Source organism: Helicobacter sp. 23-1044 (assembly GCF_053654695.1).
The window spans coordinates 1-57,462 of the sequence record NZ_JBSIUQ010000002.1 but is presented as its reverse complement, the minus strand read 5'-3'; the positions used below and the strand labels follow the sequence as shown (position 1 = coordinate 57,462).

At 42.6% G+C, this 57,462-nt stretch carries 59 protein-coding genes and 2 pseudogenes (1 of these 61 only partly in view); 22 read left to right on the top strand and 39 right to left on the bottom strand.

The features are described 5' to 3' along the window. The 4 genes from ACWIUD_RS02765 to uppS all read right to left on the bottom strand — a co-directional run. Nucleotides 1-1,100 carry the 5' portion of a carbon starvation CstA family protein gene (locus ACWIUD_RS02765; protein ID WP_454146484.1) on the bottom strand. The gene continues 1,027 nt to the left of window position 1, outside the view, so 1,100 of the gene's 2,127 nt are visible here — the first part of the coding sequence; the start codon lies at nucleotides 1,098-1,100; its stop codon lies off the left edge, out of view. A 105-nt stretch (nucleotides 1,101-1,205) separates the two neighbouring features. Next, on the bottom strand, nucleotides 1,206-2,048 hold the full coding sequence (locus ACWIUD_RS02760; RefSeq protein ID WP_454135156.1) for an ATP phosphoribosyltransferase regulatory subunit: 843 nt from the start codon (nucleotides 2,046-2,048) through the stop codon (nucleotides 1,206-1,208). Between the two features lie 25 nt (nucleotides 2,049-2,073). Next, complete coding sequence (locus ACWIUD_RS02755) at nucleotides 2,074-2,196, bottom strand: hypothetical protein (RefSeq protein WP_454146482.1); 123 nt, start codon at nucleotides 2,194-2,196, stop codon at nucleotides 2,074-2,076. Nucleotides 2,197-2,220: 24 nt separating this feature from the next. Further along, nucleotides 2,221-2,964: a polyprenyl diphosphate synthase gene (uppS, locus tag ACWIUD_RS02750; protein WP_454146839.1), complete on the bottom strand. Its 744-nt coding sequence runs from the start codon at nucleotides 2,962-2,964 to the stop codon at nucleotides 2,221-2,223. A 163-nt stretch (nucleotides 2,965-3,127) separates the two neighbouring features. Here uppS and ACWIUD_RS02745 point away from each other — a divergent pair, with 163 nt between their 5' ends. Then, nucleotides 3,128-3,997, top strand: coding sequence for a hypothetical protein (locus ACWIUD_RS02745; protein ID WP_454146480.1), 870 nt, complete (start codon nucleotides 3,128-3,130; stop codon nucleotides 3,995-3,997). Further along, nucleotides 3,954-4,121, top strand: a complete 168-nt coding sequence (locus ACWIUD_RS02740; RefSeq protein WP_454146478.1) for a hypothetical protein — start codon at nucleotides 3,954-3,956, stop codon at nucleotides 4,119-4,121. The genes ACWIUD_RS02745 and ACWIUD_RS02740 overlap by 44 nt, the downstream gene beginning before the upstream one ends. Here the strand turns inward: ACWIUD_RS02740 and ACWIUD_RS02735 are convergent. From ACWIUD_RS02735 to ACWIUD_RS02720, 4 genes are all read right to left on the bottom strand, one after another. Beyond that, complete coding sequence (locus ACWIUD_RS02735) at nucleotides 4,078-4,530, bottom strand: tRNA (cytidine(34)-2'-O)-methyltransferase (RefSeq protein ID WP_454146476.1); 453 nt, start codon at nucleotides 4,528-4,530, stop codon at nucleotides 4,078-4,080. The two genes, ACWIUD_RS02740 and ACWIUD_RS02735, sit on opposite strands and share 44 nt — an antisense overlap. Before the next feature lies 1 nt (nucleotide 4,531). Then, a complete protein-coding gene (locus ACWIUD_RS02730) occupies nucleotides 4,532-7,348 on the bottom strand; it encodes a motility associated factor glycosyltransferase family protein (RefSeq protein ID WP_454146474.1) in 2,817 nt (938 codons plus the stop codon). A gap of 71 nt (nucleotides 7,349-7,419) precedes the next feature. Next, the gene (gene flgE, locus ACWIUD_RS02725) at nucleotides 7,420-9,570 is read right to left on the bottom strand and encodes a flagellar hook protein FlgE (protein ID WP_454146472.1); all 2,151 of its coding nucleotides are present in this window, start codon (nucleotides 9,568-9,570) and stop codon (nucleotides 7,420-7,422) included. A 21-nt stretch (nucleotides 9,571-9,591) separates the two neighbouring features. Further along, entirely contained in the window at nucleotides 9,592-9,726 is a 135-nt protein-coding gene (locus ACWIUD_RS02720; protein ID WP_454146470.1) for a hypothetical protein, read from the bottom strand. 139 nt (nucleotides 9,727-9,865) lie between these two features. Here ACWIUD_RS02720 and ACWIUD_RS02715 point away from each other — a divergent pair, with 139 nt between their 5' ends. Together ACWIUD_RS02715 and ACWIUD_RS02710 are read left to right on the top strand one after the other, a co-directional pair. Then, nucleotides 9,866-10,144 carry a hypothetical protein gene (locus ACWIUD_RS02715; protein WP_454146468.1) on the top strand — a complete coding sequence of 93 codons (279 nt, stop codon included), beginning with the start codon at nucleotides 9,866-9,868 and terminating at the stop codon, nucleotides 10,142-10,144. 79 nt (nucleotides 10,145-10,223) lie between these two features. Continuing rightward, the gene (locus ACWIUD_RS02710) at nucleotides 10,224-11,600 is read left to right on the top strand and encodes an anaerobic C4-dicarboxylate transporter (RefSeq protein ID WP_454146466.1); all 1,377 of its coding nucleotides are present in this window, start codon (nucleotides 10,224-10,226) and stop codon (nucleotides 11,598-11,600) included. On the opposite strand, the gene ACWIUD_RS02705 is transcribed toward ACWIUD_RS02710, so the two are convergent. From ACWIUD_RS02705 to ACWIUD_RS02660, 10 genes are read right to left on the bottom strand one after another with little or no spacing between them, the layout of a single operon-like run. Continuing rightward, nucleotides 11,513-11,764, bottom strand: a complete 252-nt coding sequence (locus ACWIUD_RS02705) for a hypothetical protein (RefSeq protein WP_454146464.1) — start codon at nucleotides 11,762-11,764, stop codon at nucleotides 11,513-11,515. The genes ACWIUD_RS02710 and ACWIUD_RS02705 overlap by 88 nt on opposite strands. Continuing rightward, nucleotides 11,761-12,567 carry a TonB family protein gene (locus ACWIUD_RS02700; RefSeq protein ID WP_454146462.1) on the bottom strand — a complete coding sequence of 269 codons (807 nt, stop codon included), beginning with the start codon at nucleotides 12,565-12,567 and terminating at the stop codon, nucleotides 11,761-11,763. The genes ACWIUD_RS02705 and ACWIUD_RS02700 overlap by 4 nt, the downstream gene beginning before the upstream one ends. Next, entirely contained in the window at nucleotides 12,552-13,385 is an 834-nt protein-coding gene (locus tag ACWIUD_RS02695; RefSeq protein WP_454146460.1) for a hypothetical protein, read from the bottom strand. Before ACWIUD_RS02695 ends, ACWIUD_RS02700 begins: the two co-directional genes overlap by 16 nt. 4 nt (nucleotides 13,386-13,389) lie before the next feature. After that, nucleotides 13,390-14,358, bottom strand: a complete 969-nt coding sequence (locus ACWIUD_RS02690; protein WP_454146458.1) for a hypothetical protein — start codon at nucleotides 14,356-14,358, stop codon at nucleotides 13,390-13,392. Continuing rightward, a complete protein-coding gene (fliN, locus tag ACWIUD_RS02685) occupies nucleotides 14,321-14,674 on the bottom strand; it encodes a flagellar motor switch protein FliN (protein ID WP_454135181.1) in 354 nt (117 codons plus the stop codon). Before fliN ends, ACWIUD_RS02690 begins: the two co-directional genes overlap by 38 nt. Further along, entirely contained in the window at nucleotides 14,661-15,224 is a 564-nt protein-coding gene (locus ACWIUD_RS02680; protein WP_454146456.1) for a hypothetical protein, read from the bottom strand. The genes fliN and ACWIUD_RS02680 overlap by 14 nt, the downstream gene beginning before the upstream one ends. Next, nucleotides 15,224-15,838, bottom strand: a complete 615-nt coding sequence (nth, locus tag ACWIUD_RS02675) for an endonuclease III (protein ID WP_454146454.1) — start codon at nucleotides 15,836-15,838, stop codon at nucleotides 15,224-15,226. Before nth ends, ACWIUD_RS02680 begins: the two co-directional genes overlap by 1 nt. Beyond that, entirely contained in the window at nucleotides 15,839-17,044 is a 1,206-nt protein-coding gene (locus ACWIUD_RS02670; RefSeq protein ID WP_454146452.1) for a hypothetical protein, read from the bottom strand. Continuing rightward, nucleotides 17,041-17,712, bottom strand: coding sequence for a uracil-DNA glycosylase family protein (locus ACWIUD_RS02665; protein ID WP_454146837.1), 672 nt, complete (start codon nucleotides 17,710-17,712; stop codon nucleotides 17,041-17,043). The genes ACWIUD_RS02670 and ACWIUD_RS02665 overlap by 4 nt, the downstream gene beginning before the upstream one ends. Beyond that, nucleotides 17,678-18,130, bottom strand: coding sequence for a hypothetical protein (locus tag ACWIUD_RS02660; RefSeq protein WP_454146450.1), 453 nt, complete (start codon nucleotides 18,128-18,130; stop codon nucleotides 17,678-17,680). Before ACWIUD_RS02660 ends, ACWIUD_RS02665 begins: the two co-directional genes overlap by 35 nt. A gap of 55 nt (nucleotides 18,131-18,185) precedes the next feature. Here ACWIUD_RS02660 and ACWIUD_RS02655 point away from each other — a divergent pair. The 7 genes and pseudogenes from ACWIUD_RS02655 to ACWIUD_RS02625 form a co-directional block, all read left to right on the top strand. Beyond that, nucleotides 18,186-18,551, top strand: a pseudogene (locus ACWIUD_RS02655) (GTPase); the annotation flags it as partial. A 987-nt stretch (nucleotides 18,552-19,538) separates the two neighbouring features. Beyond that, nucleotides 19,539-20,339 (top strand): annotated as a pseudogene (locus tag ACWIUD_RS02650) (GTP-binding protein); the annotation flags it as partial. Beyond that, nucleotides 20,320-20,853: a hypothetical protein gene (locus ACWIUD_RS02645; RefSeq protein WP_454146448.1), complete on the top strand. Its 534-nt coding sequence runs from the start codon at nucleotides 20,320-20,322 to the stop codon at nucleotides 20,851-20,853. The pseudogene ACWIUD_RS02650 and the gene ACWIUD_RS02645, both read left to right, overlap by 20 nt. After that, complete coding sequence (bioD, locus tag ACWIUD_RS02640) at nucleotides 20,850-21,605, top strand: dethiobiotin synthase (protein ID WP_454146446.1); 756 nt, start codon at nucleotides 20,850-20,852, stop codon at nucleotides 21,603-21,605. Before ACWIUD_RS02645 ends, bioD begins: the two co-directional genes overlap by 4 nt. Next, nucleotides 21,589-22,923 carry a cytochrome c oxidase accessory protein CcoG gene (ccoG, locus tag ACWIUD_RS02635; protein WP_454146444.1) on the top strand — a complete coding sequence of 445 codons (1,335 nt, stop codon included), beginning with the start codon at nucleotides 21,589-21,591 and terminating at the stop codon, nucleotides 22,921-22,923. Before bioD ends, ccoG begins: the two co-directional genes overlap by 17 nt. Beyond that, a complete protein-coding gene (cmoB, locus tag ACWIUD_RS02630) occupies nucleotides 22,901-24,325 on the top strand; it encodes a tRNA 5-methoxyuridine(34)/uridine 5-oxyacetic acid(34) synthase CmoB (protein ID WP_454146442.1) in 1,425 nt (474 codons plus the stop codon). Before ccoG ends, cmoB begins: the two co-directional genes overlap by 23 nt. Nucleotides 24,326-24,334: 9 nt before the next feature. Then, complete coding sequence (locus ACWIUD_RS02625; RefSeq protein ID WP_454135195.1) at nucleotides 24,335-24,769, top strand: PaaI family thioesterase; 435 nt, start codon at nucleotides 24,335-24,337, stop codon at nucleotides 24,767-24,769. A 53-nt stretch (nucleotides 24,770-24,822) separates the two neighbouring features. On the opposite strand, the gene ACWIUD_RS02620 is transcribed toward ACWIUD_RS02625, so the two are convergent. Next, nucleotides 24,823-25,680 (bottom strand): menaquinone biosynthesis family protein, encoded by an 858-nt coding sequence (locus ACWIUD_RS02620; protein WP_454146440.1) that lies wholly within the window; start codon nucleotides 25,678-25,680, stop codon nucleotides 24,823-24,825. Between the two features lie 91 nt (nucleotides 25,681-25,771). Here ACWIUD_RS02620 and recA point away from each other — a divergent pair, with 91 nt between their 5' ends. Both recA and eno read left to right on the top strand, forming a co-directional pair. Next, the gene (gene recA / locus ACWIUD_RS02615) at nucleotides 25,772-26,836 is read left to right on the top strand and encodes a recombinase RecA (RefSeq protein WP_454146438.1); all 1,065 of its coding nucleotides are present in this window, start codon (nucleotides 25,772-25,774) and stop codon (nucleotides 26,834-26,836) included. A gap of 84 nt (nucleotides 26,837-26,920) precedes the next feature. Further along, entirely contained in the window at nucleotides 26,921-28,207 is a 1,287-nt protein-coding gene (gene eno, locus ACWIUD_RS02610; protein ID WP_454146436.1) for a phosphopyruvate hydratase, read from the top strand. Between the two features lie 228 nt (nucleotides 28,208-28,435). Here the strand turns inward: eno and rfbC are convergent, their stop codons facing one another. Genes rfbC through mraY form a run of 7 tightly spaced genes read right to left on the bottom strand, consistent with a single transcriptional unit; the run spans nucleotide 28,436 to nucleotide 34,814 of the window. Beyond that, on the bottom strand, nucleotides 28,436-28,996 hold the full coding sequence (gene rfbC / locus ACWIUD_RS02605; RefSeq protein ID WP_454146434.1) for a dTDP-4-dehydrorhamnose 3,5-epimerase: 561 nt from the start codon (nucleotides 28,994-28,996) through the stop codon (nucleotides 28,436-28,438). Between the two features lies 1 nt (nucleotide 28,997). Next, nucleotides 28,998-30,329: a methyltransferase domain-containing protein gene (locus ACWIUD_RS02600; protein WP_454146432.1), complete on the bottom strand. Its 1,332-nt coding sequence runs from the start codon at nucleotides 30,327-30,329 to the stop codon at nucleotides 28,998-29,000. Further along, entirely contained in the window at nucleotides 30,326-30,712 is a 387-nt protein-coding gene (locus tag ACWIUD_RS02595; RefSeq protein ID WP_454146430.1) for a hypothetical protein, read from the bottom strand. Before ACWIUD_RS02595 ends, ACWIUD_RS02600 begins: the two co-directional genes overlap by 4 nt. After that, complete coding sequence (locus tag ACWIUD_RS02590) at nucleotides 30,709-30,966, bottom strand: hypothetical protein (protein WP_454135208.1); 258 nt, start codon at nucleotides 30,964-30,966, stop codon at nucleotides 30,709-30,711. The genes ACWIUD_RS02595 and ACWIUD_RS02590 overlap by 4 nt, the downstream gene beginning before the upstream one ends. A gap of 1 nt (nucleotide 30,967) precedes the next feature. Continuing rightward, entirely contained in the window at nucleotides 30,968-32,431 is a 1,464-nt protein-coding gene (gene rfbH, locus ACWIUD_RS02585; RefSeq protein ID WP_454146428.1) for a lipopolysaccharide biosynthesis protein RfbH, read from the bottom strand. 38 nt (nucleotides 32,432-32,469) lie between these two features. Continuing rightward, on the bottom strand, nucleotides 32,470-33,816 hold the full coding sequence (gene murD, locus ACWIUD_RS02580; RefSeq protein ID WP_454146426.1) for a UDP-N-acetylmuramoyl-L-alanine--D-glutamate ligase: 1,347 nt from the start codon (nucleotides 33,814-33,816) through the stop codon (nucleotides 32,470-32,472). Further along, entirely contained in the window at nucleotides 33,759-34,814 is a 1,056-nt protein-coding gene (gene mraY / locus ACWIUD_RS02575) for a phospho-N-acetylmuramoyl-pentapeptide-transferase (protein WP_454146424.1), read from the bottom strand. Before mraY ends, murD begins: the two co-directional genes overlap by 58 nt. Before the next feature lie 68 nt (nucleotides 34,815-34,882). On the opposite strand from mraY, the gene gpmI reads away from it, so the two are divergent. Next, on the top strand, nucleotides 34,883-36,358 hold the full coding sequence (gene gpmI, locus ACWIUD_RS02570; RefSeq protein ID WP_454146422.1) for a 2,3-bisphosphoglycerate-independent phosphoglycerate mutase: 1,476 nt from the start codon (nucleotides 34,883-34,885) through the stop codon (nucleotides 36,356-36,358). Between the two features lie 46 nt (nucleotides 36,359-36,404). Here gpmI and ACWIUD_RS02565 read toward each other — a convergent pair whose 3' ends face one another. After that, a complete protein-coding gene (locus ACWIUD_RS02565) occupies nucleotides 36,405-36,560 on the bottom strand; it encodes a hypothetical protein (protein WP_454146420.1) in 156 nt (51 codons plus the stop codon). On the opposite strand from ACWIUD_RS02565, the gene ACWIUD_RS02560 reads away from it, so the two are divergent. Continuing rightward, nucleotides 36,544-36,747 carry a hypothetical protein gene (locus ACWIUD_RS02560; protein ID WP_454146418.1) on the top strand — a complete coding sequence of 68 codons (204 nt, stop codon included), beginning with the start codon at nucleotides 36,544-36,546 and terminating at the stop codon, nucleotides 36,745-36,747. The genes ACWIUD_RS02565 and ACWIUD_RS02560 overlap by 17 nt on opposite strands. A 26-nt stretch (nucleotides 36,748-36,773) precedes the next feature. After that, nucleotides 36,774-37,208 (top strand): hypothetical protein, encoded by a 435-nt coding sequence (locus tag ACWIUD_RS02555; RefSeq protein ID WP_454146416.1) that lies wholly within the window; start codon nucleotides 36,774-36,776, stop codon nucleotides 37,206-37,208. 116 nt (nucleotides 37,209-37,324) lie between these two features. Here the strand turns inward: ACWIUD_RS02555 and ACWIUD_RS02550 are convergent, their stop codons facing one another. Both ACWIUD_RS02550 and nrfH read right to left on the bottom strand, forming a co-directional pair. Beyond that, the gene (locus tag ACWIUD_RS02550) at nucleotides 37,325-39,145 is read right to left on the bottom strand and encodes an ammonia-forming cytochrome c nitrite reductase subunit c552 (protein ID WP_454146414.1); all 1,821 of its coding nucleotides are present in this window, start codon (nucleotides 39,143-39,145) and stop codon (nucleotides 37,325-37,327) included. Between the two features lie 18 nt (nucleotides 39,146-39,163). Next, nucleotides 39,164-39,649: a cytochrome c nitrite reductase small subunit gene (gene nrfH / locus ACWIUD_RS02545; RefSeq protein ID WP_454146412.1), complete on the bottom strand. Its 486-nt coding sequence runs from the start codon at nucleotides 39,647-39,649 to the stop codon at nucleotides 39,164-39,166. A gap of 267 nt (nucleotides 39,650-39,916) precedes the next feature. Here nrfH and ilvD point away from each other — a divergent pair, with 267 nt between their 5' ends. After that, nucleotides 39,917-41,617: a dihydroxy-acid dehydratase gene (gene ilvD, locus ACWIUD_RS02540; RefSeq protein WP_454146410.1), complete on the top strand. Its 1,701-nt coding sequence runs from the start codon at nucleotides 39,917-39,919 to the stop codon at nucleotides 41,615-41,617. Between the two features lie 334 nt (nucleotides 41,618-41,951). Further along, complete coding sequence (gene gltS, locus ACWIUD_RS02535) at nucleotides 41,952-43,166, top strand: sodium/glutamate symporter (protein ID WP_454146408.1); 1,215 nt, start codon at nucleotides 41,952-41,954, stop codon at nucleotides 43,164-43,166. On the opposite strand, the gene ACWIUD_RS02530 is transcribed toward gltS, so the two are convergent. Further along, nucleotides 43,123-43,338 carry a hypothetical protein gene (locus ACWIUD_RS02530; RefSeq protein ID WP_454146406.1) on the bottom strand — a complete coding sequence of 72 codons (216 nt, stop codon included), beginning with the start codon at nucleotides 43,336-43,338 and terminating at the stop codon, nucleotides 43,123-43,125. The genes gltS and ACWIUD_RS02530 overlap by 44 nt on opposite strands. Before the next feature lie 20 nt (nucleotides 43,339-43,358). Here ACWIUD_RS02530 and ACWIUD_RS02525 point away from each other — a divergent pair, with 20 nt between their 5' ends. After that, nucleotides 43,359-43,508 (top strand): hypothetical protein, encoded by a 150-nt coding sequence (locus ACWIUD_RS02525; RefSeq protein WP_454146404.1) that lies wholly within the window; start codon nucleotides 43,359-43,361, stop codon nucleotides 43,506-43,508. On the opposite strand, the gene ACWIUD_RS02520 is transcribed toward ACWIUD_RS02525, so the two are convergent. The 9 genes from ACWIUD_RS02520 to ACWIUD_RS02480 form a co-directional block, all read right to left on the bottom strand. Then, nucleotides 43,482-44,822: a glucosyltransferase domain-containing protein gene (locus tag ACWIUD_RS02520; RefSeq protein ID WP_454146835.1), complete on the bottom strand. Its 1,341-nt coding sequence runs from the start codon at nucleotides 44,820-44,822 to the stop codon at nucleotides 43,482-43,484. The two genes, ACWIUD_RS02525 and ACWIUD_RS02520, sit on opposite strands and share 27 nt — an antisense overlap. After that, the gene (locus tag ACWIUD_RS02515) at nucleotides 44,759-45,466 is read right to left on the bottom strand and encodes a hypothetical protein (RefSeq protein WP_454146402.1); all 708 of its coding nucleotides are present in this window, start codon (nucleotides 45,464-45,466) and stop codon (nucleotides 44,759-44,761) included. Before ACWIUD_RS02515 ends, ACWIUD_RS02520 begins: the two co-directional genes overlap by 64 nt. A gap of 97 nt (nucleotides 45,467-45,563) precedes the next feature. After that, entirely contained in the window at nucleotides 45,564-46,214 is a 651-nt protein-coding gene (locus ACWIUD_RS02510; protein ID WP_454146400.1) for a metal-dependent hydrolase, read from the bottom strand. Further along, nucleotides 46,160-46,465 (bottom strand): hypothetical protein, encoded by a 306-nt coding sequence (locus ACWIUD_RS02505; RefSeq protein WP_454146398.1) that lies wholly within the window; start codon nucleotides 46,463-46,465, stop codon nucleotides 46,160-46,162. Before ACWIUD_RS02505 ends, ACWIUD_RS02510 begins: the two co-directional genes overlap by 55 nt. Next, nucleotides 46,465-46,926 carry a DUF2393 family protein gene (locus ACWIUD_RS02500; RefSeq protein ID WP_454146396.1) on the bottom strand — a complete coding sequence of 154 codons (462 nt, stop codon included), beginning with the start codon at nucleotides 46,924-46,926 and terminating at the stop codon, nucleotides 46,465-46,467. The genes ACWIUD_RS02505 and ACWIUD_RS02500 overlap by 1 nt, the downstream gene beginning before the upstream one ends. A gap of 14 nt (nucleotides 46,927-46,940) precedes the next feature. Next, the gene (gene hisIE, locus ACWIUD_RS02495) at nucleotides 46,941-47,951 is read right to left on the bottom strand and encodes a bifunctional phosphoribosyl-AMP cyclohydrolase/phosphoribosyl-ATP diphosphatase HisIE (protein WP_454146394.1); all 1,011 of its coding nucleotides are present in this window, start codon (nucleotides 47,949-47,951) and stop codon (nucleotides 46,941-46,943) included. 57 nt (nucleotides 47,952-48,008) lie between these two features. Beyond that, nucleotides 48,009-49,130: an SPFH domain-containing protein gene (locus ACWIUD_RS02490; protein ID WP_454146392.1), complete on the bottom strand. Its 1,122-nt coding sequence runs from the start codon at nucleotides 49,128-49,130 to the stop codon at nucleotides 48,009-48,011. A 14-nt stretch (nucleotides 49,131-49,144) separates the two neighbouring features. After that, on the bottom strand, nucleotides 49,145-50,068 hold the full coding sequence (locus ACWIUD_RS02485; protein WP_454146390.1) for a branched-chain amino acid transaminase: 924 nt from the start codon (nucleotides 50,066-50,068) through the stop codon (nucleotides 49,145-49,147). Between the two features lie 45 nt (nucleotides 50,069-50,113). Next, complete coding sequence (locus tag ACWIUD_RS02480; RefSeq protein ID WP_454146388.1) at nucleotides 50,114-53,653, bottom strand: DNA translocase FtsK; 3,540 nt, start codon at nucleotides 53,651-53,653, stop codon at nucleotides 50,114-50,116. Between the two features lie 90 nt (nucleotides 53,654-53,743). Here ACWIUD_RS02480 and ACWIUD_RS02475 point away from each other — a divergent pair, with 90 nt between their 5' ends. The 3 genes from ACWIUD_RS02475 to ACWIUD_RS02465 all read left to right on the top strand — a co-directional run. After that, nucleotides 53,744-53,944, top strand: coding sequence for a hypothetical protein (locus ACWIUD_RS02475; RefSeq protein ID WP_454146386.1), 201 nt, complete (start codon nucleotides 53,744-53,746; stop codon nucleotides 53,942-53,944). After that, complete coding sequence (locus ACWIUD_RS02470) at nucleotides 53,944-55,395, top strand: hypothetical protein (protein ID WP_454146384.1); 1,452 nt, start codon at nucleotides 53,944-53,946, stop codon at nucleotides 55,393-55,395. The genes ACWIUD_RS02475 and ACWIUD_RS02470 overlap by 1 nt, the downstream gene beginning before the upstream one ends. 12 nt (nucleotides 55,396-55,407) lie before the next feature. Next, nucleotides 55,408-57,462, top strand: a 2,055-nt coding sequence (locus ACWIUD_RS02465; protein WP_454146382.1) for a hypothetical protein, incomplete at its 3' end; no start/stop codon positions are given.

Genomic DNA, 57,462 nt, shown 5'->3' with positions numbered 1-57,462 from the left:
GAGCCATAGCCCACCATTCGAGTGTGTGACTCTTTTTCTAACATTTTTGGCGTAGTCCCGCTTGATACAAGTGCGTGAAACCCGCTAATTGCCCCACACGCAATAGTTATAAACAAAAATGGGAAAAGTTGTCCGCTAAACACAGGTCCCGTGCCATCGATGTATTTTGTAGTTGCGCTGAATTGAATATCAGGGGCGACTACCAAAATGCCACCTGCCATTAGCACAATCACGCCGATTTTTAAGAATGTGCTTAAATAATCGCGCGGTGCAAGCAAAAACCACACAGGCAAAATCGCCGCGACAAATCCATAAATGATAATTACCCAAGTTAGCGTAACGGGCGAGAGTGTGAAAATCGCACTCAAAGTTTCACTTGCCGCGACATCGCGCCCAAAATAAAGTGAGAGAATTAGTAGCACAAAGCCAATCACACTCGCTTCGCCAACTCGTCCCGGTCGCAAAAATCGCATATAAACGCCCATAAAAATCGCAATAGGGATAGTCATAGCGATGGTGAAAAGTCCCCACGGAGATTCAGCGAGTGCATTTACCACCACAAGCGCAAGGATGGCGATGATTAGCATCATAATCGCCAAAATGCCAATCATAGCAATGCTCCCTACGCCCTTGCCAAGCTCTAATTTGATGATTTCGCCTAAACTTTTGCCATTTCGTCTCATCGAGCAAAATAGCACCGTCATATCGTGCACCGCGCCGGCTAAAACGACACCCACAACAATCCAAATAAGACTAGGCAAATATCCCATTTGCGCCGCCAAAATCGGTCCTACAAGCGGTCCCGCCCCAGCAATCGCCGCGAAGTGATGCCCAAAAAGCACGATTTTATTTGTCGGCACAAAGTCCCGCCCATCGTTTTTGACTATCGCAGGTGTGGCGCGATTATCATCTAGCTCTAACACCTTTTCTGCGATATACTTGCTATAAAATCGATAGCCTATCATATAAAAGCACACCGCCGCCACCACAAGCCAAGTGGCACTTATGCTCTCGCCCTGATGCAACGCAAGCACGCCAAAGCACCACGCTGCAATCACGGCGAGCAACGCCCAGCCGATATTTTTCACAATCGCATTCATATTTCCTCCTTTTGATTTAAAAATGCGAGGCAATTTAGCACAATTTTGCTTGTATTTTTATAAAATTATTAAGATTCTGCGAATTTTTTGTAAAAACGCAGAATCTCACAGCATAAATTCCACGATTTCATTAGTATAAATCGCAAATCCGCTTGAATGTATCTTATCAATCACATATTTTCCGCCCCGCAAAAACACGCGATTTCCGCTAAATGCACGAAAAAAAATATTATCATAATAACCAATTTTTGGATAATAAAGCGGAGAAAAAATCATATTTTCATACTCGCAGAAACTCGCACTAGCAAGCAATTTTTGCAGTTCGCTTTGGAGAAACGCAGGGGCGGTTTTTGTGTAATTTATTAGCGAAGTTTTATCCTGCACGAAAAGCAAATCGCGCAAATATTTATGTTTTTTTGCAATCTTTTGCACTTGCATTTGTGAAAAAATCTCAATATCCATCCCGCTTTCATCCGCGCAGAGGCGAGGAATTTTCATATTTGCGATTTGCAAAATGGGATTTAAATCTAACCTTGCAAAAATGCTAACCGCCACGCACAGCATACTTGCGATATTCTCATCGCCCCGCCCAATGCACTCCGCGCCAATTTGCTCAATTTGCGTGCTTGGATAGGAAAATGCCGGCTGAATATAAAACCACTTTTTATGCCCCAAATTCCGCAGGTGGCGGTTCAAAATCTTAATGACATCAATCGTATTATCATTTCGCAAAATCATCTGTTTATTCCCATCGGTGCTTATGCGGATAATCTTTCGCTTACCTAAAATGCGCTCATCGTTTGTGAAATTAAAACTCGGCGTGGAGATTTCCTCGAAATGATTTTCATAAAAAATCTCAACGGCGATTTTTTCAATCTCCCTTTTTAACTTCGCGCTACTACCAAAGTGAATCGTGCTACCTTGCGGCACTTCGTAACCTAAAATCACAATCTATCCTTTTAATTTAAATGCTTTATTTTAATGCGGAAATTATAGCAGATTCTGCGATTTTCGCAGAATCTCGCGTGGATTTTGGTAAATTCGCAGAATCTAGCGCGTAAATTACCACAATTTTGCAAATCGCAGAATCTCGCAAAATAAAAATGCGCCGGATTCTGCGCTATTTCACCTCGCCAAATCGCCGATTTCGCACTCTAAAATCATCCACAATTTCGCTTAACTCATCCGTCTCAAAGTCCGGAAACAGCGTTTTTGAAAAATACAACTCCGCATAGGCGCATTGATAAAGCAGAAAGTTTGATAGGCGCATCTCCCCGCCCGTGCGCACTAGCAAATCCACAGGCGGGATATTTGCGGTGTCAAGGGAAGATTCAAAGATTTGCAAAATTTGCTCTTTTGTAAAATCGCAGAATCTAAATGCGGGATTTTGGGGAGATTCTGCGATTAGATTCTGCGATTTTGTGGGAGATTCTGCGAAATTTGTGCGATTTGCAGAATCTAATATTTTTTTTATCGCCCTTGCGATTTCATCTTTTGCGCCATAATTTAGCGCGAGAATTTGCGTAAGCGCGGTATTTTGCGCGGTTTTTGCTTCAAGGTGCGCTATCAAATCCCGCAGTTTTGGCGAAAACGCGCTAATATCGCCAATCGCCTTAAATTTGATATTATTTTCAATATAAGTTTTTTCCTCATCCCTCAAATATTTTTCTAGCAACTTCATCAAAAAACTCACTTCACTCTTTGGACGCTGCCAATTCTCCGTAGAAAACGCGTAGAGCGTGAGAAAATCTATGTGATTTTTGGCGCACCACTGCGTGATTTTGCGGATGACTTTTGCGCCCATTTTGTGTCCATCCGTGCGTGGTAAAGTGCGATTTTTCGCCCACCTGCCGTTGCCATCCATTATAATTGCGAGATGATTTAATGTATTTTGCTGCAAAATGTTTCCTTGTAAAAAAGTGCAAATTTTAGCGAAAAATATAAATTATGCAAAATTTATCATTATTTGTTAAAATTTCGCGCTTTATTTTCGATATTACCTAAATTAAATCAAAACGGAGATTTTAATGAGTAAAGTAGCGTTAAGCATATTGCTAGGGTTGAGTTTAATCGCATCACAGGGCGTCGCACAAGAGAGCGATGAGATTATGTATGAGGATGAAGTCGAGTATGTGGATGAATATGCGGACGAAGGCGATGAAGGCGTGGAATACGCGGATGACGCGGATGCGATAGAATACGCCGATGAAGGCGATGAAATCGCGGATAATGAAGCGTATGACGCCTCACAAAGCGCAATTAGGAATGATAAAAGTGCGGATAATACAGATATTACGCGCTGGGTAGATTCTGAGGCGGATATTAAGAGAAAGCAAGCAAGGGCAAAAAAACAAGCACAGCAGGATAAAGATTATCAATTTAGTATCGTGCGACAAAGAAGTGGATTTTTTATGGGGTTGGGACTTGGATATTCTAGTCCTTATTTAATACCACAAAAATTTAAAGGACCACCTGAAGGACCGCTAGTATTTGGTGGTGGTGCGGATTTATTTCTTGGATATCAGCAAGCATTTAATCATTATAGCGGAATTCGCTTCTATGGTGAATTTGATTATAGATTTCTTGGATATGGTTTAATGCATCAATATGGTGGGCGAGGCAATATCGACCTTTACATAGAGGGAAATATGGGGCGTAATTATACAGAGACACTTGGGTTTTTCTTTGGTATCGGTGGTGGATACACAAATCATCAAACAATTAGTGTTGCGTTTAGAGGGGGGCTACATTCGGTGATAGGCACTCATCATAGAATTGAATTTTTAGGGCAGTATTCGCAATATTTTACGGGACAAACTTTAAATGCAACAAATGCCGCAACTTTAAAAAACTATGGCACACTTGATTTTTGGACACGCTATTCATATTTGTTTTAAATGTATAGATTCTGCGATTAAATCGCAGAATCTCCCACAAAAAATATTAGATTCTGCGAATTTTTGTAATTTCGCAGAATCTAGCGCATATTTTGTCGCACTACTTCATACGCCACGATACTAACGGCATTTGAGAGATTCAAACTTCGCGCGTTATTTTGCATAGGGATTTTATAGGTTTGCGCAAAATGCGCATTTATCAGCTCCAAAGGCAGTCCCTTATCCTCCCTACCGAAATGCAAAAAGCACCCACCCGCAAATCGCGCCTCAAAATAGCTACGATTCGCCTTTGTGCTTAAAAAAAAGTGGCTTGAATCGATAGGATTCGCACCCAAAAACGCCTCCAAATTATCCCATTTTACAAGCGAAATCTTTTCAAAATAATCTAACCCAGCGCGTTTTAGGTGCTTGTCATCGATGGTAAATCCCAGCGGATAGATGAGATGAAGCCTCGCATTTAGCGCAAGGCAGAGTCGCCCGATATTGCCCGTATTGTGCGGGATTCGTGGCTCGTGCAAAACAATATTTAGCACTTTATAATCCCTTTATTTGCGTTTCAAAGTCCGCTATCGCCCCTAAAATCGCCGTCCTGCACGCGCAAAATGGCGTTTTTATGTCGTTGCTTTTGATTGATAGCATTGCAATCATCGCGCTTTGCAGTAAATGGCACATTGAGCCTTCAAACAAAATGCCGACTTTGGGATTATTTTGGCTTGTGTATGCCAAAAATTCACTCATTTTATCGATAAATGTAAATAATTGCTCTTTGGTTGAAATCTCGCAATTTAGGGCGTTTATAAGCTCATTTATAAACAAAATCGCGCTTTTTTTCAAATCCGCCTTTGCCAAATCTACCTGCGATTCGCTTATCAAAAAATGCGGTAATTTTTCCCTTTTGGCGATAGATTTTAGGGTAAGATTTGGCGCAAAAACCGCGCCTTTGATTTTTGCCCCAAAGCTTAAATTATGCACAAATTTTGGCTTGTAATGCGCTATTGCAAGGGCAAAACTCTCTTTGCTTAAAGAAAAAATCGCGTTGCTAAAAACTTCAAAATCCTTGCAATTTCCCTCCACTTTGAAGCAATCAGCGGGGATTTCGGCGCGTTCATCGCCGTAGATTGAGCCGCTTGCGTGTTTGGCAAAGCCACGCACAAATCCGCAGTCCATTCCGCACATTATGATTTCATCGCTCATCGCGCACGCTAGGCTAAATCCTGCGTTTCCTACAAACGGAGCGCAAAATTCAAGCGGGGCGATTTGGGTGGCGATTTGCGGGGCGATTTCATCAAAAATATAACTTGCCGCGCTTCCGCCACGCATAAAAAGTAGCGTATGGTGCGATAATTCAAGCACTTTTGGATTGACAAGCGAAGCGCAAAGCGTGGCTGTGTCGCCCAAATTTGAGCTTTGCAAAACCTCCGCAAGATAGGGGACGCGCTCAATTTCGATTTGAAAATCTATGCGAATCTTATGCGCTTTAAGCACCTTTAACGCCGTGCCACAGCTAAAAATCAGCATTTTATTTTGATTTGCGCGGATAAAATTGATATTTGATTCAAGGCTAGGACCGCTCCCCACCACGCAAATGGGGGTTTTTAGCTTGTGATTTAGGCGCAAAAATGGCGCGTTTTTGGCGTTAATAAAGGCATTTTTTAGTCCCACCATTTCGTCCTCAAAACTCCCCCAGCCACGCGCATTTGCACGATATGTCTCAAATGTGAGTTGCTTAAACGCCTCTATTTTGTGGCTTTTTAGCAGTGATAGCTCTAATCGCAGAAAATTATTTGTGATTTTTTTGCTATAAAAGTAGTGGTTTAAAAGTCCCTTATTTAGCAAGTTTTCGATGAAAATATAGCAGGATTTGGGCGAAGTGCGCGAAAAAAGCAACTCATAATCCACAAAATAGCAAGACAACGCGAAAAGTTCGGCTTCCTCTTCATAAATCAAAAGCGAGTGAAAAAAATAGCCCATTTCTAATAAAATATCCAAAAATAGTCCGCCACAAAGCCCGAAAATGTTGGTTTGGGGGAGAAAAAGTGGAGGGAGGTGGTAGGCATTTTGCGCGATTGTCTCTTGCGCGTATTCGCGGGAGTTTGAAAAATTCTCACTCGATGAACCATTAGTTCTATCTCGCTCGAATTTTTCGGCACAACCCACGAATCCATCACAAGATACTTCCGCGCTGTCGCTGGTTGTTTTGGATTGCTTCGATTCACTTCGTGAATCTCGCAATGACGAAGCGGGAGCAGATTCTGCCTTTTGTTCCCCCTCCCTTGCGGAGGGGGCTAGGGGGTGGGTATTTTGTAAATGAAATGCTACATTGAGATTCTGCGAAATTGCGCTAGATTCTGTGTTTTTCATTTCATTCGCAGAATCTGCGATTTTTGCCGTCATTGCGAGATTCTGCGAAGCAGAATCGTGGCAATTCGCAGAATTGGATAAAGAAACTTCGGCTTCGCCTTGTTTTGCGAGCGAAGCGAAGCAACCATCCACAAAATTGTCATTCTCGCGCGAAGTCGAAGCACGAAGCGAAGAATCTCTATTTAGATTCTGCGATTCTGCGATAGTTTCGTTATTTTGTTTATTTGATTCGTTTGTTTTTTCTCGCAAAAAGGGCTGCACCCCCCTCCCCGCTCCCCCTACGCGCCAAAAGCTGCCGCTTTTCGCTTTTAGGGGGAGTGCCTCGCTTTCTCCGCTTCTAGCAAAAAATCGGCGGGTGGCACTACTGCACCCTTGCTCCCGATTTTTTGCACCACGAAGCGGGCGAGATTCGGTGCTATCGCACGGATTTGTTTTTTTTGTAGATTGCCACGAAAATTCGCTACGCTCATTTTCTCGCAATGACGGATTTATTTTCGATTTTAGATTCGTAGAATCTACAACGGAAGGAATCGCAGTAGTGCTTTCGTAGTTTTTGGCGAATCGACACAAGGATAGCGGACTTTGCGTCCTGTGCGCTTTAAGGCGATTCACCAAATCTGCGGAATGATTACCCGAGAACGAATTGTGTGCAATATCCACCATTTTATTTATCGCCTCTGCTGTCGCTTTCAAATTCGTCACGCCATAATTCCCATCGCTATTTTTTTGCAACTTTTTTAATCCCAAATTATTTGCATAAATGCGCCATTTATCGTTGTTTAGCGGTGTTTGGGCGATATTTTGCGCCACACTTACAAACGCGCCTTTGGGGTAGAGAAAACGGCGATTTTGCAAATCCACTATGTTTATTTCATCTTGTGTAAAATAGAGTTGATATTTGCGATTTTGCCCACTCACAGCATTTTGAAGCGATTTTGCGATTTTGTTGTTGCTAAAAAATGCGATATTTTTTAGCATTCGATTTTGCATTATGATTTGCGCACTTTTATAGGCGGATTCATCGCCCTTTTGGGCGTGAATCAGGCATTCAAAAAGGCGTTTTATTGTTTAAGTCCTAAAAGCGTATTTAAGATTTGGTCAGAAGTCGTTACGGCTTTGGAGTTTGCTTGAAAGCCCCGTTGAACGACTATTAGTTGCGTTAATGCGCGGGATAAATCCACATTGCTCATTTCTAGCTTTGAGCCGCTCACGCCTCCCCTGCGCCCTGTGTTTGGTGCGCCGATGATGGGGTCGCCTGAGTTGCCACTTTGGCTAAAAATATTGCCACCTTCGGCTTGGAGTCCTGCGTTGTTTGCGAAGTTTGCGAGTGCGACTTGCGCGAGTGCGAGTGCCTTGCCGTTGGTAAATGAGCCTAAAAGCGTCCCATTTGCGTCAAAGCGGATATCCACCAAATCCCCCGCAATGTAGCCATTTTGCGAGATTGTATAAGTCTCGGAGATTCTATCTACGCTCGTTAGTCCGCCAAAAGTGCCGTTATCGCCAAATGCGAGTTCTAATCGCTGTGGCGAAGTCGAGCCGTTTTTAGGGTCAAATTGAAGCACGGGCGGATTCATCCCCGCTAGTGAGCCATCAGAGTTAAACACCGCGCGTCCGCCCTCCAAAATATTTGGGCGAGTGGGGCTACCGCCGATAAATTGCGCAGGTTCAGGCAAAATCGCGCGGAAGCTCCACTCATTACCCGAAATCTTATAAAACTCAAAGCGCACCGTGTGCTTTGAGCCCAAACTATCCACCACATCGACACTTGTAGCGTGAGTCGCCACGCCAAAGACGCCCGAACTCGCCACATTGCCACCCTCCACAAGCGAAGTAGTCGCGATGCCCCGCATCACATCTTTCAAAATCACATTATTTGTGATATTGTCATTATAAAAACTACTAACCGCGATATTTAGATTATTCTTAATATCATCGCCATCATCGGCATTTTCAATCTCAAACATACCATAGCGATTCACACTCACAAACACACTCGCAGTCGAATCACCATAAGTAACCTGCGGATTTTTCACGATATTTGCATCTTGCTGCATTAAAGCGCGTAAATCCTCAGTCGTCCTAAACTGCCCTGCGGTTGAATCGGCGTCCTGTGCGTTTGTATATTGATAAGAAAACGCCGTAATCACGCTATCGCCCTCTTTGAAATTCACCAATGCGCCCGTGCCACCGCTTGTGATGATGATATTTTTCGTCTTTTCATCGCCATCGCGCTCATTTTTATTCTCCAAGCGAAGTGCGCCATTATCGATATAAGCCTCCACGCCGGTTTTATCGCTCGTGGCATTTATGGCATTTTGCGCAGCGATTAGCGATGAAATGCCTGTGACAGCTGAATCATTTGTAAAAGAGATTTCTTGCCCATTTATGCCAATAGTGCTTGTCTCATTTGTATTTTGCACATTTTGGCGCATTTGCGCGGTTTGGTAGCTAATCCAAAGTCCCTGATTTTCTTTTAGCGCGAGTGCATCGCCATCCGCGTTAAAAAGCGCACCCATATCATAGGCGATTTGACGCAGTTTGTTTGCTGAATCATAGATTGGTATTTCAGGGTCGATTTCAGTGGCGATAGATGAGTCAAGCGCGGAGAGCGGAACCATCTGGTCTGCCTTGCGCCCTGCGTTTAGATTCGCCCGAAGTGAAATTGATGAAGTAGATTTGGCAGGCATAACCATCGCAGGGTCGATTTGAATGCTACGAATGGGTCCTGTGTGATCGACTTTGAAAAATTCATCCTCCGTCATATACTCGACATTTTCTAGCTCCCCGCGAATCCACCCTTGCACGATATAACCGCCCGTATTTACCAAATTGCCATTGGCGTCAAAGAGAAATTCGCCGTTGCGCGTGTAATTATGCGTAATCCCCCTATCGGGGCTAACGATGAAAAATCCATCGCCTTCAATCGCCAAATCCGTTTTAATATCCGTATTTTGCGTGTTGCCCTGTGAGAAAACTTTGGTAGTCGCCTCCACGCCCACGCCTAGCCCGATTGAGAAGTCATTTTGCCCTCCAAGCCCGTTTTTGTAGGGCGAAGAGGCGATTCGCTTGATTTGGCTAAGCATATCCACAAAACTTGCGCGTGAGTATTTGAATCCCACGGTATTGACATTTGCAATGTTGTTACTTTCCACATCTAACGCTATTTGGTGCGCTTGCATTCCGCTGACACCAGACCACAAAGACCTTAACATATCTATCCTTTTATTTAGAAATTATTGCGATTTGTAAGCAAATAATATTCCTAAAAATTGCAATTTAGATTCTGCGATTCGCAGAATCTTGCTTGAAAATTTGTATAAATCTTGTGCGAAAATCGCAGAATCTTGGAATCTTGCTTTAAAATCCACAAAATCTGCCCTGCCCTTTTTTTAAAAATCTTTAAGAAAACTTTTAGTGAAATCATCGTAGAATCGCGCAATTATTTTGGGATTTGGGGGCGTAGCTTGACATTTTCATCAGCATTTTTCAACGCAGCATTTTTTCAGTTTGACATTTTCGAATTCAACTTTTTTCACCTCATCGTTCTTATCAGCATTTTCATCGCATTTTTACACAAATATCGGCATTAGATTCTACGAAACGCCCATAGATTCTGCGATTCAAAGCGAATCTAAAAAAGATTCTGCGATTCAAGGCGAATTTCAAATATCCGCGATTCAAAGCATATTTAAAAACACAAAATCCCCCCCCCCGTTACAACTAAATTCACATTTATTTTCTCCCCGCCACGCGCAAACTTCATTTAAAGGCGTTGCGATGCGATAAGCGCAATGTTATAAATGATAGTTTGAAGCGTTTGATTTGCGCGCTTATGCGAATCTAATATCATTTTAGGGGGCATTTTATGGACTTTTTGACATCTTTAAGCGATAGGACGCAATTTACCATTCAGCTAATCATCGTTTTGATTTGCTTGTTTTATGGGGCGAAAAAGGGCGGGATTGCGCTTGGATTGCTAGGCGGGATTGGCATTTTTGTGCTGACATTTCTTTTTAATGTCGCGCCGGGCAAACCTAGCATTGATGTGATTTTCACAATCCTTTGCGTGGTGGTGGCGAGTGCGACTTTGCTATCAAGCGGCGGACTAGATGTGATGCTACAAATCGCGGAGCGGATTTTACGGCGCAATCCAAAGTTTCTAACGATACTTGCGCCGTTTGTGACTTGGTTTTTGACGATTTTGTGCGGGACGGGGCACGTGGTTTATACGATGATGCCTATCATCTATGATATCGCGATAAAAAATAATATCCGCCCCGAGCGTCCTATGGCAGGGGCTTCTATCGCTTCGCAAATGGGGATTATCTGCTCACCTGTGAGCGTGGCGGTGGTAAGCCTTACAGCGATGCTTTTAGCCTCTGGCGTAAAGCAAATACAGGGATTTGATGGATATATCGACTTGCTAAAAATCACAATCCCAAGCGGTGCGTTTGGCGTGCTGTGCGTGGGGATTTACTCGTGGTTTCGGGGCAAGGATTTGGATAAAGATGAAGCGTTTCAAGAGCGTATCAAAGACCCCAAATTCAAAGAATATGTCTATGGCGAGAGCAAAACCTTGCTAGGGCAAAAACTCCCTACGATAGAGTGGGTGGCGATGTGGATATTTCTTGGGGCGATTGCGATTGTGGCGGTGCTAGGGATTTTCAGCGATTTGCGTCCATCATTTGGTGGCAAACCGATGAATATGGTTGCTGTGATTCAAATGTTTATGCTAATTGCGGGCTCTGCGCTAGTGATTTTCACAAAGGTAAAAGTCAGCGACATCGGCAATAACGCGATTTTCAAATCCGGTATGATTGCGATGGTGGCGGTGTTTGGGATTTCGTGGATGGCGGACTCAATGTTTGCCGTGCATACGCCAATGCTTAAAAATGCGCTTGGTGGCGTGGTGCAAGAGCATCCTTGGACTTATGCGGTGATGTTGCTTCTCATTTCAAAGTTCGTAAATTCACAAGCGGCGGCACTAGCGGCGTTCGTGCCACTCGCACTTGGCATTGGCGTGGAGCCGGGCATAATCGTGGCATTTTCAGCGGCGTGCTATGGATACTACATTTTGCCTACTTATCCTAGCGACCTTGCGACAATTCAGTTTGACCGCTCGGGGACTACGCACATTGGGAAATTTGTGATAAATCATAGCTTTATTATCCCGGGGCTAATTGGCGTATTTACATCTTGCGTGGCAGGGTGGCTACTCGCGCTAGTGGCTGGATTTTTATAGGATTTTAAGAATCTAGCGCAAAATCCGTCATTGCGAGAAGTCGCACTTATGGCGACTTCGTGGCAATCCACGACATTAAAATAGATTGCCACGCTCGCAATGACGGAGTAGGTGGAGATTCTGCGATTTTCGTGCGAGATTCTGCGAAATTTGTAGAATCTCACTCCATCAGCGAATAAGTCATATAAAATCGCAGTTTTACCTTCGTGGTGGGGCGCGGATACTCCCTAAAAGCAATCTTAATATTTGTCAGCATATCATTATCCAAAATGATTGAGTTTGCGCTAGAAATCACGCGCAGCTCGGAAATATCGCCATTTGGATGCAGGTAAAACTCGATGACATTTTTCCCCTGCAAGTTCAGCGCAAGTGCGCCCTGCGGATACCCGCGCCGATTGATATGATATTGCGTGATGCGCCCTATATTGCGCAAATTATTGATGATGAAATCAATCTCCGCCATCCCATAATCGCCCAATTCATCGCCATAAAGTTCAAAAATCTCCGCTTTGATATCGCTTGGAATTGCCTTGCTTGCGATATAGCGTATCATTTCTTGGCGTTTTTGGTGTGGCAAGTTTGGATTTATATTTGCGCCATTGTAAAGTTGCAAGGATGACAAATTTAGCGCATTTAGCGCAGAATCTGCGGGATTTTGCGCGGGATTTTGGGGAGATTCTGCGGTTTTTGAAATTGCTTGATTTTGCGGTGGTGCGGGGGGATTTGGCGCAGAATGTGGCAGATTTTTAGGGATGGATGAGTTTGTTTTATGTGGAGAATTTTTCAGTGCAGAATCGCCACCCCGCTTAAATCCTAACTGCACTTTTTTGGGCGTTTGCGGGGTGAAAAAGTGCAGATTTTTATTCGCAAAATACAGCGCAAAAATGGCGATGATATGCGCTAAAAGCGAGAAAAGCAGTGCTTTTAAAATCGCATTTTGCCTAAAAAGTGCTAGATTTTCTTGCATTGCGATGTCCTAGATTTTGCGAGATTTGCGCGAGATTGGGCGAAAATGGGGTAGATTGCGCGAATTTTGTATAAGATTCTGCGAATCGCAGAATCTAGATTCTGCGTTTTTTCCGTCATTGCGAGATTTGCCAAAGGCAAATCGTGGCAATCCAAAATTTTGTCATTCTGAGCGGAGTGCGAAGCACGAAGCGAAGAATCGCTATTATTTTGAGATTTTTCGCTACGCTCAAAATGACAATTTTTATTAGATTCTGCGTTTTTTGCACGATTCGCAGAATCTTGGATTGCTTCGGCAATTTGTGCCTCACAATGACGAAGTGAAATAGATTCTGCGTTAAACACAGAATCTAAAAAAAATTCGTGCGAAGCACCCTTAATCTCGCCCGCTTCGTGGTGCAAAAAATCGGATTCAAACGAGCAGTAGTGCGAGTGCCGATTTTTTGCTAGAAGCGGATTAAGCGAGGCACTCCCCCTAAAAGCGAAAAAGCGGAGCTTTTTGGGAACACAATTTAAATGAAGTCGGGGGGAGCGGGAGCGGGGTGCAGCCCTTTTTGCGAAAAAAACAAACGAAGCTAATCTAAAAAACGGCGATTTTATCGCAGAATCGCAGAATCTAAAAATAGATTGCCACGATTTTGCTTCGCAAAATCTCGCAATGACGAAAAAAATGCAGAAAATCGCAGAATCTGCCACAAAATCGCAGAATCTAAATTTGGATGGTTGCTTCGCTTCGCTCACAAATCCTATGGATTGCCACGATTCTGCTTCGCAGAATCTCGCAATGACGGAAAACAAGCTAGATTCTGCGGTTTTCATAAAATTATGCCTTTTGTAATTGCTCGTAGTTTTTAATCAAATGTGCGATTTTGTGCTCGCGCAAGAGTTTCGCAGAATCTCGCTCTTTGGGGATTTTATCGATGATAAAGGCATTTGTCGCCCCGACAAATAAAATGTAGTTCGCATCCGCAGAATCTAATATCAAAATCTTATTTTTCGCGTCAAGTGCGATGTTTTGCGCCACTGAAATGGGCGACTTGCGGAAAATCGAAATGGGGGCAGTGTCGCTTTTTACGCGCTTTTTGATGATAAATAGCGCGATGATTAGCGCACACAAAATCGCAATCACCGCAAAATACCGCCACAAATCCACGCCCTTTGGGGATAAAAGATTATTTTGCTCTTTGATTGCGCTAATGCTATCCTCCAAAGACTGCGGATTTGCGGTGAGATTCTGCGAACCCAAATTTGACGAATTTGGCGAACCAAAATTTTGCGAATTTTGCGCGAGATTCTGCGAACCCAAATTCTGCGAATTTTGCGCGAGATTCTGCGAATTTGGCGCATTTAGCGCAGAATCTGCCAAAATATTCCCCGCAATGCTTTCTTTTTTCGTAGCGATGATTTTTATCGCACCTTGCTTGTTTTTCATCTTTTGCACCGCCAAATCAAAGTGCAGTTCAAAATCACTCACACCAAAAACAAGCACAACCCCGCCGCCCTGCGAGAAAATCTCGATATTTTTTATTAGCGCAGATTTGCTAACTAATTTATTTTTATTAAACGCTAAATTATGAAATTTCAGCGCCGTAAAGTCCTGCCTTGCGGTTTTTGTGATATTTCCATCAAACGCAGAATCCACCAAAAATAAAATCTCCACGCCATTTTTTATGCTTTTAATCTGCACATTTTCCAAACTACTCGCACACAAAAACTGCGCAAACACCGCGCACATCGCAAATACGCGCCAAAAACTATATTTTCTCTTTTGTGAGATAATAAATGATTGCATTGCTATCCAAAATCTCATTTATGCGGATTGCTAGACTTTTTTCATACACCATAACCTCGCCCTTGCCGACAATGCGGTCATTTACAAAGACTTCGACACTCTCCCCTGCGGGTTTTTGCAAGTCAATCACCGTCCCTTTTTCAAACTTCAAAATTTCTTCTAGCGAGATTTTCGTATTGCCAAGTTCAGAGCGGAAATTCACCTCCATATCAAGCAGTCCAGCGTAACTCTCCATCATTTCTTGCAGGTAGTTTGCAAGTTCGATTTCCTTTTTATTATGCACCAAGCGCTCATCTAAAATCTCATTTTCTGCCATTTTTATGTCCTTTTATTTGGTAAATCACAATTTTCATCTTTTCGTATTTATAAGCGAAAATGTCGCACCCTGCGGGGATTTCTGCGTTTTCCAAAAACTGCGGAATGCCAAGTTTCAAAATCTGCCCTTGCTCTTCAAAAAGCACCTTTGCCTTGCCGACAATTAGATTTGCAATCTCTTTTGCGATATCGCTCAAAGTGCTTTTATCAGGCGCAGAATCCGCAGAATCAAGTGCAGAATCGGGCGCAGAATCTACCGCAGAATCTAAAAAAGATTCTGCGAAATATTCCAAAAGTGCTTTGTTTGGCGCGATTATAAACTCCATCTCTCCAAGCGATATTTTGGAGGCAAAATCCGCGAAATCACTAGATTTTAGTGCAGATTCTGCGATTTTCGCAGAATCTCTCGCGCCATTTTTCGTAGAATCCGCAGAATCTAAATCTCTCGCAGAATCCGCAGAATCCACCGCAGAATCCGCAGATTCTGCGCGTAGTTCAATATCCAAGCATTCTTTTATCGCGCAAAGAATTGCTTTTTGCAAAACTTCCATCACCGCCCCTTTTTGCAAAATTCCACCGCAAAGCATTCATCGCATTTTGGGTTGATTGCCTTGCAGATATATCGCCCAAATAAAATGAATGCTTGATGAAGTGCGGCGCGATTGTGCGCGAAAATGGCGTTTAAGTCGCGCTCCGTTGCTTCGGGCGTCTTTGCGCTGCTTAATCCCAAGCGGTGCGAAATGCGAAATATATGCGTATCCACCGCCATTAAGTTCGCTTCGCAAAATTCTAGCAAAATCACATTTGCCGTTTTCTGCCCGATACCTGCGAGTGATTTCAAATCCTCCGCATTTAGCGGGATTTCGCCACCAAATCGCTCCATTACGCCCTTTGCCATTGCGATGATATTTTTTGCTTTGTTGTTAAAAAACGACACTGATTTGATTAGATTTTTCACAGAATCTAAATTTGCATTTGCCAAAGATTTGACATTTGGATATTTTGCAAAAAGTGCGGGAGTTACGATATTTACGCGCTTATCGGTGCATTGCGCAGATAAAATCACACAGATTGTGAGTTCGTAGAGATTTTTATAGATTAACTCCGTTTTTGCCCCTTTGTAGCGTTCTAAAAATAACTTTTCGAGTTTTCGTGCGTTTTTCATTTAATACTTCACAAATCCATTATTTTCAATGCCATAAAGTTGCGTTTTATACGCTACCTGCGAGTTTTCTACGCTTTCTTTGAAAAATCGCTCTATGCCATCTTTCATTTTGCTTAAAAATAAATCCACGCCAAGCGCAGTGGAGTAATTCACCCAATCATACTTCAAATCGCCCGATAACAGCGCGCTATACTCTAATAATCTCTCATCGCTTGTGCCAATTGAGTTTGCAATAAGCAGATTTTTGGTATTTATGCCTCGTAGAAGCGATAGAAGCGCGGGATTATAATTTATTTGCGTGGAGAAAATATATGGCGGAGTTTCCTTTAAAAGTCCTATTTGACTTAAAAGCAGTCCTGAAATCACCACGCGCGTGTTTAAAAACACGCTACTTTCCTTCAAAAGATTTTTTTGTCGCTCCAATCTCGCGCTAAAATTCGTAGCGTCCTTATTTGTGACAACCTCGCTATAACGCTTATAATCCTCACTTTTCGCCTCGACAATCCCCCCAATCATCGCCCCAAGCGCAGAATCATCATTGTAACTAATAATATTTTTCCCCGAGCTTTTATCTAAAAGCATCGCAATTTGCGCATCATAATCAATCCCGCCAAAGGTGATTTGCTCCATAGCGTTGTCAAAATTCTGCGGAGATTTCAGCGTGGGGATGTAAATTGGGATTTTCACTCGCCTTAAAAGCGGGAGATTTTCCTCTTTTGAAAGAATGGCAATGGCAAAGTTGAAATGCTCATTTTGCATCGCATTTAGCGCGTTTTCGATAGATTCTGCGTTTTCATCCACGCTATCAAAAACCTTAAATTTAAAGTCAATATCGCGGAACGCCAAATACGACAAAATCGTATCAATAGTCGTTGTGGAATACTTGCCAATCGTCTTTTTAGGGATTAAAAGGGCGATATTTAGCTTATCTTGCAGTGTATCAAAGCGGATTTTGTAATAAATGCCAAGCTGTTTTGTGAAATCTAGCATAATATTTTGCAGCTCTTCATCCTCAATCTCGCGGGAAAATCGCGCAATAAATGAAAAAATCTTCTTTTCCTCTGCCAAATCTTTTAGGCAGGATTTGGAGCAGGGCTCGGGATTTAGATTTATAATCTCAATTTTTGCCACAGGAATATTTGAAAAAACATTGCCCTGTGCGTAAAGTGCGCCAAAAAATACCATAAAAACTACTAAAAATCTCATTTTTTTCCTTTATCTAAAAAATCTTTTGCGACTTTGAAGTCCGCCATCGCTTCCTTTTTTAGTCGCTCATTTCGCAATAAATCGCCAATGTGAAATGTTACTATAAAATCCCTAATATTGCTTAATATTCTACCTCGCAAGTTTTCCAAACGCTCATCATTTCCTAACACAAAATGCGCCACTTCCTCGCCAAAAATCACGCAAAGTGCAGAATCTTGCGCCTTTAACTGCGTTTTGAGATAATCTCCGCAGATTTTTATGTGATTTGCATTTGGCGAAATGTGCGTGGCGCACTTTATTAGCGATAAAATATTATAAGATTCTGCGCCAAATACGCGCTTTGCGATATTCTCAATCATCTCAAAACTCGCGCTATGTGGCAAAATCGGTTTTAGCGAAATAAAACAAATTTCGGCATTATTTGCTTCGCCTGCGATTTTAGATTCTGCGCTTTTTGAGAGTTCGCAAAGGGCGCAGTTTGCGATGATTTGCGAGAGTGGCAATTTGCTTTTTTCGCTAACGATTTTTTTAGGCGGGGGGGAGTAATCATAATATTCCTCACCGCACATTTTTCGTAAATAAAGTTCCTTTAACAACTTCGCTTTTTGCGCTAACTCACTCATAAAAACCTCGCTATTTGCAATAAAAATAAACTTTTGCAACGCCATCAAATAAATCGCCATCATCCAAATTTAGCACAACTGCGGTGGATTTTGATTGCAAAGATTCTGCGTTTTTGAAAAAAATGTAGCAGTTTGCGTGGGGATTTTTCGCGGTTGCTTCAAGTGCGACATTTTGCCTAATGCGCGAGAAATATCGATATTGCAACTCCCTTACACGAAGCAAATTTGGGCGAGTTACTTTGGGCGATTTATGTGAATAAAAATTAAGATTCTGCGATAAAAAGAGCTGTGAATGGCGCGTTTTAAGCATTTCATCGCCTATATTTTGCGTGAAATCCTTTAAAATCCGCACATCGCCGTTTTTGATACTAAACTCATCATTTGCTAAATTATAAACTTTGCTATACTCAAAATTTATCGCAAACAGCGGGACAAAAAGCAAAATCACGCAGAATCTCATCACATTTTCTCCAAAATTTTGCTATGATTTTAAAAAAATTTTACTTAAAAGATAGGCGATGCAAACTCAATCAAAAATCATCATTTTAGGCAAACCAAATGTCGGCAAATCATCGCTTTTTAATCGTCTATTAAGGGACAAAATCGCCATTACAAGCGACTTTGCGGGGACTACGAGAGATATAAATATCTGCCCTTTGGAGTTGGAAAATAATGGACGCATTTTTTATATGAATCTCTGCGATACTGCGGGGCTAATGAAAAAAGCAAATGGCATTTTTAAAAATGTCAAAAAGATGATATTTGATTTTATCGATGAAGGTGATTTGATTTTGTATGTGATTAGCGCGGGGAGTGGCATAGATGAGGAAGATTTGCAAGTATTTCGTTCGCTAAAAAATGCGGTGCTAATTGTCAATAAAATAGATATTGAAAAAATCGAGCGGTGGGAATATAGCGCATTTGGCGCAAAGAAAATATTTTTTGTGTCGAGTTTGCATAATCGGGGATTGAAGCAATTAAAGGATTTTTTAGGATTCGCGCTAGGGGCAGATTCAAAGGATTCGTCATTGCGAGGGAGCGAAGCGAGCGTGGCAATCCAAGATTCTGCGAACGCAGAATCTAATGAAACAACTGCGAAAATCGCAGAATCTAATGAAAAAAATAGCGAAAATCTCGCAGATTCTGCGTTAGATTTGTCATTGCGAGCGAGCGAAGCGACCGAAGCGTCTGTGCGAAGCACCGACCCACACTTGCAAATCCAAGATTCTGCGAACGCAGAATCTAAAAAAGATTCGTCATTGCGAGGCGCACGAAGCGAAGCGAGTGCAACGAAGCAATCCAAAAAAAATAAAATGGATTGCCACGATTTGACTTCGTCAAATCTCGCAATGACGGAAATAAAAACGCTAGATTCTGCTATTTTCTCGCAAAAAGGGCTGCACCCCCGCTCCGCTCCCCCCGACTATTTAATTGTGTCCCCAAAAAGCAGCCGCTTTTTCGCTTTTAGGGGGAGAGCCTCGCTTAATCCGCTTCTAGCAAAAAATCGGCGGACGCACTACTGCGTCCTTGCTCCCGATTTTTTGCACCACGAAGCGGGCGAGATTAAGGGTGCTAACGCACAATTTTTGGATTGCCACGAAAATTCTTGCGAATTTTCTCGCAATGACGGAAAAAACGCAGAATCTAACATAGATTGCCACGATTTTGCTACGCAAAATCTCGCAATGACGGAAAACAGCGCAGAATCTCACACAGCGCACGATTCGCAAACAAACAATCGAAGTAATGGCGGTGTTGCTTTGCGTTGTTTTGATGCAGAACGAGCGAAAATAGGACTTGGGCGTCCATTGAGCGAAGTTTCATATCAAAACAACGCAAATGAATACCCCAGAACAAATTGCACGAAAAACGAATCTGCCACCATAAAAATCGGCATTATCGGACGCGTAAATGTCGGCAAATCCTCCATCCTAAACGCCCTTTTAAACAAAAATCGCTCATTAGTTAGCGAAATAGAAGGCACGACAATCGACCCTGTGAGCGATGAAATCGCACATAAAGGCAAAATCTTGCGATTCGTAGATACCGCTGGGATTCGCCGTGCATCCAAAATCGATGGCATTGAAAAATTCGCACTTTTGCGCACCAAGCGCATTTTGGAGCAAAGCGATATTGTGCTTTTGGTGTTAGATTCATCAAGCGATTTTGTCGAGTTGGACGAAAAAATCAGCGGTTTAAGTCAAAAATATCATTTAGGCATTATCATTTTGCTAAACAAATGGGACATAAAATGCGCGGAATTTAGGGCGTTGCAAACGACTATCAAGCGCAAATTTGCCTATCTATCTTACGCGCCGATTCTTACCATAAGTGCGCTAAAAATGCGCCACATTGATGAGATTAAAGAGACGATTTTGCGCGTGTGGGAGAATTTTAACCGCCGAATCCCAACCGCCGAGCTAAATGCGCACATAAAAATCGCCACGCAAAAGCACCCCATTCCAAGCGACAAAGGCAAGATTATTAAGATTTATTACGCCACGCAGGTAGATTGCGCCCCGCCTACGATTATGCTTGTGGCAAATCGCCCAAACGCCCTGCATTTCAGCTACAAGCGGTATTTGGTGAATTATTTTCGCGCGAATTTTGATTTTAGCGGAGTGCCGATTGTGATTATCGCCAAAGGGAAAAATGAAAATGCAGAATCTTGATTATAAAATCTATGTTTTGAGCTTTTTGCGCTTTTTTGATAATTGTATTTATTTATCTGCTATTTTCTCGCAAAAAGGGCTGCACCCCCCTACCCCGCTCCCCCCTACGCGCCAAAAAGCAGCCGCTTTTTCGCTTTTAGGGGGGAGTGCCTCGCATTCTCCGCTTCTAGCAAAAAATCGGCACTCGCACTACTGCTCGTTTAAAACCGATTTTTTGCACCACGAAGCGGGCGAGATTAAGGGTGCTTCGCACGGATTAGATTTTATTTTGGATTGCCACGATTCTGCTTCGCAGAATCTCGCAATGACGGAAAATATCGCAGATTCTGCGAATCGTAGAATCTCGCACGAAAACGCAAAATTTAACACAAAAATTACCCACCCCCTAACCCCCTCCGCAAGTGAGGGGGAATTTTTGGATTCAAACTCCGCAAGGGAGGGGGAACAAATCGCAGAATCTGCGCCATTTTCGCAGAATCTTGCAAACAAAGCATATAAAGGACTTTTAAAATGATTTTATTTATCGCAGGGACGGGCAGTGGCGTCGGGAAAACAACAATCGCAATGCGATTAAACGCACTTTTGATGCAGAGAGGATTTCACATTATTTCATCCAAACCCATCGAAGTCGGCGCAGAATCTGCCTCAAACACTATCGCAAAAACCATCGCAGAATCCGCCTCAAAATCCATCGCAGAATCTCCCGCAGAATCCACCTCAAAATCCATCGCAGAATCCGCCTCAAAAAATATCGCAGATTCTGCGCTTCACGCGCAAAATCAAAGTTTTCCGCTTAATGTCGATGAAATTTGCTTTTATCGTTTCAACGCCCTTGCCTCGCCATTTGTCGCGGATAAGGAAAATGCAATCGATTTAGTCGCACTAAAAGAGAAAATATTTGATTTGAAAAGGCAATGCGATATTTTAGTCGTGGAGGGTGTGGGCGGACTTTTAGTGCCGATAAAAAGGGATTATTTTGTGATTGACTTAATCAAAGATTTAGGCGCGCTGTGCGTGCTAGTTTCCACAGATAAATTAGGGTGCATAAATGAGATTTTGCTACATAACGAGGCACTAAACTCGCGTAGAATCCGCTTCATAAACGCCATAAATCTCTTTGATAAATTGAAGTTTTTCAAAGTCAGTTATCCATTTTTGAAGCACCTAAAAAATATATTTGTGTTTCAAACGCAAGAGAGCGATTTATGCGAGTTTATCGCACAAAGAGTAAAAAAAACGGAGGGAGAATATGAATACATATTATAAGAAAAAACGCTACGGCGCGTATATTTTGACGACAATTTTGGTGATGATTTTGCCATTTATCACGCTTGGGGGCAATCACATTTTTTTGCTTTCATTTGATAAGATGCAACTGCATATTTTAGGCATTTCCTTTGATATGCAGGAACTTTATGTAATGCCATTTTTGCTAATTATGCTGTTTGTGGGCATTTTTTTGCTTACCACGATGCTTGGACGCGCGTGGTGCGGGTGGGCGTGTCCGCATACGATTTTTCGCGTGATTTATAGGGATTTGATTGAGACGAAGTTGTTTAAGTTGCTAAAAAGCACGCAAAACAAACAGCAAAAGGCGGATTTAAGCACTTTTAGCGCGAAGGCAAAAAAGGCGGGGGCGATTTTTATTTGGTTTATTTTGTCTTTTATTGCGGCGTCAAACTTTTTGTGGTATTTTGTCCCGCCTAGCGACTTTTTTGCGTATTTGGCGGATTATCAAAATCATTTGGTTTTGGTGGGATTTTTATTTTGCATTACGATATTTTTGACAATCGAAATCATCTTTGTGGCGGAGAATTTCTGCATTTATATGTGCCCGTATTGCCGTGTGCAAAGCGTTCTTTATGATAATGATACAAAAACGATTATTTATGATTCCGCGCGGGGCGGGAGCGTGTATAAAGATGGCGCATTGCTTAAAAAAGCAGAGATTAGCGGAGAATGCGTGGCGTGCGATAAATGTGTGCGCGTCTGCCCCACTCACATTGACATTCGCAAAGGTTTGCAATTAGAGTGTATAAACTGCTTGGAGTGCGCCGATGCGTGCAGTAGCATAATGGATAAGTTTAAGAAAAAATCGCTAATCTCTTGGAATAGCACGAATTCTTTGGCGCAGAATCTAAAAGTGCGCTATTTTCGCGGGAAAACACTAGGATACATTGCCGTGCTTTGTGTGGCGATAATCATCGCAATAACGCTTGGCGCAGGGAAATCCACAATGCTTTTAAATATCAATCGCACCGCGCAATCTTATAAGATTTTAGAAAATGGCGCGGTGGAAAATCACTACACAATGCTTTTTCAAAACACCTCAAACCACGCGCACACTTATTATTTCAAAGTGCTTGGCGATGAAAATATCAAAATAAAGCAACCACTTGAACCTTTCAAAATTGACGCACACCAAAGCACCAAACGGCGCGTGTTTTTGATGACGGAGAAAAATCTATCAAAAAGCGATAAAAAAGACACGATAATTCCTATCAAAATTATGGCATACAGCGTGGATGATGAGAATATTAGCGTTGTGAAAGAGAGCATTTTTGTTTATCCAAAATCGCGCTAAACGCATCGCGCAAAAATTAAATGCGAAAAATATCGCACCGCTAATTCGCAGAATCTCCGCGTTGCGCGAGAAAATCGCAGAATCCACTTTGAAGTCCCCCTCCCTTGCGGAGGTTAAATCAACTTCTTCCCCCTCCCTTGCGGAGGGGGATAAAGGGGGTGGGTATAATTCTAAAATAATCGCAGAGTCTCAAATTGATTCGTCATTGCGAGGCGCACGAAGCGAAGCAAGTGCAACGAAGCAATCTATAAAATCTAACGCGAAAAATACCCACCCCCTAACCCCCTCCGCAAGGGAGGGGGAATTTTTGGATTGCCACGATTCTGCTTCGCAGAATCTCACAATAACAGAAAACAGCGCATTAGATTCTGCGAATCAAACAAAAAACGCAGAATCTAGTTTAAATTGTCATACTGAGCGAAGCGAAATATCTCAAAATAGAGATTTTTCGCCTACGGCTCAAAATGACAATTTTAATTTAGATTATTTAGATTGCCACGATTCTGCTACGCAGAATCTCGCAATGACGGAGAGCAATGCAGATTCTGCGAATCCACAAAACCAAAATTTAGATTCTGCGAATTACACCAAATTCGCAGAATCTCGCGTTCAAATCGATGACATCATTCGCGTAGATTCTGCGAATTTACGAAATTGCGAGGCAGATTCTGCGGAATTATTAGCGTTATTAAAGGACTTAAAACCTTGGCGCAAGGGACCATTTGAAGTGTGTGGCGTGGAAATCCAAAGCGAGTGGAACAGCGCGATAAAGTTTAATATCATCAAAAATCATCTAAATATCACAGGCAAGGCAGTCGCGGATATCGGGTGCAATAATGGATATTACGCATTTCGCCTGTTGCCCCTGCACCCCGCGAAAATCGTGGGTTTTGAACCGAGTGCCTTTTGCAAAATGCAGTTTGATTTGATAAATGCGTTTATAAAAAGCGAAATTTGCTTTGAGATGCTTGGGGTGGAGGATTTGGCGGAGTATGATTGCAAATTTGATTGCATTCTCTGCCTTGGGGTGCTTTATCATCGCACAAATCCGATTGATTGCCTTCGCATTTTGAAAAATGCCCTAAATAAAGGTGGCGAAATCTTTGTCGATACGCTGATAATCGAAGGGAGTGGCGAACTTGTGCTATCTCCATTAAGTTATGCTAAAATGAAAAATGTGTATTTCATCCCAAGCATTGGCGCGTTTCAAAATTGGATGCGCCGTGCGGGATTTAGGGAGATTGAGTTGCTTGAAGTGCGAAAGACTACGAGTATCGAGCAAAGGAAAACGGCGTGGAGCGGTGGGGAGAGTTTGGAGGACTTTTTGGATAAAGATGACAAAAATAAAACGATTGAAGGGTATAATGCGCCCATTCGTGCGTATTTCAAGGCAAAAATTTAAGGGGGCAAAATGAGCGAGAGCGAGATTTTAGATGAGATTAGCACGCTAAAAGTGTGCAAAAAGTTAGCGACGCATTTGTGTGGCGAGATTGTCGAGATGACGCCAAATAGCGCGGTTGTGAAGTTTTCTCCGAGCAAAGATATGATTTGCGATGAAAATATGCTAATCCACAATGGATTTTTATTTAACGCAGCGTCATTTTGCGCGATGGCAGCGGTAAATGAGGCAAATAGCGTGATAATTTATAGTAGCACGAAGTTTCTCTCGCCATTTGAGTTTGGCAACGAAATCACATTCAAAGCAAAGTCCGCCCAAAGCGATTTGAAAAAGCGGGAAGTCGCGGTGGAGGGATTTTTGTATAATCTCAAAATCTTTGAGGCGGAGTTCCACATCGCGGTGTTTGAAAAGGGACTTTTTAAGATTGATTTTAGCAAGGTGAAGTAGATTCTGCGATTCGCACTAAAAACGCAGAATCTAGCGCAGAATCTTTAAGATTTTCACCCAAATCGTAGTTTTTCGTACTCTACGGGCACTAAATAATCCTCCGTGCGAATCAAATCTTTATAAATCCCCGCTTCAAAGCCAAGCGCGAAAAGTTTATCTAACGCCACCATTTGCACTTCGCTCATTGCGATTGATTCGCCATTTGCATACATATTTAGATATGTGTTTAGCTCAGATTCGCTCACGCGCACTTTGTCCCGCAACATTGCCGATAAAACGCGCTTATTATTCACCGCCACACGCACGGCGTCCCCTAGTAATCTTTGACACTCAATCGCGCGCAGCAGTGGGATAGAGCGCAAAATCGCCATTCCGCCAAGTGGTAGTGGCAGAGATTCACGCACCAAATCCACCCATATATCCCACAAATGCGCCTCTACTTCAAGCGTTTCGCTAAAATTTAAAATCGATTCGTGGATTAGCACTCCCGCATCGACTTCGCCACAAATCACCGCATTTTCAATGTCTAAAAAATTTTTATAGATGATTTTTGCCTCTTTGTAGCGCATTTTGAAAATCATCGCATTTGTCGTGTATGCGCCACTTAATGCGACTTTGAAATTGCGCTTCAACTTCGCGCCCTTGCGTTTGACAATCTTTGGTCCATAGCCATTGCCAAAGCTCATCGCGGTATTTAACAACGCGTAATTGTCCTTTATAAAGGGATATGCGCCAAAAGAAATCGCGCTTATGGGATATTTGCACTCTAATGCGCCCTTATTTAGGCTCTCAATATCAAGGGCGACATTGCTAAATTTAATATTTTTGCTCCCCACCCACCCGTAAAATAGCGCGTAATACATAAAAATATCATCAGCATCGGGCGAATGCGCCACCATAATTTTGCTCATAAAATCTCCAAAAAAACTATAAAAAATTATTAAATTTTAACCAAAATTTGCATAGAATCCCAAAATATTTTTTAAAAAACGGAGTGAAAATATGGACAAAGAAGTAAAAATTGACAAAGAAAAGCAAAAAGCCATCGAACTTGCCCTAAAACAAGTCGATAAAGCCTTTGGCAAGGGAGCTTTGATAAGATTAGGCGACAAACAAACAGAAAAAATCGACAGCATTTCAACAGGCTCTTTGGGGCTTGACTTGGCACTTGGCATCGGCGGAATCCCGCGCGGACGCATCGTAGAAATCTATGGTCCTGAATCAAGCGGAAAGACAACCCTAAGCCTCCAAATCACCGCAGAGTGCCAAAGGCAAGGCGGAATCTGCGCTTTTATAGACGCAGAACACGCGCTTGATGTGTATTATGCTAAAAAAATGGGCGTAGATGTGGAAAATCTCTATGTATCACAGCCCGATTACGGCGAACAAGCATTAGAGATTTTAGAGACTTTAACGCGCAGTGGCGGGATTGACTTAATCGTAGTGGATTCGGTTGCCGCGCTCACACCAAAAGCAGAGATTGATGGCAATATGGGCGATGCGCATGTAGGACTTCAAGCGAGGCTTATGAGCCAAGCACTGCGCAAAATCACAGGCACTTTACACAAGATGAACACCACGGTGATTTTTATCAATCAGATTCGTATGAAAATAGGCACGATAGGCTATGGAAGCCCAGAAACCACGACAGGCGGGAACGCTTTGAAGTTTTATTCAAGTGTGCGAATCGATGTGCGCCGAATCGCTAGTCTTAAACAAAACGAACAAGCCATCGGCAACCGCGTCCGCGCAAAAGTCGTAAAAAACAAAGTCGCACCGCCATTTAGAGAAGCGGAGTTTGATATAATGTTTGGCGAGGGAATCTCACGGCTTGGGGAAATAATCGACTATGGCGTGAAATTAGACATTATCGATAAATCTGGCGCGTGGTTTAGCTATCAAGACAAAAAACTTGCGCAAGGCAAGGAAAATTCAAAGATTTTCTTAAAAGAAAATCCAAAAATCGCCGATGAAATCGAAGCAAAAATCAAAGAACAAATTGGCGCAAATGATGAAATCATCGAATTTGTCGATGAAAATGCGGACGATTCGAGCGATGAGAAGTAGAGATTCGTGGGCAGATTCGAGCGATTTTGGCGCGAATCAAAGCAGATTCACGCAAATCTAAAAATTCAAAACAAAGGACACAAAATGACTTACATTGATGATATTTTCGCAGATGAGGTGTTAGACAGCAGGGGCAATCCCACGATTCGCGTGAGCGTTACGCTAAGCGATGATACTTCGTGCAGTGCGATTGTGCCTAGTGGCGCATCTACGGGCAAAAGAGAGGCTTTGGAGTTGCGAGACGGCGACAAGGCGAGATTTAAGGGCAAGGGCGTATTAAAGGCTTGTGAAAATGTCAATACCAAAATCGCAGAGGCACTTATCGGCACTTCGCCCTTTAATCAAGGCGACATTGACAAGCTAATGCGCGAAATTGATGGCACGGAAAATTACAGCAAATTGGGCGCAAATGCGATTTTAGGCACTTCTATGGCGGTGGCAAAGGTAGCGGCAGCCACGCTCCAAATCCCGCTATATCGCTACATTGGCGGGATTAACGCAAATATTCTCCCCGCGCCTATGCTAAATATCATAAATGGCGGTAGCCACGCGGATAATAATGTGGATTTTCAAGAATATATGATTATGCCACTTGGCTTTGAATCGTTTAGAGACGCGCTCCGTGCGAGTAGCGAAGTGTATGGTGAGCTAAAAAATATCCTAAAATCAAACGGACATATCACAAGTATCGGCGATGAGGGGGGATTTGCGCCAAATCTTAAAAACAACGAAGAGCCCATCGAGCTAATCTTAAAAGCAATCAAAGGCGCGGGATACAAGGACGGAGAGCATTTTGCAATCGCGCTAGATATTGCAAGTAGCGAGTTTGTCGATGATAAATTCAACTATCGCTTAGGTGCGGAAAATCGAACCCTTACAAGTGCCGAGCTAGTAGCATACTACGAAAATCTCTGCGCGAAATATCCTATCGTATCTATCGAAGATGGATTAAGCGAGGATGATTGGGAGGGTTGGAGGATTTTGAGCGACAAACTTGGGGGCAAGATTCAGCTTGTGGGCGATGATTTGTTTGTAACAAATGAAAAAATCTTGCGTGATGGAATCACCAAAAATATCGCAAACGCCGTGCTTGTAAAGCCAAACCAAATCGGCACAATTAGCCAAACGATGAGCACCGTCCGCCTTGCCAAACGCAACAAATATAATTGCATTATGAGCCATAGAAGCGGAGAGAGCGAGGATAGCTTTATCGCGGATTTCGCTGTCGCGCTAAACACAGGCGAGATAAAGACTGGAAGCACCGCTAGAAGTGAGCGAATCGCAAAGTATAACAGGTTGCTAGAAATTGAAAATGAGTTAGATTGCCCAGAATATTTGGGATGGGAAGTGTTTGGCAAATCTTTGAAATAAAATCTATGCGAGAGATTCTGCGAATGTGGTAATTTTATGGCAGATTCTGCGATTTTGATAATTTTATGGCAGATTCTGCGAAAGTTTGTAAAATCGCAGAATCTTAATAGAATTTAGCGAAAATTTCGCAGAATCTAATATAAAAACGCAGAATCTTGCAGAAAAATCAAATAATTGCGTGGCAAAAATCGCAGAATCTAATATCGTTTCGCAGAATCTTAATCCTACCTAAACTATCAACCCCACAAAATCATCGCCCAAAAATGGCGCATTTGCGTCCTTTTGCGATAGATTCTGCGGGGGCAGTTTCCAATCGATGGCGATTTTTGGGTCTAGCGGATTTATCACGCTATCTGCTTGCTTTTCAAAAAATTCACTGCATAAATACAAAACCTCAACATCATCGCTCATCGCCTGAAATCCGTGCGCAAACCCATCTGGGATATATAAATATTTCGCATTTTCCGCACTTAAAATCACGCCAAAATATTGCAAAAATGTCGGCGAATTTTGCCGTAAATCAAGGACAACATCATAAATCGCCCCCTTCAAACAGCGGACGATTTTTGTCTCGCAAAATGGCGGAGTTTGGAAATGCAGACCGCGAATTATGCCTTTTTGCGTGGTTTGCGAGTGATTTATCTGCAAAATATTTTTATTAAATCCAATCTCCCTAAAATCATTCGCGCAAAAATATCGCTCGAAATATCCCCTTTCATCTTTTATCGGTTTTGGCGTGATTACAAAGCAGTCTTTTAGCGGTGTTGGCGTAAATTCAAAGCGACTCATTTTACGCCACCTTCGCAGAATCTAGCACAGATTCTGCATTAAAAATGTCAATCGCGGAATCTCTCGTAAAACTCGCCAGATTCTGCGCTAAAAATGCAAAATTTAAATAATTAAAACCTTTGGGGTGGCGATTATGAATTTGCATTTTGCCCCCCCCCTTCGCAGAATCTACGCTAGATTCTGCGAAAAGCGCATTTACCTCGCTAATAATTTCATCCTTAATATTCCACGCGCCAATCCAAATAAAATCAGGGCGCATTTTTTTCAGCGCGGATTTATCCAAAACTTTTATATGCGAGCCGGGCAGCAAAAGATTTTGCTTGTGCGGATTAGAATCCACCACAAAAGAAATCAAATCATCTTTTATCCCGCAAAAATTTAGCAAAGTATTACCCTTTGCTGTCGCGCCAAATCCTGCTATGCGTTTGTTTTGAGACTTTATTTTAAGCAAAAGTGATAAAAAATCAAACTTTATTTTATTGGCATTTTTTTGCAGATTTTGATACCCAAGCGCAGAATCTAAATGCGCTTTTTTCTCATCCAAAAGGACTTTTTTGATATTTTTGCTTTGCGCTATATTTTGCTTTGAGGCATAAATGCGCAAACTCCCGCCGTGCGTGTTTATCTCATCCACATCATAAATATAAAGTCCCTCCCTCGCGAACAAATCCATAATCGAATGCAAACTATAATAATAAAAATGCTCGTGATAAATGGTGTCAAATTGATTGTATTTGATAAGATTTAGAATATGCGGAAATTCAAAATTTGCCACGCCACCATCTTTTAGCGCGATTTTAACCCCTCGCACAAAATCGCGAATTTGCGGAATGTGAGCGATGACATTATTCCCAATAATCAAATCCGCCTTTGGCAAATCCTCCGCTAACTTCGCGCTAAAAAAATCACAAATAATTTTTATGCCCTTTTTTCGTGCCGCATTTGCCGTCCCCAAAGTTGGTTCAACGCCGATATTTGGAATATTTAGCGCATTAAAAAATTGCAATAAATATCCATCATTTGCCGCAATCTCAATGACTTGCGAGTGAGCCCCCAAATGCAATTTTTCTGCAATCATCTCTGCGTAATTTTTCGCGTGCGCCACCCATAATTTCGAATACGAACTAAAATAAACATAGTTTTTTGAAAAAATCTCTTTTGCATTTTTATACTCTGGAACCTGCACCAAAAGGCACTTTTCGCACAAAAATACATTTAAGCGATAAAACATCTCTTGCGTTTCGCGCGGGTTTAAAAATGAATTTGATGGCGGGGAAAATCCCAAGTCCAAAATCTCTAATGCTAACTTTTCGCCACAATTTTTGCACTTCATTTTGCACCCCCTATTTGCGCGCTAAACTCATTTGCTAGCGCAGAATCTAGCGGGAGATAAAACTTATCCATCAATTTATGGATTATTTTTTCATCTAAATTTTCAAAATCTATTTTTTGCAAAATCTCAATTATTTCATTTGAAAATCGCTTTTTAACGCACTTTGCAGGATTGCCAATAATAATGCTATATGGTTCAAAACTCCCACGCACCACACTTCTCGCCCCAACAATGCAACCCTTTGGCACTTTCGCCCCAGAGCAAATCAGCGCATCTATTCCAATCCAAACATCATCGCCGATGACAATCTCGCCTTTTGTGGTGTTTTGCTCGTCTTTATCGCTAAAATATGCGTAAAATGGGTAGGTTGAAAAATTATTCATATAATGCCCCCCCCCGATAGGAATTTCACCCCACTTGCAATCGAGCAAAAACTCCCAATCCGCACTTTTGCTTTATCATTGCCGTAATCAAGCACATTTATCGCGCCATAAGTCGCATTTCCAATTGCGACATTTTTGAGATTGAAAATAGAAGCGGGAAAAGTGAAATTATGCGTATTTTGCGAACGGAACTCTTTTTTGAACCTCTCAAAAGCGAGTTTATTTGTGAGTTTATTTATAAGCGACTTTATCATCTTACGCCGCCTTTTGAAACGCAGAATCTACATTTTGTGGATTTATTTTAGATTCTGCGAAGTGGAGATTTTCGCAGAATCTAGCGTAGATTCTGCGATTTTTGGAAGAGATGAAGATTATTTGGACGAAATTATATTCTGCCCCCCCCCCCCTATTTGCGATAAAATCAAAAATGCTTTGGATGATAAAATCTAACTCATCTTTGCCAAGCGCGGGATAAACGCCTATCCAAAAACTATCCTTGCTGATTTTATTTGTATTTTTCAAATCGCCAATAACGCGGTAATCCACCCCTTCTTTTAGCGCATCAAACGCAGGATGAAGTAGCATATTCCCGCCAAAAAGATTGCGCGTTTGGATATTTCTGCCCTCTAAAAATTCCGTAATTTCATTACGAGAAAACTTCGCACCATCCCTCAAAGTCAGCATAAATCCAAACCAACTTGGAGTGGCACTCTGCTCTACTTTTGGCAAGTGGAAAATCTCGCTTAGAGATTGCAGATTCTGCGATAGGTATGCGTGATTTTCCCTTCTCTTTGCGACAAATAAATCCAACTTTTGGAGTTGCGCTACACCGATTGCCGCTTGCATTTCAGTCGCCTTTAAGTTGTAACCAAAATGCGAATAAATATATTTATGGTCATATCCAAATGGCAGTTTGCCTTGCATCTGCGAAAATCTCGCACCGCAAGTATTATCTTTGCCACCCTCACACCAGCAGTCTCGCCCCCAATCTCTAATGCTTAGGGCGATTTTTTTAAGCAAGGGATTATTTGTATAAACCGCCCCGCCCTCGCCCATTGTGATATGATGCGCAGGATAAAAACTAGAAGTGCCAATATCGCCAAAACTTCCCGTCATTTTCCCATCAAACTTCGCACCCAGCGCATCGCAATTATCCTCAATCAACCAAAGATTATGCTTATCGCAAAAATCTTTAATCGCTTTTAAATTAAAAGGATTTCCCAAAGTGTGCGCGATAAAAATCGCCTTTGTTTTAGGTGACAGCGCAGAATCTAGCGTATCCACGCAAATATTCCCACTCTCCAACTCCACATCCAAAAACACAGGCACAGCACCAAACTGCACAATCGGCGCAATTGTCGTGGGAAATCCCGCTGCCAGCGATATAACCTCATCGCCTCTTTTTATCGCCCTATCTTTTAGCAAAGGCGAAGTTAGCGTGGAGAATGCCAGCAAATTCGCACTTGAACCAGAATTCACAAGCAAGGCGAAATTCACCCCCAAATATTTTGCGAGTGCCATCTCAAACTCTCGCGCATACCTACTTGCCGTAAGCCAAAAGTCTAATGCAGAATCTACCAAATTCACCATTTCTTTTTCGTCAAACACTCGCCCAGCGTAATTTATGCGATTTCCAGCGATAAATTTACCATCGTTTTTGTGCGCCAAATGGTAATATTCTGCGACTTTTCGCAGAATCTCTTGCTTTAATTGCTTCATTTTGCCCCCTTAAATTTTTGTAAAATTATATAGAAATTTTATTCCAATGCAAATTCTTTAAATTTATCGCCCCTATCGGCATAAGATTTGAATTGGTCTAAACTCGCACACGCTGGGCTTAAAAGGCAGATTTGATTTTGCGTGTCGTTAAATTCGCGCTTGATTTTTGCAACGGCATTTTGCAAATCGCCACAAACCTCGCATTTTAGGCACGATTCATCGCATAGCTCTTTGATATGATTTTCACACGCGCCGATTGCAAAGACTTTGGTGCGGTATCGTTGCAAAGTTTTCGCTAACGGCGCAAGACTCACGCCCTTATTATCGCCTCCCAAAATTAGAAAAATAAATTTATCAGCGTAGATTTTCAACGCTTCAAGCGCTGCCGAAATATTCGTAGCCTTGCTGTCATCGACAAAAACGCGCCCTTTTGCGTCCAAAAATTCCTCCACTTTATGCGCGTCAATCTTAAAACTATTCATCAAATCATAGTCGATTTTGCCCGTGAATAGCGATAAAATCGCAAGTGAGAGAATGCTATCCAACAAAAACGCGCCCTTAAAATGCACTCTATTTGCTTCAATCCCAAAGAGATTCGCCAAAGATTCGGCACTATCATAAAGATAGAGTTTGCCCTTAAATGCCTTTGCTTGGGGCGATTTCGCGTAAATTTGTGGGATAATCGCGCTTGAATCCGCACCCATCATCGTTAGCGGTTTTAGCTTGGAGGCGACATAAGATTCAAAGTCCCCGTGCCACGAAATATGGTCAGGCGCGATAGGCAAAAGCGCGTAAATATCGGGCTTTGAGAGATTTGTATAGTGGAGCATAAATGAGCTAGTTTCTAGCGCCCAAAGGGGCGCGTTGCAGTCCATTTCGCAAAGCGGAGTGCCGATATTGCCCCCGCTTTGCGCCCCAAAATCACGCAAAAGCAAAGCGCACATTTGCGTAGTGGTGGTTTTGCCGTTTGTCCCGCTAATCCACACGCTTTTTGGCATTGTGGGCGCGAAAAAATCGTATTCGCTGATGAGATTTGGGGCGTTTTTCGCGAGAGCGTGAAATGGCGGTATGCCCGGGGAGATAATTGATAGCGTAGATTCGCGCTCATTTGGCGATAGATTCGCAATCTCACCGCTTGGCAAAAGTCGATTCCCAAACGAATCGTGCGAAATTTTCTCAAATTTATCATCATAAATATCGCAAAGAACGCCCCTTTGCGCCAAAAATTTGCTTAAAGAGCGCATTATTTTGCCATATCCCAAAAGATTCACACGCCTAAAATCCCTATAAAAAGCCAAAATCTTATCCACGCGAATCTCCCAAAAATCTAGCGGATTTTCAAACTCAAAAGCGCGAGTAGATTGCTTAATAACGCGATTATCCAAAAGCGAATGATGATTTTATTTTCGCTCCACCCTTTGACTTCAAAGTGATGATGGATGGGCGACATTAGAAAAATGCGCTTTTTACGCACTTTGTAGCTCCCCACTTGCAAAATCACGCTCAAAGTCTCCACTACAAAAATAAAGCAAGTAAAAATTAGCAAAATCTCATTATTTGTCACAATCCCCATATATGCGATAAATCCGCCGATTGCCAAGCTCCCGCTATCGCCCATAAACACCTGCGCAGGGTAGCAGTTATACCACAAAAAGCCAAAGAGTGCGCCCAAAAGTGCCGATGAGACGATGAAAAGCTCCCCTGCGCCGATGATTTTTGGCAAGAACAAATACGAGCTAAAAACGGCATTACCCGCTAGCCACACAAAAATACTCAAAGTCGTAATGGCAAAAATGCTAGGCATAGTGGCAAGTCCGTCCAATCCATCTGTGATATTTACCGCGTTACTCGTGCTTACAAGCACCACAGCCCAAAAAACTATCGCAAAATAGCCCATATCAAAGATTGGATTTTTGAGAAATGGCACATATAAATGCGTGTTATGATTTGCCAAAAATAAAATTAGCGCAAGGGCTAGTGACAAAAGCAAAAGTGCGACAAACTTCGCGCGTGAGGTTAATCCCGCGTTGCTTTTTTGGGTGATTTTGGTGTAGTCATCTTTCATACCGACTATGCAAAAAAGTCCCATTGTGAAAATGCCAAGCGCGACATAAACATTCACAAAATCCGCACAAAGCAAAGTTACAAAAATACTCACGCCGACAAATACCACACCGCCCATCGTGGGGGTATTTGCTTTTATTTTGTGAATGGGGAGTGCGTTTGAGATGGGCTGAGAAGCGCACTTCAACTTCGCCCACGCAATAAACTTTGGATACAAAATGACACACAGCAAAAACGCCACGATAAAGGCAATCCCAGCGCGAAATGAGAGATATTGAAAAATATTTATGCCAAAAACGGCGTAGAGTTGATAAAGCATTGTAACCCTTAAAGTGATTTGTAATAAAATTTAGAGCATAATTATAACTAAAATTTTAAGGATTAAAAATGCAAAAAAAAGTAGTTTTGGTAATCACAGATGGCATAGGATACAACGAATCTACCGAGTGGAACGCCTTTGCAAACGCAAAAAAACCCACTTATGATTGGCTCTTTGCAAATGCGCCATACTCTATGCTATGCTCTTTTGGCGAGGAAATCGGGCTACCACAGGGACAAATGGGCAATAGCGAAGTGGGGCATATGTGTATGGGCGCGGGGCGGGTGCTGTATCAGGATTTGGTGAAAATCACACGCGCATTAGATTCAGGCGAACTCGCGCAAAATGCGACATTATTAGACTTTGCCAAAGATTTGAGCGTGGTGCATTTGTGCGGATTAGCAAGTGATGGCGGGGTGCATTCGCATATTTCGCATTTGCTAGGATTAGCGCAAATCTTAGAGGCGATGGGCAAAAAAGTGTGGATTCACGCAATCACCGATGGGCGCGACATTCCGCCACTCTCTGCACCAAAATTTATAGAGCAGATTTTGAGTGCCGAATCAGAGCGTGTGAAACTTGCCACAATCTGTGGGCGATTCTACGCAATGGATAGGGATAATCGCTGGGAGCGCGTAAAAGTGGCTTATGAGACTATTGCAAATGGCGCAAATGGCACAAATCTAACGCCGTTGCAATATATTGATTCGCAATTCAAACAAAACATAACGGACGAATTTATAAACCCCGCTAGTTTTGGCGAGTTTGGCGGGATTAAAAATGGCGAGGGCTTTATATTTAGCAATTTTCGTAGCGATAGGGCGAGGGAGATTATCCGCGCTTTGGGTGAATCTAATTTTAGCGAGTTTGAGCGGACAAAAAAGGACATAAAAATCCTTTGTATGTGCGAATATGACGCGAAATTCCCCTATCCCGTGCTTTTCCCAAAAGAAAATGTAAATGAAACTTTGGCGCAAATCATTAGTGAGAATAATCTCACGCAATCCCACATCGCAGAGACGGAGAAATACGCACACGTAACATTCTTTTTCAATGGTGGGCGCGAGGAAGCGTTGCGTGGCGAAAAACGCGAACTAATCCCATCGCCAAAGGTTAAAACATATGATTTACAGCCAGAAATGAGCGCGGAGGCGGTGTGTGATGCGGTATTAGCCGCGATGAAAAATAAAAGCGATTTTATCGTGGTAAATTTTGCAAATGGCGATATGGTGGGGCATACGGGCAATTATGAAGCGTGTATAAAGGCTGTGGAGGCGGTGGATATGGAGCTAGGGCGTATTTTGGAGTGCGCAAAGTGCGAGGATTACGCGGTGATTATCACAAGCGACCACGGGAATTGCGAAAAAATGAAAGATGAAAATGGCAAAATTCTCACAAATCACACGGTGGGATTCGTGTGGTGCTTTGTGGTGGATAGTAGCGTGGAGCGCGTGAAAGACGGCGGACTTAACAATGTCGCACCAAGTGTGTTGAAGTTGATGGGATTGGAAGCCCCGAAAGCTATGTCGGAGCCGCTATTTTAGGCTTTGCGTTTTGGTAATTTGTGTTTTGGATAATTATTTGAATTGTTTAAATTTTTTTAGATTCTGCGTTTTTTGTAATTGAGAGATTCTGCGATTTTAATATAGATTCTGCAATTTTATGCGAGATTCTGCAATTTTCACACGATTCGCAGAATCTAAAATAATCCGTCATTGCGAGGCACGAAGTGCCGAAGCAATCCACAAATTTTTGCGATAGCAAAAATGATAAAAATCAATCGTGCGAAGCACCCAAAACTCGCCCGCTTCGTGGTGCAAAAAATCGGGAGCAAACGAGCAGTAGTGCGAGTGCCGATTTTTTGCTAGAAGCGGATAAGCGAGGCACTCCCCTAAAAGCGAAAAAGCGGCTGCTTTTTGGGAACACAATTTAAATGAAGTCGGGGGGAGCGGGAGCGGGGTGCAGCCCTTTTGCGAAAAAGAAACTAGCGAATTTAATCCAAAAAACGGCGAAAATATCGCAGATTCTGCGAATGAAACGAAAATCGCAGAATCTCGCATAAAAACGCAGAATCTGTTTTGCTTCGTCATTGCGAGGCACGAAGTGCCGAAGCAATCCAAAAAAATAATAATATGGATTGCCACGAAGTCGCCACAAGTGCGACTTCTCGCAATGACAAAAAAAAGCAGAAAATCGCAGAATCTAACAAACAAAACGGCGAAAATATCGCAGATTCTGCGTTTCAAACAAAAATTACAGAATCTCGCAATGACGGATTTTACGCTAGATTCTGCGAATCAAACACAATTCGCAGAATCTCGCCTTAAACTCGCAGAATCTCTTTTAATTTTTGAGATATTTCGACTTTTTCAAAGTCTCAATATGACAATTTAAGATTTTCGCAGAATCCCCAAAATTTTCGCAGAATCTAAATAGAGATTCCGCTTCGCGCTTCACTCAAAATAACAAAATAAAATCGCAGAATCTCCGCTAGATTCTGCGTTTAGCACCTATTTTACAATCTTTCCATCAATCTTTTGATAATTGTATGGTTTGCTATTTTTGTCAAACTCTAATGCGCTTTTTGGTGGATTGCCGTTGATTTCGGCGTGCTCATAGTAGCGAGTTCCAGCTTTTTTGCCATTGACATCGACTTTATAGCGAATATCGCCCGGATTTAGCTTTTGAATCTCTTCAAATGTCGCCTCGCTTGGTTTATAAGCGATATTGTATTGTTTTGCGATGAGTGCAAGTTGAGTTTGCCCTTGACGCGCCATTTCGACTGCTTGAAGTAGCATTCTACTAGCTTCGCGTGGATTGTGGAAACCTGTTGAGTTTTCCGCACCCACGAAGTCGCCTCTCATTTGTCCTCTTCTATGCAATTCAAGCACATCTTTCAAAATCGCATTGATTTGCTCATCGTTTTTGCCTTGTTTGCCTAACTCATCTCGGATTTTCTTAATATCCCAAATTAGGCTAACTGTCGCATATTCTGCACTTCGCAAGTCAAACGCCACAGACTTTTGAATATCGCTAATCTGCGCTTTTAGGTATTCCTCGCTTTGATTGTGGCAAGTTTTACACGCGCTATTTACATCAAACAAAGGCGAAGTTATATTGTGCTGTGTAACCTTTTTTGCGCCTTTGCGAATGTAAGGCATATGGCAATCCGCGCACGATACGCCATTTGCAGCGTGGATACTTCCGCTATACATTTCGTATTCGGGGTGCTGGATTTTTAGCATAGGTGCTTTGGTGATTTTGTGCGACCAATCGAATTTAAACGCCTTGCCACCCTCCAAATTGCGAACTTTGTCGTAGTGAGTGTCAAACATTTCAATTCTAAATGGTTTGCCTTTTTCCCACGCGCTCCAAGGATAGATTAGCTCCAATCCTGCGACTTCGATTTCGGTAGGTTTGTTGCCATCTCTCCACGAATCAAACTCATCGTAGGTTTTTTGAGTGCCATTCCACCATTTTTTGCTTGAATCTTGTGCGATTGATTCGCCCATAACTTTGACTTTTGTCCCTGTGGGTTTGAAATAATACTCTACGTGGCATTGTGCGCACACTAGCGTTCTCATCTCATTTCTATCTGCCTTTACGCCTTGCACTGCGTCTTTTTCATAGCCACGAAGCACGAGTGAGTTTATCAACGCTTGACGGCTGATTCGCAAAGTCATATCGCTAGGATTGTGGCAATCTGCGCAGGTTACGCCCATTCTCTTGCCTCCGTGTGGTCCGCTGTGCTCAACGCTATTTTCAGCTATGCCATTTACCGCTGGGATAGTTTTAATCATAGTCCAATATTTTGTCGAGTTAAACGCCACCCAATCGCCCTTTGCGGTATTTTTGAGAAGCCAAGGCGACCATCCGCTATGGCAGTTCATACACGCCGTAGGCTGTCCGCCAAATCCCGCAAATCCGTGCGCGTTTAAGAAGTCTTTGTTATTTCGCGCTGTATCCATTTGGTCAACTTGAATCCAAAAGTGCCCCCGCTCTTCGTTTGCGTCAATGCTAAATGGATATCCCGCCCAAAGTTGCGTTAGCTGCGGATAGCGAATGAGTTTGCTATACGCTAGATTCCCGCCAAATGTCGTATCTTTTGGCTTTTCTTTTTCGACAATCAAATACATATCCAAATAATCTGGATAGTTTTTGCCCCAAAAGTCAAATGTGGGATTATCATCGCTAATCTCTACAACGCCTTTTTGCGCCACCGCCAATTCCTCCGCCTTTTTCCCGCCAATGCTAGAAGCTAGCATTACCAACGCCACACCGATAATCACCGCAATCACCAGCACCGCTGGTAAAGTGTAAGATTTTTTCATCTTTATTCTCCCTTAATTTTAGAAATTTCTCAAATGCCCAACATTCTTGTGGCACGAAACACAACTAAGCGCATTGTCATAATTATGGACTTTTGCCGTAGTCGGATTCACGACATTACTTGCCAAAGACGCGTGGCAGCGGATACAATTATCCTGAACCACGACTTTTGTCTTTTTAGTAGGCGTGAAATGTGTCGGCAAGTCCTTCAAAGTGAAGGCATAAGCGTGATTAAAGCCACTTTGGGCTTTCATACTCCATTTTGCAACAAAGCCTTCAGGGATATGACAATCACTACACGAAGCGCGGTTTTTGTGGCTACCAACGCTCCAATCCTTATAAACCTCATTCATCACATGGCAGTTATTACACGCACTCGAATCATCGCTAAAATACGAAAATCCGTCTCCATACCAAAATGTGAATGCTCCCGCACCAAAGACAAATCCGATGGCGATAATAACCGCAAGTGTGAGAATGGGACTTTTGTCATTATGATTTTTCAAAAACTCCCCCTAATTTTTAAAAAATTTGCAAAAATGCGGGGCGATTTTAGCACACTTTGAAAACAAAAAATTTGACTTAAATCAAAAAAATGAAGATTTTATTAAGAAATTTTATTTAGATTCTGCGAATCGACAAAAAATCTAGTGAATCCCCCTCCCGTGCGGAGGGGGATTAAGGGGGTGGGTAAAATTTTTATCCAAATTCGCCGAATCTATCCGCAAAATCCACTATAATTTCAAACACAAAATATTTCAAAAGGATAGAAAATGAGAAGCGACATTATTAAAAAAGGATACTTGCGCGCGGGTAATCGTGCCTTGCTAAGAGCGTGTGGCGTTAGTGAAAGCGACTTTGAGAAGCCATTTATCGGCGTTGCAAATAGCTATATTGACATAATCCCGGGGCATTTTTTCTTAAATGAATACGGCAAAATAGTAAAAGATGAAATCCGCAAAAATGGCTGTGTGCCCTTTGAATTTAACACAATCGGCGTTGATGATGGCATAGCGATGGGGCATAGCGGTATGCTCTACTCGCTCCCAAGTCGCGAGATAATCGCCGATAGCATTGAGACGATGATGAATGCCCACGCGCTTGATGCGATGATTTGCCTACCAAACTGCGATAAAATCGTGCCCGGTATGCTTATGGGCGCGCTTCGTGTGAATGTGCCGACAATCTTTGTAAGTGGCGGACCGATGAAATCAGGCAAGTTAGATTCAGGGCGAGCAATCAATCTAAACTCCGTATTTGAGGCGGTTGGCGAATATGCAAGTGGCAAAATCAAAGACACCGAACTTTATGAAATCGAGTGCAAGGCGTGTCCTAGCGGGGGTAGTTGTAGCGGTATGTTTACTGCAAACTCGATGAATACGCTGTGTGAAGCGATGGGCATCGCATTAAGTGGCAATGGGACGATTTTAGCACTCACAAAAGAGCGCGAAGAGCTCTTACGCAAGGCGGCACGGCGGATTTGCGAAATCGCGCTAGATTCTGCGAAGTGCGAAGCATTTAAGATTCGCAATATTATAAACGAAAATGCCATCCATAACGCATTTGTCGTGGATATGGCGATGGGCGGGAGCACAAATACGATTTTGCATATCCTTGCCATCGCAAGGGAGGCGGGGGTGAAATTTGACTTGCGAAATATTAACGAAATCACTTCAAAAGTCGCGCACATCGCTAAAATCGCCCCTGCGATAGAGACGATTCACATAGAAGATATACATCGCGCAGGTGGCGTGAATGCCGTGATGAGCGAAGTGGCAAGGCGGGGCGATATTTTACGCACGCACGCACTTACAATCACAGGCGAGACTTTGGGTGAGCGCATAAAGGGCGCGGAGATTTTAGATACAAGCATAATCCACCGCAACGAAAATGCCTACTCGCAGGTGGGCGGACTAAAAATAATGTTTGGCAACTTGGCAACGCAAGGCGCGGTGCTAAAAGTCGCCGCCATCGCAGAATCTATGAAAGAGTTCGAAGGCAAAGCGGTGGTTTTCAACTCGCAAGATGAAGCGATAAAGGGCATTTCAGGGGGTAAAGTAAAGGCGGGGGATGTCGTAGTTTTGCGCTATGAAGGACCAAAGGGCGGACCGGGTATGCAAGAAATGCTCTCCCCCACAAGTCTAATTATGGGAATGGGACTTGGCGAATCTGTCGCACTCATCACCGATGGGCGATTTAGCGGGGCGACACGGGGCGCGTGTATCGGGCATATAAGTCCCGAAGCGGCGGAGGGCGGACTAATCGCGCTTGTGGAGGATGGCGATAAGATTCGCATATCTGTGGCAAATGGGAGCGTGGATTTGCTAATAGATTCTGCAATCATTGAAGCGCGAAAAAAGGCGTGGAAGCCGATTCAAAAGGTGATAGATTCAAGGTGGTTAAGACGATATGCAAAGATGGTTAGCAACGCTGCAAATGGCGCAGTGCTAGATTTAGATGGACTTGGAAAGTGAGAGATTTTTGGGATTTATTTTTTAGATTTTGCGTTAGTAGAATTGTGGTAATCTAAATCACAGAATTTAGCGTGTTTGTTTTTTTTGTCATATTGAGACTTTGTAAAAGTCGAAATATCTCAAAAAATAGAGATTTTTCGCTTCGCTCAAAATGACAAAAAATTCACAGAATCTGCCACTTTATTGCAAAATCCACGCATAGATTCTGCGAATCAATAAAAAATATTTGACTTAAAATATCAATAAATGGCAAAATCCAAAAATCGCGCTAGATTCTGCGAACCGCACTCAATTTCGCGCAGAATCTAGCACAATCTCACAAAAAGGACAAAAAATGAATGCAATCGAATTTAATTTCTACGCAACGCTCGTGTGTATGGTAATCGTGCTGATTTTGGGGCGATTTATCATTAGCAAAGTCAAAGCATTAAGCGATTATAATATCCCCGAACCTGTGGTGGGCGGGATTATCGCGGCGTTGCTGATTTTGTGCGTGTATAAATTTTTAGGGACGGAGTTGAAGTTTGATAACTCGCTAAAAGACCCGCTAATGCTTGCATTTTTCACATCTGTGGGGTTAAGTGCGGACTTTGCTTCGCTTAAAAAAGGGGGCAAGTTGCTAGGCGTGTTTCTCTTTTTTGTGTGCGGATTACTAATCTTGCAAAATGTCGTGGGCGTGGGAGCAGCCACCGCAATGGGCGTAAATCCGCTAATTGGCTTGCTTGGCGGCTCTATCACGATGACAGGCGGACACGGCACAGGCGCGGCGTGGGCGGATGTTTTCAAGGCAGCACCGCATAATTTTAGCGCGGCGACAGAAGTGGCGATGGCGTGTGCGACTTTTGGACTTGTGATGGGCGGACTAATCGGCGGTCCTGTGGCGCGATTTTTGGTAAAGCACTACAAACTCAAAACGCCCGGCAAAGAGCATAATAATGACGACCCGCACGGGTTTGAAGCCCCCACAAAAGAGCGACTAATCACAGCGGAGAGTTTTATTGAATCGCTTGCTTTGATTGCCATTTGTTTGCTTGTCGGCACACTTTTGAAGGGATTAGAAAAGTCCTACATTGCGGGGTTAAATCTACCGACTTTTGTTTATTGCCTATTTTGCGGGGTGGTGTTGCGAAATATTTTAAGTGCGCTAAAAATCCATCAGGTATTCGACCGCGAAGTTGCGGTGATTGGCAATGTGAGCTTGTCGCTATTCTTGGCGTTTGCGATGATGACGATAAATCTATGGGAGCTAGTCGCACTCGCACTGCCGATGCTTGTGATTTTAGGACTGCAAACGGCGATGATGATTGCGTGGGCGATATTTGTCACATTTAGATTCTGCGGGAGGGACTATGATGCGGCGGTTTTGGCGGCGGGGCACTGCGGATTTGGCTTGGGCGCGACACCAACGGCGATGGTAAATATGCAGACGGTCACTTCGCATTATGGACCTAGTCACATTGCATTTATCATCGTCCCGCTTGTTGGGGCGTTTTTCATCGATATCATTAACGCACTTGTGATTCAAGGGGCGCTAGGGGTGTTTTTTTAGATTCTGCGAATTTCTGCGCGAGATTCTGCGATTCGCAGAATCGTGGCAATTTATTATTTTTTTTGGATTTGCAAGTGTGGGTCGGTGCTTCGCACAGACGCTTCGTTGTTTTCGCTTCGCTCAAACTGCCTCGCAATGACGGAGTTTTTTTGAGATTCTTCGCTCGTTTCACTCGCGCAAGAATGACAAAGTTTGCGGGAGATTCTGCGAATAGATTCTGCGTTTTATGCGAAAATCGCAGAATCTACCACAAAAAAAGCACATAAAAAAGCACGAAAATCGCAGAATCTAATAGCTTTTAGATTTAAAAATACATTATTTATCACCCGTTTTAAGCGTTAAAAACACACAAAAATCAACCTTTGATATCGTATGATATTCGTTATCTAGCAGAATTTTTGCGCTGTTTGTATCGCTAAAATTTTTGCATTTTTTTATGTCGTATTCCATTTTATATGGGGATTTTAAATGCCAAAACGCGCTTTGATTCCACCCCCATCCCTCCGTCATCAGTATGGGAATAATCCTACTAGCGACTTTATGCCGCTCTACAAGCCTTTTTGCCACAGGCGCATAGCCTATATTGCCTTTGATAAAAACCATCGCTTTGTTAGAATCTAACCCCACTTTTAGCAAATCATTAAGCGCGAGATTTGCCCTAAATGCCATCCATTCTTGCTGTTTGGCTAGGGCATTTCCATAGGCGTTTGCAAAGGCGATGCAGATATATCCAAGCAATATTATGCAGATTTTGGAGAGAATTTTTAGTGCGGTGGATTTGGGTAATGTAAATGCGCTTAAAAGTAGCAACGCCACAAATGCGCCGATACCATTAAAAGAGCGTGGCACGAATAATGGCTTTACCAATACCAAATATAATCCATACGACAAGCACAAACAAACGATTAAAAATAGCATAGTAGCCAAAAAATACCACACACTTTTTTTATTTGCAAGTATAGCGATGATAAATACCACGCAAACAATGCACGAAAAAACAAAAAAGATTGACGCACTTTTCACAAAATCGCTATGTAATATTTGAAAATAATGAGTTAAATTTTTTATTAGTCCAATATGCAATTCTCTTAATGGCAACATAGAGCTACTTACATAATCATCAACTTCTCTCACCACAAAAACCTTGTAAATACCCGCAGAGACAATCAAAATCACAGCACTTAAAAGCAGAAATTTTACAGCTTCCTTGATGCTCATATCGCCACGCACAACGGCATTAAACGCGATAAATAACGCTAGTAATATATACACGCTATTTGCCCCCTGATACGAGCAAAGCATAAGCAAAAGACTCGCAACTCCAATAATGCAAAATGGCAAATTATGCCTTCTAAACACAAACGGCAAACACACACAAAAAACCGCAAAAGACATATTTAGCGCGTCAAACTTATAGCTCATATTTTCCAAAAAATACGGACTAAGCCCTAGTGGTAGCAATGCCATCATCCCAAAATAGCTAAATTTTTTCGCGCCATCCAAAATATACAAAATCATCATAGACGAAAGCACCATTAGCGCAATGCCAATCATCTGATAAATAGGCGAAATATCCACAATAGAGCCAATTCCTAGCGTTTGTGCCAAAAATGTCGCCATAAATCTAGAAAAATAATTCCAATCCGCTCCCCAAATACTGCGCCCCCAATCATCGATATAATAAACATCGCCCCGCAGTAGCGCAAATAGCGCGATAAAATATAGCAAAAATCCAAATATAAAAACGCCCTTAAAATTAGCTGTGGCGAGAAAATCTCGAATTTGCCCTTTGCACTGCGAGGTGTGCGAAAAAATATCGCAAACGCCATTAGCGATAAAATCGCAACATAATACTTCGCAATGCTTTTTATAAGCGGGTTAAAGCTGATTTTATATTCGACAACGCCGATAGATTCTGCGTTTTGCGTGAGTTTTGCCAAATCCTGCGTAGAATCTACCCAAATTCTAATGTTTTTCGTGCGGAGATTCTGCGTTTTGCCTGCGATTTCCGCACTCCAAGAAATTCGCAGAATCTCCACACTTGAAATGCGCTTTGAGCGAAGCAAGGGGGCGAATTTTGGCGCGTTTATGATGAAATGATATGAGAAAATTTCGCCATTTTTTGTGGCGTTTTTTAGCACTAAATCCGCTTTGAAAATCTCGCTCTTTGTGGATAAATTTAGCACAAATGCAAATGCGATACCCAAAAATGCGATGGCACTTAAAACGCAAAATATGACTTTTAGCGGAGATTTTATAAAAGAGGGATTTGACTTATAACCTTTGCGCCCCCCCCCCAAGCGTGTGTTAGTGGATTTTTCATTTTGTGTCCTTTTGAGATTTAAAAGCGCGAATTATAGCAAAAAATCGCGCTTGTGAAACTGAAATTATTTTGCTTTAAAGCGCAAAGTCGCCTATATGCTTTAAAAATCGCTTTATTGCTTTTAGATTCTGTAAATTTTGGATTTGCGAAATATCAAGCGAATCGCCAAAGACAAAAATCGCACAGAGCGCGATTAGTGGCGTTAGGATACAAATTAAGATGATTTTTTCAGCAATGCTCCCCGTGCGAAAACGCAAAAATTGTGGCAACAGCACGGCTTTTTTGCGCGAGAGCGGGAAAAAATAATGTGGGATTCCGCTAATTGTCAGCATATCGCCTATTTGGTGCAAAAAAATCCCATAACTTAGCGCAAAAAAGCAAGGTGTGATAATTTCGTGCGCCAAAATCGCGCCCACCACCACAAAAATCAGCGGAAAAATCAAAAAATGCGTAAATCCTCTATGTGAAAAACTAATGCTAAAAATCCGCGAGATGAGCGGAAACTTCCTGCCGATGAAACTTTTTGGCTCATCAATATCGGGGAGCAAAGAGCCTAGTAAGATTAGCGGAAGCAAAAGGGTTAAATAAAATTCTTTTGCGATGCCACATTTTTGGGCTAGTGGATAGGCGCAAACACCGCCAATTAGTCCTAGCGAAATGTGGCTTTTGGCTAGCAAAATATCGCCTTTGAATCGCCTAAATATCGTAAATTTATAGATTGCCACGATTTTGCTGTCGCAAAATCTCGCAATGACAAAATTTCACAGATTCTGCGATTTTGGTAGAGATTCGCAGAATCTATCGCAGAATCTCGCAATGACGGACAACCCACCCCCTTAATCCCCCTCCGCACGGGAGGGGGAGAATAAAAAAGCCCCTCCCCTTGCGGGAGGGGTTGGGGTGGGGTTAATCTCCGCAAGGGAGGGGGAGATTTTTGATTCGCGCATTTTGCGTTAGATTCGCGCCAAAATTTCACTAAAAGCACCTGATTTTTATCTCTTTTACAGATTCATCTTTGAAATTATCGATTGTGCGCTCAATCTCTGCCTCCGCGCCCACTTTTAAGTCCAAATCGCTAACGATGACTTTATAGTCGGGGTTTAGCGGGAATTTGTTTTTGACATAGAGATTGAAGTGGCATTTTTTTAGCGCGGTTTTGCCGACATTTTTTAGTGTGCCGTGCAAATAAAAGCTGTCGATATAAGTGAGCTTTTTTGAGCCACCATCGGCGAATGCAACTTTGTTGATAAAGTTATCCAAAATAAGAATATTAAAAAATGGTAGCGCGAAAAATAGCAAAACGCATAGCCCAAAAATCGCCCATTTTGCCCCGCCACGCAGTAAAAATCCAAGCATTAAAATGACGATAAAGGCAAAAAATAGCGCGATTCCTACAAAAAAATCCCAAAATCCTACTTGTGGTAGCTCAAATCCCACGATGAACGCCTTTTTTAGCGATTTTGTCGGCTGTTTTTTTCATCGATTCCACTTGTGCCAAATCGCCGTTTTAGCTCGTCCATCACGCGATTTGGCGATATGTCGCAATAGCTTAATCCCACTAGCAAGTGATAAATCAAATCTGCGGATTCGTAAATAACAGATTGCGCGGGAGTTTGGGGGAGGTTGCTATGTTTGTCATTTTGAGCCGTAGGCGAAAAATCTCTATTTTTTTGAGATTCTTCGCTTTGATCAGAATGACAAACATTGTCGCTTTGAATCGCTTTGGATTCGCGCGAATTTACCCGCCCCCTTTGTCCCCCTCCGCAAGGGAGGGGGAGAGTCTGGTTTTTATCCTCCGCAAGGGATGGACAATCATCTTGTTCCCCTCCCCTTGCGGGAGGGGTTAGGGGTGGGGTATTTTTTGATTCGCGCAAAAAATCCTTTATTGCAAAGCATACTTCGCCACTCTCTTCGATGATTTTTTTGCAAATCGCATTTTGTCCTTTGGCGTAAAGTTTCGCAGTGTAGGATTTATCGGGCGATTCAAACTTGCGCTCTTGCAAAGCGTGATAGAGATTATCGATGATATGATAGGGATTTTTTGGCGAATCTAACGCAACTTCGCGCAAATCCTGCGAATCTATTGCCAAATCCTCCAAATCCACTTTTTTAAAAAAACAGCTGACATTGCCCGTATGACAGGCGAATCCCTTTTGATTCACGCAAAACAAAATCGCATCATTATCGCAATCAATGTAAATTTCGCTAATTTTTTGCGTATTGCCACTCTCTTCGCCCTTTTGCCAAATGCGATTTTTGGAGCGTGAAAAATAATGCGCTATGCCCTTTTGTAGCGACAAGCGCAACGATTCGGCGTTGCTATATGCAAGCATTAGAACTTCTTTTGTGTGCGAATCTTGCGCGATTGTGGGGATTAGTGGCGATTTATTCCACGCGATTTTATCTAAAATTGCTTCGATTTTTGCGCTAGATTCGCGTTCAAAATCTGCTTTGCCATTCATAGATTTGCCCCCGCAGATTCGCCCATTTTACGCCCTTATCACGCCTTTATCGCAAATCTACTCGCCACTTGCTGCCGTGCTTCGCTGTTTGCTTTTAGAATCCACCCAAATATTTGGCACAGCACCGCCGGGCGTTAAAAATATCTGTGCGTTTGTATTTTCGCGCAGTGCTTCGTTAAACTTCGCTTGGGTTTCGATTTGGCGTAAGTTTAGTAGCTGATTTGTGAGACTTGCGCCGATTGCGCGGTTTGCCTTGCTTTGCGCTTGTGCTTCGATAGTGATGGCATCTGCCGCACCTTGCGCCTTTGTGCGATTGACATCTGCCTCCCCTTTTGCCAAAGTGACGGCTTTTTCTGCCTCCATTTTTGCTTGCTCGACTTCATAGCGTTTGCGCTCGGCTTCCTGCCTTGCGACTTGGACTTTTTCGATTTGCTCTCTTATATTTTGTGGCAAAACGATTTCACGCAACTGCACCGAATCAAGTCGCACGGGCTGATTTTTAAACTTCATAATTTCGGTTTCGATATTTGTGCTGATTAGATTTGCGATATCATTGCGCTTTACGGGCAATTCTTCCGCTGTGTAGCGTCCTATCACGCTTCGCACGACATCAAGCACAACAGGATTTATGATTTTTTGCTCCCACGATAAGCCATACTCGGCAATCGTTTGTGGCGCAGTGGTGGCGTTTAGCTGATATTGGACGGTTAGCTCGATTGATACGGTTAGCCCGCGACTATCCATTACGCTTATTGCATCATTGCGTAAAATGCCCTGCTCGCGGTTTATAGCGGCACTCTCCGTGCGTGAAAAGTCGATTTTCCTCACACGCGTATCGACAATGATGACATTTTGAATCCACGGGATAAAGAAATGCAGTCCCGCTTGAAGTGGCGTAAAGTCGTATTTTCCCGCAGTGGATTTAATCCCCACTTGCCCAGAGCTGACAATCACAAATGGCTTTGCGATGATAAAGATAAACACAAGCACAACCGCCACGATAATGCCTGTAAGCGTCTTGCCATTTGGCATATCGGGCATATTTATTTTGGGCGGTTTGAAAGAGTTGCCACCGCTTTTTTTGTTGTCGTCATCTTTGTTGTCGCCTCCGCCGTTATTGTTTGGCTTGTTATTATTAGCGTTTTTGCGCTTTAAATGTTCGTTTAAATCAATAGGCATAATTTCTCCTTTGTTTAGTCAATGTAAGTCAAAAAGTCCGCATACTTGGCATTTTTGCCTTGTGCGACTTCAAAAAATGCGTTTTGCAAGTCTTTTGTGATTTTGCCACGCTTACCACTGCCGATTTGCCTAAAATCTAACTCACGAATCGGCGTAATCTCCGCTGCCGTCCCTGTGAGAAATGCCTCATCAGCGATATAAAATTCATCACGCGTGATTCTGCGCTCAACGACTTTATAGCCCAAATCCTTTGCGATTCGCACTACCGAATCTTGCGTGATTGATTCTAATGAATTATCGTGTGGCGGGGTGATTAGCTCTCCATCTCTTACAATAAACACGCACTCACCTGTGCCCTCAGCTACGAATCCATTGTCATCTAACATTAATGCTTCATCAAAGCCACATTCAACCGCCTCAAACTTCGCCATTTGCGAGTTTAGGTAGTTTGCAGACGCCTTTGCTTTGCCCATCAGCGATTTGATAGAGTTTCGCACAAAAGAGCTAGTTTTCACGCGAATCCCATTTTCAATGCCCTCTTCGCCCAAATACGCGCCCCAATTCCACGCGGCAATCATCATATTTACAGGGCATTTTTTATGATAAATCCCCATAACGCCGTATCCCAAGTAAATCAGCGGACGAATATAGACATTGTCCTTAAAGCAATCTTTGTTTGCGCGAAGCACTTCAATATGCGCGTTTTTGGTGGTTTCAAAGCTGTATGGCGTATTTAGTAGCAAGATTTTTGCAGAATCTAGAAGCCGTTTTGTGTGGCAATCTAGCCTAAAAATCGCTAGTCCCTTATCTGTCCTATATGCTCTAACGCCCTCAAATGCGGCGTTTCCATAATGCAAACTATGTGTAAGCAAATGCGTGGTGGCTTTTTCCCACTCTAACAATTTGCCATCACTCCAAATAAATTTTGATTCTTCCATTTTTTACTCCGTTTTTAAAATTTTGCGATTTTAGCGAAATATGCCTTAATTGCCTATAATTTCTCTAACGCCCTTGCTATTTGGGGGCGATAAAAATCCATCTTTTTCTAGCGATTCGATGATACTTGCAGCCTTGTTGAATCCCACGCCAAGCCCCCTTTGCAGGTAGCTAATGGAGGTTTTGCCACTTTGCAAAATGATTTCTTTGGCGCGTTCTTTATAATCGCCCTCACTGCTTATTTGCGTAGGTTGTGGCGCACCGATAGGCTCTTTTTGCTCTAATGAGAAAAATTCATCGTATTGCACTTCTTGTTGCGCTTTTAAAAACTCTACAATGCGCTCAATTTCGCGCTCATCATTGTATGGCGCGTGTAGTCGCACGATATTATTTGTCTTTGAAAAAAGCAAATCGCCCCGTCCAAGCAATGCCTCCGCGCCCGTCTCATCTAAAATGACTTTTGAATCGATTTTAGAGCCCACGCGATAGCTGATTTTGGATGGCAAATTGCCTTTGATTAGCCCCGTTACGACATTCACCGTTGGGCGTTGAGTAGCGATTATTAGGTGAATCCCACTAGCACGGGCTTTTCCAGCTAGTGAAATCAAAAACTGCTCTGCCTCACGCCCTCCCATTATCATCAAATCCGCAAATTCATCGATGATTATGACAATATAGGGCAGTTTTTCTTCGCCATTTGCCTCTGCAACTTCATTGTAGCCTACAATCGTCTTAACCTTTGCCTTATCCATTAGCTCGTAGCGGCGATTCATCTCTTCAACCGCCTTGCTTAAAGCAATAATTGCCTTTTTTGGGTCGGTGATTATAGGCGTCAGCAAATGCGGAATGTCCTTGTAAAGCCCAAATTCAAGGAATTTTGGGTCAATCATAATAAATCGCAAATCCTTTGGCGTGTGGCGATAAAGTAGCGACAAAATCATCGCATTTATGCCGACACTTTTCCCACTGCCCGTAGTCCCAGCGATTAGCAAATGTGGCAACTTCGCCAAATCCTCAATCACAGGATTGCCAATCACATCTTTGCCAAGCGCAATGGGGAGATTTGCAGTTGCGTTGCGATATTCATCACTCTCAAAAATCTCACGCAGATAAATTGTCTGAATTTTATTATTTGGAATCTCAATGCCAACTACATCTTTGCCCGGTATCGGGGCTTGAATGCGAATGCTTGTCGCCTTTAATGCCATCGACAAGTCATCTTGCAGATTTTGAATGCGCGAAACCTTCACATTTGGCGCGGGGCGAAACTCAAAAGTCGTAACCACAGGACCGCTATAAGTGCGCACAATGTCGCCCTCAATCTTAAAAACGCGCAGTTTGTTGAAAAGATTTTGGACTTTTATGTCAATCTCGCTGTCATCAATGTCGATTTTTTGCGCGAGTGGCGGAGAAAGTAAATCTAGCGGTGGTAATTGAAATCCGTCTATTATCGCAGAATCTGCGTTCGATAAATCCGCAGAATCCGCCATTTTCGCAGAATATCGCGTGATTTGATTGTCATTCTGAGGGAGCGAAGCGACCGAAGAATCTCTTTGAGATACTTCGCTACGCTCAATATGACAATTTGGCGCAAAATCTACCGCAGATTCTGCGTTTGTAGCAAAGTCAAAGAAATCATCGCCAAACTCATCTTTTGCCTCAACTTCATCCGTTTGATTTTGCGCCATTTGCGTATTTTGAAATTCTCGCACCGCAGAATCTGCCGTGATTTTATTGTCATTTTGAGATTGCGTAGCAATCGAAAAATCTCTATTTTGTTGAGATATTTCGCTTCGCTCAATATGACAATTCGGCGTAGATTCTGCGTTTATTTCGGCAAAATTGCGCGAGATGACGCTATCTTGCAAGATGGGCGGGGTAAAATCAGTCGCTTCTTGCGTGAAATTCGCATTTTTCACAATGGCAATATTTGGCGCAGAATCTGCATTTGGTAAAATCGCAGAATCCGCCCCTTTCGCAGAATCTCGCACGAAAATCGCAGAATCTTTGGGGGTATTAAACCCACCCCCTAAATCCCCCTCCGCACGGGAGGGGGACATTTTGCGCGAATCTTCCGCAGTGGAGGGGGACATAGAGAAAGCCCCTCCCCTTGCGGGAGGGGTTTGGGGTGGGGTATTCTCCGCAAAGTAAAGGGAGGATTTTTCCGCAGAATCTACCGCAGATTCTGCGTTTATTTCAGTAAAATTTCGCGCTAGATTCTGCGAAATATTAAGATTCTGCGTTTCAGTAAAATTTTGCGCTAGATTCTGCGTTTCAGCAACATTTTGCGCCAAATCTCGCTCAAAATCCGCATTTGACTTAATTGGCGTGATTGATTTTATGTCGCCTAAATTTTGGCGCATTTTTGCGATTTTTAGTCGCTCTTCGAGTTTCTTTTGTGCGCGTGTTAGGGAGTTATTGATTTCATTCAACTCATCAATGTCCTCTGTGGCGTCAATGATATTATTATCGCCCAAAATATCATCGTAAAGTGCCTTAATCTTGGGAAATTCAATGTCGTAATTATCGATTTTATCGACAATCTCGATGCTGTGCGTCCGTCCATCATCGAAATTCTGCGTGTAGTCGGCATTTGGCGTGTAGATAATTTCATTATTGCTTTGCGCGAGGTTGCTAATGATATTTGGAGTGGCGTTTGGCGCGGTGGAGTGGGCGAATTTAAAATCGCTATTTTTTGGCGTAGATTCTGCGATTTTCACAGATTCTGCGAAATTGTCATTTTTTGGCGCAGATTCTGCGATTTTCACAGATTCTGCGAAATTTTGTGGTTCAGATTCTGCGATATGAAGGTTACTTAAATCGACTTTTGGCACGGGATTTTGCGTAGAATACAAAGTGCGAAGTGGCGTAGATTGCGAAGCAAAATCGTGTATTTTCGCAGAATCTATCGCATTTTCCCTCGCAGAATCTACGAAATTCGCAGAATCTTTGGGGGTATTAAACCCACCCCCTAAATCCCCCTCCGCAAGGGAGGGGGACATTTTGCGCGAATCCTCCGCAGGGGAGGGGGACATTTTGCGCGAATCCTCCGCAGGGGAGGGGGAATATTCAAGGTTTGGATTGCCACGATTTTGCAAAGCAGAATCTCGCAATGACGAATTGTTTGCAGATTCTGCGATTTGAGGTTTTTCGATTTGAGATTCTTGCGCAAAGTCTCGCTTTGGCAGTGGCACTCGCTTGGGAATTTCATTTATTTCCACTGCAAATTCGCTTTTAGATTCTGCACTAAAATCATTCGCAGAATCTAACGCAGAATCTGCCGATAAATTCCTGCTTTGGGGCGTTTGATTTTGCTCTATATATTCTTTCACATTTTCGATATTGTCCGCCAAATGCGCGCGTTTCGCCTCCGCCTCATCTGCAAACTCTCTCTCAATCAACTCATCATCGCTCAAATTCCGCAATCTCGCGCGTTCCTCATCCTCGCGCAGTCGCTTGATTATGGGACTATTTTCGTTTATTTTTTTATTCGCAGGTTTATTCGCAGGACGGAAAGTCTCTTGCTCGCGTGCTTCGGGACTTTCAATGCTTTGTTTTATTAGTTTTATTCGCTCTTCTAATTCCATTTCATATTTTCCAAAATTGATAAAAAATTATCGCGAATTATAGCATATAATTTTTTTTATGTTAAAATTATCGTTTTTTGGAGGGATTTTATGGAATGCGTGAGTTTGGAAGAGTTTTTGAAAAATAAAGGCAAGTTTAGCACCGCGACAATCGTAAAGCAGGGCGATGATGAAGTTTGCATTGCGCTAAATAATGAGGATGATTTACTTGCATTAGTTATCCCCAAATTCGCCCAATCTCCCGCAAAGTCCGCAGAATCTACCCCAAAAAAACCCGCGGATAAAAAATAATGCACGGCAGAATCGTTCAATATTCCCACTCCACAGGCGTGGGCATCATCATAAATAATCACAAAAAGTTATTTGATTTCAAACTCATAAATTGGCACGATAAAACGCGAATCCCTGAGATAAATCTACTCGTTGAATTCAAATGCGATGAGGATAATTTAAGCGTGCTGTCGGTGAAAAGTAGCAATTATCAAGAGTTTGGCAAAGATAGCATTATAAAAGAGGCGGATTTTTGGAAAACGCTCACCGATGATGAGTTAGAGCGCGTGGAACTTGGCGTGTTTGAGGACTTAATCGCCAAAGTTTGCAAAGAGACAAATTATGAAAATTTAAGCGAAATCAAACCAAGCATTTCGATTGAGAACTTTTTAGAATACCACTTCGAGGCGGAAAATCATATCATCCAAATCGCGCTAAAACTCCCCACAGGCGGATATGAGCTATTGGACTATCGCATTTTGACGCGATTTTTAATGCGGACTTTGGACTCGCTAATCTACACCGAAAAGCGCATCACAAAGGACACTTTTTCGCAGTATTTGGAGATTTACAGCAAATTGCAATATTTTGTGACGCCATTTTATAAAGCAAGTCAAGATTCTGCGAAAATCTACGCCGAAGTGTTTTTAAATCAACAGCTTTATTTCACCGCCGCAAAGCGAAAGTTGCTTAACACAAAGGATGACTTATTGCGCGTGGAAAGTCGATTGCGGATGAGTAGAAGTCAGATTTTAAGCAATGAGCAGAAGTTATCAAACGCACAAAATAAACAGCAAAACGAAGTGCGAGAGCGATTAGAAAAATTAAGGGCGCAGTTTGCCGAGCTTGGCGAGGAAAAAGTGAGATTGACGAAGCTAAAAGAAAAATTAAGCGAAATGATTGACGCCTTTCAAACGCGCTATGAGGCGAACTTCGCAAAGCAGTTTAACGCAAAAAAAGAGCAGATTTTTGAGCAAATCAAACTCGCCCTAAACACCACAATCACTTCGCTAGACAACAAAATGTGGGATTTGGCGATGAAAAGCGAGCCGATTAAAAATCACTATTTTAAGTTAGATACGAATTATTCCTTTTGCATTTTGGCGTTTGTGTTGCAATATCTAAAAATGCTCGATAGCGCGAAGCTAAATGATAATGATAGGATTTTGCACTCATATATCATCCGCTACCGCGAGCGGCGAAGCAAAAATATTTTAATCATCTCAAATAATGATAGAATTAAAAATAAACTTAAAATCAAGCTTTTCAGCGCATATAAGGACTTTTCCATCACCGCTATTGAGAAAAAAATGGAGTATGAAATCATCATCGCAAATCAGCACTTTGACTTTGTGATAATCGATGATGAGTTAGAGGACGGCAATGCGATGGAAATGATACTCTTTGGCAAAAGCAAAAAGCACAACAAAAACGCAAAGTTTGTTATGTATAAAATTCCAAAAATTATTTAGCAGAGGTGGTAAATGCAGAGGTGGCAAATAAAAGTTTGGTTTGAAATTTTTATGCTTATCTTTATGCTCGCCCCCCCCCCGATAATCGCTGAGGAATTGCGAAGTATTTGCACTGCAGACTCGCGGTGTGAAATCAAAGATTCCAAATCTCTTATCACAAATCACGGCACTTTCACTTTAAAAGGGGTAGAATCCTACGAATACGGCATTTACATCCAAGCAATTATCGATGATTTCACAAACTACGGCAGCATTATTACCTACAATCAATCCCAGCAAATCGGCACATATTCCTTCTCCATCCAAGACGGGCAAACCATCAAAAATCTCACAAACTACGGCACAATCTCTGGTGGCATAAGTTTCTCAAACTCAAATGGCAAAACGATGACGATAAATAACTACGGCACTATGGGCGGAGTAAGTGCGACAAGCAACGCCACAATCATCGTAAATAACTACGGAACGATAAATCTGCTTGAAGGCAAATATCACTTTAAAAGCGTCAATCTCACAATACAAAATTATGCAATAAAAATCACGGAAGATTCTGCGAAATTTAACGCATTTAGCGGGACTTCAAATGGCACAAACGGCAAAATCGACAATTCGCATTTGGTGCTAGAAAATGGCAGTGTTAAATTTGCCGAAAATGGAAAGTTGATTTTGGACTTTGGAGGGGATTTTGAGTTTGGCGCGGGATATTTGTTTGAAAAATTAGTCGTTGATACAAGTGGCACAAATAAGCTGCCTGTGGATATTTCGCGCCTAACTGCGAAAGATGATATTTTTGAAATCGCACAAAGTGGGAAGCATTTTATCGTCACTCCAAAACCGCAAAATAGCGCAGTTGCGCGACTTTACAGCGCAAATATCCGCACGATGAATAATTTTTCGATGATGACTAGCGCGATGATTTTCCCACGAAAATTTGGCAAATCGCAGAATCTCGCGCAAACTCCGCAAAATTCACAAAGCCCGCAAAAACGCACGATTCGCAGAATCAAACGCACTTCGCAATTAGATTCTGCGAATTCTCCGTCATTGCGAGAATCTGCGTTAGCAGATTCGTGGCAATCCACAAATGCAAACGAATACGCAAATCTCAAACAAAACGAAACATTTTTCTACAAAAACGCAGAATCTAACGCACAACTCGCCCAATCCACCGCAAACGCCCCGCGCGGAAGTATTTTGGATGAGAAATCGGGGTTGCGTAGGCGCGAGCGAGGAAATAGAACTAGTGGTTCATTGACGAAGCGAGTGCCAAGTCTCCCCGATTTATCGCCAAAAGACACCGCGCGAAACTACCACTTCATTTTCACGCCCTTCATCAATCACAACTCTTTCGCACAGGCAGGAAACTATGCATTAAGCGGATTTGATTATGGTTTCATCACCGCATTTAGCGTGACACTCGCAGAATCTCATTCGTTAGGCGCACACTTCGCCCTAACTTACGGCACATTACGCGACAAGCACGATAAAGATTTGGCAGTCAAAAATCTAAATTTATTCGGCGGACTGCATTATAAAATCGACTTGCCTTTTGCGCTATTTTTAAAGGCACGCTGGGATTTCTACCACTTTTCAAACGACTTAAAAACGCAATTTTTGGATAGCGTAAAACCGCAAAATTTGGGATTTGGCGCAAATTTAACTTTTGGCAAAACCTTTGATTTTCGCACAGGCGGGGCGCTTTCAATCGAAGCAGGATTTGACTACAAAGCACTAAAATCGCAACAAATCAAAGCAGATTCTGCGATTTACCAAAACGCGCTTTTTAACCTAATCTACGGCGATTTGGGGATTTCGTATGCGAATTATTTTGGCGGATTTGGAGTGAATTTTGGCGTAGGCGCGAAGTTCAATCTCGCCCCAAAACTCGCCAAAAGCAAGGTTTTAGTGCGGAGTCAAAACTTCGATTTTGCCATTGATAGCGACAAAATTTTAGGTTACGCAAACGCGGGAATTTCGTATCTTTTGGAGGCGCAAAACTTCGATATGGAGTTTGGAGTGCAGTATTTTGGGGGATTTGGCGACAGGGGAATCTCAAACGGCGGCGGA

What these genes read in the sequence shown, in the direction of transcription:
- nth (WP_454146454.1), bottom strand. Translation starts at nt 15,838, where the DNA reads ATGAAAAACGCACGAAAACTCGAAAAGTTATTTTTAGAACGCTACAAA.
- eno (WP_454146436.1), top strand. Translation starts at nt 26,921, where the DNA reads ATGACTTACATTGATGATATTTTCGCAGATGAGGTGTTAGACAGCAGG.
- ACWIUD_RS02600 (WP_454146432.1), bottom strand. Translation starts at nt 30,329, where the DNA reads ATGAAGTGCAAAAATTGTGGCGAAAAGTTAGCATTAGAGATTTTGGAC.
- ACWIUD_RS02710 (WP_454146466.1), top strand. Translation starts at nt 10,224, where the DNA reads ATGGACTTTTTGACATCTTTAAGCGATAGGACGCAATTTACCATTCAG.
- ACWIUD_RS02740 (WP_454146478.1), top strand. Translation starts at nt 3,954, where the DNA reads ATGGCACACTTGATTTTTGGACACGCTATTCATATTTGTTTTAAATGT.
- gpmI (WP_454146422.1), top strand. Translation starts at nt 34,883, where the DNA reads ATGCAAAAAAAAGTAGTTTTGGTAATCACAGATGGCATAGGATACAAC.
- ACWIUD_RS02595 (WP_454146430.1), bottom strand. Translation starts at nt 30,712, where the DNA reads ATGAATAATTTTTCAACCTACCCATTTTACGCATATTTTAGCGATAAA.
- gltS (WP_454146408.1), top strand. Translation starts at nt 41,952, where the DNA reads ATGAATGCAATCGAATTTAATTTCTACGCAACGCTCGTGTGTATGGTA.
- ccoG (WP_454146444.1), top strand. Translation starts at nt 21,589, where the DNA reads ATGAATACATATTATAAGAAAAAACGCTACGGCGCGTATATTTTGACG.
- ACWIUD_RS02470 (WP_454146384.1), top strand. Translation starts at nt 53,944, where the DNA reads ATGCACGGCAGAATCGTTCAATATTCCCACTCCACAGGCGTGGGCATC.
- ACWIUD_RS02620 (WP_454146440.1), bottom strand. Translation starts at nt 25,680, where the DNA reads ATGAGCAAAATTATGGTGGCGCATTCGCCCGATGCTGATGATATTTTT.
- ACWIUD_RS02625 (WP_454135195.1), top strand. Translation starts at nt 24,335, where the DNA reads ATGAGCGAGAGCGAGATTTTAGATGAGATTAGCACGCTAAAAGTGTGC.
- mraY (WP_454146424.1), bottom strand. Translation starts at nt 34,814, where the DNA reads ATGCTTTATCAACTCTACGCCGTTTTTGGCATAAATATTTTTCAATAT.
- ACWIUD_RS02475 (WP_454146386.1), top strand. Translation starts at nt 53,744, where the DNA reads ATGGAATGCGTGAGTTTGGAAGAGTTTTTGAAAAATAAAGGCAAGTTT.
- ACWIUD_RS02680 (WP_454146456.1), bottom strand. Translation starts at nt 15,224, where the DNA reads ATGGAAGTTTTGCAAAAAGCAATTCTTTGCGCGATAAAAGAATGCTTG.
- bioD (WP_454146446.1), top strand. Translation starts at nt 20,850, where the DNA reads ATGATTTTATTTATCGCAGGGACGGGCAGTGGCGTCGGGAAAACAACA.
- flgE (WP_454146472.1), bottom strand. Translation starts at nt 9,570, where the DNA reads ATGTTAAGGTCTTTGTGGTCTGGTGTCAGCGGAATGCAAGCGCACCAA.
- ACWIUD_RS02745 (WP_454146480.1), top strand. Translation starts at nt 3,128, where the DNA reads ATGAGTAAAGTAGCGTTAAGCATATTGCTAGGGTTGAGTTTAATCGCA.
- ACWIUD_RS02695 (WP_454146460.1), bottom strand. Translation starts at nt 13,385, where the DNA reads ATGAAAACCGCAGAATCTAGCTTGTTTTCCGTCATTGCGAGATTCTGC.
- ACWIUD_RS02490 (WP_454146392.1), bottom strand. Translation starts at nt 49,130, where the DNA reads ATGCCTATTGATTTAAACGAACATTTAAAGCGCAAAAACGCTAATAAT.
- ACWIUD_RS02700 (WP_454146462.1), bottom strand. Translation starts at nt 12,567, where the DNA reads ATGCAAGAAAATCTAGCACTTTTTAGGCAAAATGCGATTTTAAAAGCA.
- ACWIUD_RS02670 (WP_454146452.1), bottom strand. Translation starts at nt 17,044, where the DNA reads ATGAGATTTTTAGTAGTTTTTATGGTATTTTTTGGCGCACTTTACGCA.
- ACWIUD_RS02665 (WP_454146837.1), bottom strand. Translation starts at nt 17,712, where the DNA reads ATGGCGTTGCAAAAGTTTATTTTTATTGCAAATAGCGAGGTTTTTATG.
- ACWIUD_RS02730 (WP_454146474.1), bottom strand. Translation starts at nt 7,348, where the DNA reads ATGCAAAATCGAATGCTAAAAAATATCGCATTTTTTAGCAACAACAAA.
- ACWIUD_RS02550 (WP_454146414.1), bottom strand. Translation starts at nt 39,145, where the DNA reads ATGAAAAAATCTTACACTTTACCAGCGGTGCTGGTGATTGCGGTGATT.
- rfbH (WP_454146428.1), bottom strand. Translation starts at nt 32,431, where the DNA reads ATGAAGCAATTAAAGCAAGAGATTCTGCGAAAAGTCGCAGAATATTAC.
- ACWIUD_RS02645 (WP_454146448.1), top strand. Translation starts at nt 20,320, where the DNA reads ATGAAAATGCAGAATCTTGATTATAAAATCTATGTTTTGAGCTTTTTG.
- fliN (WP_454135181.1), bottom strand. Translation starts at nt 14,674, where the DNA reads ATGGCAGAAAATGAGATTTTAGATGAGCGCTTGGTGCATAATAAAAAG.
- ilvD (WP_454146410.1), top strand. Translation starts at nt 39,917, where the DNA reads ATGAGAAGCGACATTATTAAAAAAGGATACTTGCGCGCGGGTAATCGT.
- uppS (WP_454146839.1), bottom strand. Translation starts at nt 2,964, where the DNA reads ATGGATGGCAACGGCAGGTGGGCGAAAAATCGCACTTTACCACGCACG.
- ACWIUD_RS02590 (WP_454135208.1), bottom strand. Translation starts at nt 30,966, where the DNA reads ATGATAAAGTCGCTTATAAATAAACTCACAAATAAACTCGCTTTTGAG.
- recA (WP_454146438.1), top strand. Translation starts at nt 25,772, where the DNA reads ATGGACAAAGAAGTAAAAATTGACAAAGAAAAGCAAAAAGCCATCGAA.
- hisIE (WP_454146394.1), bottom strand. Translation starts at nt 47,951, where the DNA reads ATGAATGGCAAAGCAGATTTTGAACGCGAATCTAGCGCAAAAATCGAA.
- ACWIUD_RS02485 (WP_454146390.1), bottom strand. Translation starts at nt 50,068, where the DNA reads ATGGAAGAATCAAAATTTATTTGGAGTGATGGCAAATTGTTAGAGTGG.
- rfbC (WP_454146434.1), bottom strand. Translation starts at nt 28,996, where the DNA reads ATGAGTCGCTTTGAATTTACGCCAACACCGCTAAAAGACTGCTTTGTA.
- ACWIUD_RS02480 (WP_454146388.1), bottom strand. Translation starts at nt 53,653, where the DNA reads ATGGAATTAGAAGAGCGAATAAAACTAATAAAACAAAGCATTGAAAGT.
- ACWIUD_RS02690 (WP_454146458.1), bottom strand. Translation starts at nt 14,358, where the DNA reads ATGCAATCATTTATTATCTCACAAAAGAGAAAATATAGTTTTTGGCGC.